Raw genomic sequence first — 55,475 nt, 5'->3', positions numbered from 1 at the left:
TAACACCTCCTGGGCGCCCGGCTTCGGGGTGGCCCTGCTCGACCGGCTGGTTCGGGATCACTACGAGCAGTAGGCCACGCCATGCCCGACATCCTCTTCTACCATCTCGAACCGCGCCCGCTCGAAGTCGTGCTTCCCCAGCTGCTGGAGAAGACGCTCGAGCGCGGCTGGCGCGCCGTTGTGGAAGTGGGGTCCACCGAACGCGCGGAGGCGCTCGACGCTCATCTCTGGACCTTCCGCGACGACAGCTTCCTGCCCCATGGCATCGCTGGCGACGACGTGGAGGCGCACCAGCCCATTCTCCTCACCACCGGCAGCGACAATCCCAATGGCGCGGCGTGCCGCTTTTTTGTCGACCGGGCCGTGCCCAGGTCCGTCGAAGGCTATGAGCGGATCGTCTACATGTTCTCGGGCCATGACCCCGACGCAGTAGCCGAAGCGCGCCTTGCCTGGCGTGCACTCAAGGATAGCAATATGCTGACATATTGGCAGCAGGAGCCCGACGGGCGGTGGGTCAAAAAGGCATGACGCCCGATCTCGCCACCCCCAGCCGCCACCGCCTGGACGAAGACATCTTCGCCATCCTGATCGGAACCATGCTGGTCTCCTTCGGCATCGTCCTATACGCCGAAGTGACCTTGACCACCGGCAGCTCCGCCGGACTAGCCTTGTTGCTTCAATATGTTACACGCATTCCCTTCGGCTGGCTGTTCTTTGCCATCAACCTGCCGTTCTACGTCCTGGCAGTACTGCGCATGGGCTGGCCCTTCGCCCTCAAGACAGTCGCTTCCGTAGCGCTCGTGTCCTACTTCTCCGGCCACATTCCGGACTGGATCGACATCACCAGCATCCACCCCCTTTTCGCAGCATTGCTTGGCGGCGGGCTGATGGGGCTAGGTATTCTGTCTCTCTTCCGCCACAAGGCAAGCGTTGGCGGCATCAATATACTGGCCCTTTATCTGCAGGAAAACTTCGGCATTCGCGCCGGTTACTTCCAGCTCGCTGTCGATGCCGTCATCCTGGTCTGCGCCTTCTTCGTTCTTCCGCTCGATCGCGTGCTCTATTCGATCCTGGGCGCCCTGGTCCTCAACATGATCATCGCCACCAATCACAAACCCGGCCGCTATGTCGGCTTCAGCTAGCGCTTCCGCTTCTGCTTGCCCGTAGGCACGTCGCGGAACTCCTCCTCGAGCCCACTGGCATAAAGGTTCATGTAGTCCTGCATCAGCTCATAGCAGAAGATTACTTCAAGCTTTTCAGGATCATAGAAGGCGTTGGGCTCGCCGCAGCGCCGTGCATTGAACTCCACCCGCTCGCGCAGCTTGTAGCGCGTGCGCAATTCGTCGGCGACCTCATCGAACACCCCACTGTCGCGGAACGCATCGGCGGCAACCTTCAGCCGCCCGCCCACCTGATGGTAGGTGACAACCACATCCGTTCCGCCCTTCTTGACCCTGCCTTGGTCGAGCAGCCGGTCCAGCGATCGGTCGACGGTTTCATAGTCCCAGTAGCAGCTTTCCCGGCGATCGCGGTCGAGCCGGTACTCGTTGGCGATTGGGCGATAGGCCTGCTCATCCATGCCGATCATTAGGCAGACGATCTGATAGGCCCTCTGCTTGTCGAGGCTATACGCCGCGGCATAGTCGCTCTCGTCCCCGCCGCTGTCATAGGCGATCCCGGAAAGGAGCCATCCTTCCGCGGCGTCCTCGAGCACCTGCTCGGCACGCTCGGTGCCCTGTCGCAGCAGCGTCCAGGTGGCGAGATTGTCGGCGGCATCCTCCTCGCGACCAAGGATGGGCAGTTCCAATTGGTGAAACAGCAGGTGCCCCATCTCGTGGTAGAGAACGAAAAGGCTGTTATTGGCGGCGAAGCGCCGCTGCTCGGCACGCTGCTGCTTGGTCAGGTCTTGCGCCGCCGCCGCGCTGGCCAGCATCGACAGGCTCGCCACGAGCAGAAGCAGCTTCTTGAACAAGGACATGGCGCGCTTCCAGCCGATCTTGACCGGGCAAATGGAGCCTGAAGGTGGGCCTATGTCAACCTCCGCGCCTATCCCCGCTCCGCCTCTTCCAGCTCGGCGCTCAGCGTCAGCCAGGCTTCCTCCGTCGCCTCGAGATCGGCGGAAAACCGCGCCTTGTCTTTGCCCAGGGCGATCAGCTTGTCGGCCGGACCGTTATAGACCTTCGGGTCTTCGAGTTGCGCATCAACCTTCTCGATCTCGCGCTTGAGCCGCGCGATCTTGGTCTCGGCATCCTTGATGGATGCCTTGAGCGGCGCGACTTCCGCGCGCTTGGTCGCCGCTTCCTGCTTGCTGAGCTTGGCCGCGCCCTTACTCCCACCGCCGCCGTTCTTGGGCTCCCTGGTGGAGGTGATGCTGCGCTGGTAGCTGTCGAGATCCTCGTCCAGCTCCCGGATCGTGCCGCCCTCGGCGATCCACAGCGTATCGCAGGTCGCTTCGATCAGGTGGCGATCGTGCGAGATGATCAGCACTGCGCCTTCATAATCGTTGAGCGCATGCACCAGGGCGTCGCGGGAGTCGATGTCGAGGTGGTTGGTCGGCTCGTCGAGGATCATCATGCCGGGCCCGCCAAAGGTGATGATGCCCATCAGAAGCCGCGCGCGCTCGCCACCGGACAGGTTCTTGGCCTTGGTGTCCATGCGCGAAGTGGTCAGCCCCATCTGCGCCAGACGCGACCGCCGCCGCGCCTCGTTGTCGAGCGGCATGAGGTCGACCATATGCTCGAGCGGGGTCCATTCCGGCTTGAGCTTGTCCATCTGGTGCTGCGCGAAATGCGCAATCTCAAGCTTCTTGCCCTTGCGCAGCGTGCCGTCCATCACCGGAATGTCGCCGGCCAGGAGCTTGGCGAAAGTCGACTTGCCATTGCCGTTGACGCCGATCAGCGCGATGCGGTCGTCGGGGTCAATGCGCATCGTCACGTTGCGCAGAATGGTCTTGTCGCCATAGCCGGCTGCCACCTTGTCCATGGTGATCATGGGGGTAGGGGGCTCGTCCTTGGGCTGCTGAAAGCGGAACGGCGCCGCATATTCATCGAACATCGCCGTCGGTGGCTTGAGCTTTTCGATCATCTTCATGCGCGATTGCGCCTGCTTGGCCTTGGTGGCCTTGGCCTTGAAGCGATCGACGAACTTCTGCAGATGCGCGATCTGGTCCAGCGACTTCTCGCGGCTCTTGTTGTTGAGCTCCATCTGCAGCCGGCGGGTATTCTCGAACGTGTCGTAATTGCCCTTGTAGAAGGTCAACTTGCGATGCTCGAGATGGATGATCGAGCTGACCGACTTGTTGAGGAGGTCGCGATCGTGGCTGATCATGAAGACCGTATAGGGATAGGTGGCCAGATACTTTTCGAGCCACAGCGTACCTTCAAGGTCGAGGTAGTTGGTCGGTTCGTCGAGCAGCAGCAGGTCTGGCTGAGAGAACAGGACGCCCGCCAGGGCCACGCGCATGCGCCAGCCGCCTGATAGCTCCCGTGTCGGTGCATTCTGCCGGTCCTGCTCGAAGCCCAGGCCCTTGAGGATGGACGAGGCGCGCCCTTCGGCCGAATAGGCGTCGATATCGGCAAGGCGGGTATAGATGTCGCTGATCCGGTGCGGGTCGGTCGCGGTTTCCGCCTCCGCCAGAAGGGCGGTGCGCTCCTTGTCGGCCGCCAGCACCACGTCCAGCACGCTTTCGTCGCCGGCCGGGGCTTCCTGCGCCACCGCGCCGATCCGCGCCTTCTTGTCCAGCTCCAGCGATCCCGCATCCTGGCTGATATGGCCCTGGATCAGGTGGAACAAAGTGGTCTTGCCAGTGCCGTTCTTGCCGACGAACCCTGTCTTGGAGCCGGTGGGCAGCACCACAGAGGCGTCCTCGAACAGCTCTCGGCCCTGGATGCGATAGGTCAGGTTATTGATGGTCAGCATGGCGGGGCAATCTGGGAAGGGCAGGGGCGCGGCACGAAATCTCGCGCGCATGCGGCACCGGCAACAAAAGGGTTGCCGTTCGATAAGGCGTGACGCGGCGCAAGGCAACCGCCACGTGCCGCATAGGTGCCGCTTTGTCGCGCCAACCTCTTGCCGATCTGGGCATTGTTCCCAGCGATTAACTCGAAGGATGACGACATGAAGCTAACCCCCTTCGCCCTTGCCGCCACCATTGCCCTTGCTTCCGGCAGCATTGCCTTCGCTCAGTCAGCCAAGCAATTGGACGATCTCGACGCCACCCGCATCAATCCCAACCAGATCACGATCGAGTTCGAGTACACCGGCGGCGCCTGCGAGGAAGTCGGCCCGGCCGAAGTCGGCGAACTGGTCGACGGTACACTCTCCGTAACCTTCCCCACCATCTCCACCGCCGAAGTCTGCACCCAGCAGGCCGTCGAGATCGAGGTCGAACAAACCATCCCTGCCGAGAACATCATCTCGCGCATCGACGTGACCCTCGCCGCCCCCGACGGCACCGTCATCGCCACCGGCTCCACCGACGTCGACCACGACTAAGCGGCAAACACCCGGCCCCTGTCTCCCTCCCCCTCGAGGGGGAGGGTAGCGGGGCTAGGTCCGAAGGACGTAGCAGAGCTAGGGTGGGGCCGTTCCGCTTCATGGAGAGCGGCAACAGAACTAGCCTCAGACTCGACCGTCTTGCCTCCGTCAAACTCTGCCGCTACAAGGCGCGACCTCTCAACAGTTCCATTTTAGGGATCGAACCAATGGCGCTCGAACGCACCTTCTCCATCATCAAGCCCGATGCCGTCCGCCGCAACCTCATCGGCAAGATCCTGACCAAGTTCGAGGAAGCCGGTCTGCGTCCGATCGCCCTTAAGAAAATTCACATGACCCGCCAGCAGGCCGAAGGCTTCTACGCGGTCCACAAGGAACGCCCCTTCTTCGGCGAACTGGTCGAGCAGATGATCGCCTCGCCCGTGGTCGTGCAGGTTCTGGAAGGCGAAAACGCCATCCTCAAGAACCGCGAAATCATGGGCGCCACCAACCCGGCCAACGCTGCCGAAGGCACCATTCGCAAGGAATTCGCCCTCTCCGTCGGTGAAAACTCGGTCCACGGTTCGGATGCGCCCGAGACCGCTGCCGAAGAAATCAAGTTCTTCTTCTCCGACGACGAGCTGGTCGGCTAATGCCTGAAGTTTACGTCTATGCCGTCGAAGGCCGCACTGCCGAGCAGAAGCGTGGCCTGATGAAGGACATCACCGACGCCGTGACGAAGAACTTCGGCACCGATCCCGAAAAGGTCACGGTGCAGATCATCGAAGCGCCCGCGGATAGCAAAGCCAAGGGCGGCATCCCGTTCAGCGAGCGCTGAACCGGCAAACCACGATGCGAGGGCCGCCCGCCGGGCGGCCTTTTGCTTTGCTTGTGCTATGATGCAGTCAACCATCATGGCCCTTCCGTCGTTTCGACGGAGAAGCACTTACCTCCGCTTTGCGGAACCCTGACGCCAATGATTGGCGGCGTCTCATGAAAGTCCCAAATGTCCCTGCCTGATACCATTCTCCCGCCGCTCGCCCGTGCCCTCTCCGCCAAGGGCTACGAGACCCTGACCCCGGTCCAGTCCGCCATCATCGAGGACGAAACGGCAGGCCGCGACCTCCTCGTTTCCGCCCAGACCGGCTCAGGCAAGACCGTTGCCTTCGGCATGGCCATTGCGCCGACCTTGCTGGGTGATGCAGAACGCTTTGAGACGCTGGGCGCGCCCATGGCTCTGGTGATCGCACCCACGCGCGAACTGGCCCTCCAGGTGCAGCGCGAACTCGACTGGCTCTATGCCGAGGCCGGCGCCAGGACCGCGTCCTGCGTCGGCGGCATGGATGCACGCACCGAGCGCCGCGCCCTTGAACGTGGCGCCCACATTGTGGTCGGCACGCCCGGGCGCCTGCGCGATCACATCACCCGTGGTGCTCTTGACATGTCGTCCCTTCGCGCCGTCGTGCTCGACGAAGCCGACGAAATGCTCGACCTCGGTTTCCGCGAGGATCTCGAGTTCATTCTCGATGCCGCGCCAGAAGATCGCCGCACCCTGCTGTTCTCGGCCACGGTGCCCAAGCCGATCGCCCAGCTCGCCAAGACCTTCCAGCGCGATGCGCTGCGCGTCGCTGCCACCAGCGCCAACGAACAGCATGCCGACATCGACTACAAGCTCATGCTGGTGCCCGCCGCCGAACGCGAAAACGCCATCATCAACACGCTGCTCTATTTCGAAGCGGTCAACACCATCGTCTTCGCCTCGACCCGCGAAGGGGTGAAGCACCTCTCCGCGCGCCTCCACAATCGCGGCTTTGACGTCGTCACCCTCTCGGGCGAGCTCTCCCAGGCCGAGCGCACCAACGCGCTGCAGTCCATGCGCGACGGCCGCGCCCGCATCTGTGTGGCGACGGACGTCGCTGCCCGCGGCATCGACTTGCCCAATCTTGACTTGGTGATCCACGCCGACCTGCCGACCAATCCTGACACCTTGCTCCACCGTTCGGGCCGTACGGGCCGGGCAGGGCGCAAGGGCACCTGCGTCATCATCTCCCCGATGCATCGCCGCAACGTCGCGCAGCGCGTACTCAAGACCGCCAAGCTCGACGTGTCCATGATGGCGCCGCCATCGGCCGAGGAGATCGAGGCACGCTATCGCGAAAGCATCCTGTCGAGCGACATGCTGACCCAGGCGATTTCCGAGGAAGAAGCCGCATTCGTTGCACAGCTGATGGAGCGCCACTCGGCCGAAGCCATCGCCGCCGCCTACCTCCGCCAGCAACTCGCCGCCCGCCCGGCGCCGGAAGATGTCAGCGCAACCATGATGCCCGACAAGCCCGGCGACAAGGACCCGCGCACGCGCGAGCGTTTCGAGGGCGGCACCTGGTTCAAGGTCTCCGTGGGCCGCAAGCACAAGGCCGAGCCGCGCTGGCTCCTGCCCATGCTGTGCAAGGCCGGCAATGTCACCAAGACCGCGATCGGCTCGATCCGTATCTTCGATACCGAGTCCATCTTTGAAGTTGCCGCGCAAAAGGCGGATAGCTTCGCCAAGTCGGTCGAAAAGAACGGCTCGGGCGAACGCGGCGTCACCATCTCCCCGGTCGACGGTCCCGGCGAACGTCGCTCCGGCCCGCCCCCCTCGCAGCGGCGCCCCCCGGGTCCCATCGAGCGCTACGACCCCAACGCGCCGCGTCCCGAACGTGCCGACCGCAAGGCACGCTACGGCTCTGCGGGCCTGCGGCCCGATGATCTGGAAGAAGGCCCTGCTACGGGTGCCTGGAACCCGGTCGCCGGCGAGGCTCCGCGTGCCCCCCGGCCTGACTTCGACAAGGCACGTCCGCCCAAGGTGAGCAAGGCGCCGCCAAGCAAGGACAAGGGCAAGCCGAAATGGGCCGGCAAAGCGGAGGGTGACGCTCCCGCCAAGAAGCCCAAGCCCGCCAAGAAGGACCACAAGCCCAAGCGCAAGCCGCAGGTCTAGGTCTGGAATGAGGTTTAGCAGTAGACCTCATCCTGAGCCTGTCGAAGGAAGAGGTCGTGGCAGGGTCGGTGTGCCCGACCTCGTGGTTCGACAAGCTCACCATGAGGTCTCCGAGATAGTAGAGCAAGAATGACACTCCCTACCATCTTCTCCTTCTGGCATGGGCCGATGAGCTGGCTCGAGGCGCTCTCGGTCGCCTCGTTTCAGCGCCAGGGACATCGGGTTGAAGTCTATAGCTTCGACCCCATTCCCGGCCTGCCCGCAGACGCCGTGGCCCGCGATGCCGCTGAAGTGCTCGGGCGCGAACGGCTGATGTTCTACAAGGGCCGCGGAACGCCTGGCGTCTTCTCGGACCTGTTTCGCCTCACCGGCCTTCGGCAAGGTCGCGGTGTCTATGCCGATCTCGACGTCTATTGCGTCCACCCCATCGAAGGCCCACCCGACTACCTCATGGCCTATGAGCGCCCCGGCTCGGTCAACGGCGCCGTCCTCCACATTCCCGCCGATGCGCCGCTGCTCGATGACCTCCTGTCGATCTTCGACACAGGGCCGCGCCCGCTGCTGGAGCCGCATCTGCCCCTGTTCCGACGCCTCGAAGTCGCCGCCAAGCGCCTCGTCGGCCGCAAAGTCGCGCCCGAGTTCATGCAATATGGCGCCACCGGCCCCATGGCCCTGACGCATTACGTCAGCAAACGCGGCCTGTCAGCCAAGGTCCTCCCCAGCACTGCTCTCTACCCGATCCCCTATGAGGGCATACCCGCGCTGATGCAGCCCGGCTCCAGCGTCGATCCCTCCATCAAGCCCGACACTTTGGCGATCCACCTCTGGCGCAGCCAACTGACCAATCGCGGCCGCGCCGACATGCCGCCACCGCCCCCCGGCAGCGCCATGGCCGAACTCTGCGAGCGAGAAGGCATCCTGGTGCGTTAGGCTGCTCGCCGCACAAGACCAACCCGGCCGAGATTGCCCGCCAGCATCAGCATGGCGCCGGCGATCGCAATCAGCCCGCCGGCTAGCAGCACCAGACGATAGTCTCCGCCAATGCTCAGCACGCCAAACACCGCCCCGCTCAGCAGTGTTGCGGCGATCGCCACAACATCCATCAGCGAGGTGGAAAGCCCGACCCGCCCCTTGATGGCATCCTGCAGATAGCTGATGCTGACCGACATCAGCGCCGCCGTCGCAATGCCGTTGAGACATTGCAGCCAAAGCACTTCGGCAACGCTGCCGGCGCGGCTCACCAGCACGAGGTAGAGCCCAAAAAGCAGCGCATTAAAGACCAGGATCGCTTCCTTGCTGATCTTGGCCAGCAGCAAGCCCCAGCCCAGCATGAAGGGCAGTTCCAGCGCCGCCGCCAGTCCGGCGAGAAACCCCACATCGGTAAGCTCCCCACCCAGGGCATTGACCATCAACAGCGGCGTCCCCATGCCGCCCAGCCGCGTCGCCACGCTGACCACGATCAGCCCCGCCACGCCGGTGACGATCGGCACGGGCAGGGGACCTCTCGCTCCTGCTTCTCGCACCGGCTTGGGAGGCGCCGGAAGATTGGCGACTCTGGTGCCGCCATCCGCCATCAACGCCGCGAAGATCAACGCGCAAGCCAGATAGGCCAGCGAAGACATTAGATAGACGTCGAAAATGCTGAACGCCGCCGCCAGATACCCCGCCAGCGGCGGCACCACGGCCCATGCGACGGTGAACACCGTCCGTAGCATCGAGACCATGAAGTCGGCGCGGCCGGGGTGGTGGCGGTTATAAAACACCCGCACATAGGCAAAGCTCTGCGAAAACATGGCAAAGCCCAGAGGCATGATCAGGACCGTTGATACCGAAAACGCCAGGGGCGTGCGCAGCCAGTAGATGAGTCCATGCCCCAGCACACCGGCTAGCGCCGAGATCAGCACGAGAATGCGCCGGTCCGGCAGCCTGTCTGACAGGTAGCCCAGAAAAACCGAGATGAAGGTCCCGGCTATCGCGCCGGCCGACACGAGGCCCGCATAGCTGGGGCCGGTCAGCCCCAGCGTCTCCACGCCCACAATGGCGGCATAGGGCGCCGTGCTGGCAAAGGTCACGCCCGAAAAGAACATGTTGGCCCCGAGCAGGGCCGTCACCGGCAATCGCATGCTGTCGGCCATGGTTCCCCCCTCGGCGCCCCATTGGCTTAGAGCCCGCGGGTGAGTCGGTCTACTTGCGCGCAGCGGCAATCTGCTCGGCCAAGGCCGCGATATCCGCGGCGAACTTCTCCGCCCCCGGTCCGGTATGTTCCGGCCAGTGTCCGAACCGGCGCAGCATCGGTACGAAAGCCGCCAATTCCTCCTCACTCCAGCTGCTGAGGAAGTCGCCCATGATCAGGAACTTGTAGGCACGCACGGCCTTGACCACGGCGTCGCCGGTAGGGGTCAGCTCGATGATCGTCCGCCGCGCATCGGCCTGGCTGACAGCCCGGCGTGCGTAACCTGCATCGACCATTTCGCTGACCACCCGGCTTGCGCGCGACGGGTCGATGGCGAGGCGCTCGGCCACCGATGCCACCATGGTCTCGCCTCCGGCCATGTCACCGAATTCATCGATCGGCGCCTCGATGGCGAACAAGACGTCGAGCTGTGCAAGGTCGATGCCGATCTTGAGGTCCACCAGCGCCCGCTGTCCCAGTTCGCGCTTCAGCGATCGGCGCCGCCAGTTCTGCAGCAGGGCGTCGAGCCTCACCACGGCGTCCACCGTATCCTGCTTGATGCCGGCCTTGCGCAGGAGGCTGTTGATGTCGGTCTGGCTCATGGCAGTTCCCACCACATTGCATGACAAATGCAAATGCATGACATTGACATGTATCTGCTGCGCGCAGATATAGAGTGCAACAGGCCGCGCTGCAAGCGCCCGCATCCGTCTCAACAAAGGTTCAGGTAATGTCACAACCCGCAGCATCCGCCGATGCACCACAGGCGCCCTCAGTTGGGCTCATCATCGGCGCCGTCGCGGTGACCCTGCTGCTGGCTTCCCTCGGCCAAACCATCGTCTCCACCGCCTTGCCGCGCATCGTCGGGGAACTCGGCGGGCTGGACCACCTGACTTGGGTCGTCATCGCCTACCTCCTGAGCTCCACCGTCGTGGCGCCCATCTATGGCAAGCTCGGCGACCTTTATGGCCGCAAGATCGTGCTCCAAGTTGCCATAGTCATCTTCCTCATTGGCGCCGCACTCTCCGCCATGGCCTCGTCCATGACCTTCCTGATCATCGCACGAACCGTCCAGGGCCTGGGCGGTGGCGGCCTCATGGTCGTGGCCATGACCGTGGTCGCAGACGTCATCCCGCCGCGCCAGCGCGGCAAGATCCAAGGCGTGTTCGGCGCCGTGTTCGGTGTCTCCACCGTTGCCGGGCCGCTGCTGGGAGGCTTCATCGTCGAGCACCTCAACTGGCAGTGGATATTCCTCATCAACCTGCCGCTCGGCCTCGTCACGCTGCTCGTCATCGGTTTTGCCCTCAAGAGCAAGCCCGATCGCGTGTCGCACAAGATCGACTATATGGGTTTCGTCCTGCTGACGGCGGCGCTCTCCGCCTTCGTGCTGGCCACCAGCCTCGGCGGCAACACTTTTCCCTGGCTGTCGGTCCAGATCATCGGCCTCGTCGCCTTCTCGATTGCGTCCCTCCTTGCCTTCGTCTGGGTCGAAGCGCACGCGCCCGAACCGGTCCTGCCGCTCCAGCTTTTCCGCAACAATACCTTCGTGATCACAAATGCCGTCGGTTTCCTTGTCGGGATGGCGATGTTTGGCTCCATCACCTTCCTGCCGCTCTACCTGCAGACGGCAAAGGGCGTCTCGCCCACAGGTTCGGCACTGCAGCTGCTTCCAATGATGGTCGGTCTCATCGGCTGTTCCACCCTCTCGGGCTTCCTCATGAGCCGGACGGGGCGCTACAAATTCCTGCCGATCGCCTCCACATCCGTGCTGTTCCTCGGTCTCGCCCTGCTCGGCACGATGAACCTGTCCACCCCCGACTGGATGATCGCCATCTTCATGTTCCTGGTGGGCGCCGGCATTGGTCCGGTGAACAGTGTTGGTGTCACGGCAACCCAGAACGCCGTTTCCCCCAACCTCGTCGGCGTTGCCACGGCCGGCAATACCCTGTTCCGCCAGATCGGCGGCTCGATCGGGGTTTCTGTTTTCGGCGCCATCTTCTCCAGCAGCCTGGCCAGCCAGCTTGGCGATGCTGCCCTCGCAGGTGGCGGTGGAGCCTTCAATGCGCAGGCCATCCAGGCGCTGCCTGAGGCAACCCGCATGCAGGTCCTCGAAGGGTTTGCCGCCGCCTTGCACCCGGTCTTTTTGACCGCCGCCGCCGCTGCCGCGCTTGCCTTCTTCTTGGCCTTCGCACTGCGCGAACTTCCTCTGGCCAATTCCCTGCGCAAGGAGCCCGACGCAGAGGTCAGGGCGGAGGAGCAGGGAGCTGCCGCCGCCGTGGGCGCTCCCGTCAACTGACAGCCGACCCGCTACTGCAGGTCCACGAGCTCGCCCCAACTGGGGTCCCACTCCACATCGTCGTCGATCTCGACGGCAATGCGGCAGGTACCGAGGTGTTCGCAAAGATACTTGGCATAGGGCAGGGCCTCCTCGACGCTGCGGGAGGGTAGGGCCTTCGGCGAGAAGACGCGCAGCCCGGGCTCGGGCAGGCGCCAGCTCACCACACAGGAGAGCCCCTCGGGCAGCGAAAAGATCCGCAGCGCTACGGCGTGGTCCTGCTGGAGGCGGGGAAGGTGTCGGAAGAAGGTGGGCAAGGCAGGAACTCGAAGTCAGTCCTGCAGCTACGAGCGCCGGAGCCATTTTGTTTCAGCCGGTCCGGCACTTCACCTTTTGGCGCCGCTACTGTATTGGATGCTCCGCGGCGACGACCCCGCGATCTATCCCACATCCCGGCCGGGACGACCCGCCATACCAAGGAGAGATCCCATGGCTTGGGTCTATCTCGTTATCGCCGGCTTCTTTGAAATGGGCTGGGCCATTGGCCTGAAATATACCGAAGGCTTCACCCGCCTTGTGCCCACTGCACTCACCGTCGCCGCCATGGTCATCAGCGTCGCGCTGCTCGGCCTGGCCCTGCGCGACCTGCCGGTGGGCACCGGCTACGCCGTCTGGACCGGCATCGGCACTGTTGGCACCGCACTGCTCGGCATGTACCTCTTCGGCGATCCGGCCACCGCAGCCCGCCTTGCCTGCATCGGACTGATCGTCGCCGGCATCATCGGCCTCAAGGTCCTCAGCTAGATCAGCCGTTTAGTCTCGGAAGCCGATTCGATCTCTGAGCTTCAGCAGCACTTCAGATACTACCCCGGCCCCGACGCGGGGCCGGGCGCACTGTGACAAAAAAGCAGTGGTTCCCACCCAACCATCACGCTTCCCGATTTTGTTAATGGTGAAATAAGCGAACATCGCTAGATTCGCGCACGAGGAATGCCGAATAGCGTCGCCGGCTCATTTTATACTGGAGAGCAACTGTGCCCTTGCGCTGGCAAGAAGTGGCCGTGCCACTATTCGTGATCGTTGCGCTGATCACGCTGAAATACGTTCCGTTCACCGCTGGTTTGCCGCTTGCGCGGGCAGCGGGTGTTGTTGCCTTTGGCTACGCCGCCTTTCTGGCGCTTCGCCTGGTGCAGGACGAGGAAGCAGCCAGCGTCGATGGCTGGTCTGAACTCCGCCCCTCCATTGTTGAGTACTTTGCCTGCTACGGCGCTGCCGCTCTTTCTGTGATCCTGATGTCGGCCATCATCGTCATCGGCGGCAGCAAGCATGTCGAAGCCACCCAGATGATCGCAACTTTCATCGCCTCGCTGCTGCTCGGTGCTGGTTCGGCCGGCGTCGGCATCGGCGGCCTCTTCACCAAGGTGCGCTGGAACAATTCGCTGCTCGAACATCGCAGTGCCTTCGGCCGTGAAACCAGTATCGCCTGGTCCGATGTCCGTTCGGTCCGTCCCAACTGGCGCGGCATCACCATCGCGACCCATGATGCGCAGCGGGTTACCTTCTCGCAGTTCCATTCCGGCGCCGCCCAGCTGGCCAAGCATGCCGCCAACCGCGCGCGTCGCAATGCCGAAACCAGCACCAAGGCATTCGCCAGCCTGTGAAAAGATAGCGCCCCATGACGGGGCGCTTCCGCTTAGGCAGCCATGCTGCCCGAGTGGCGGCCGAGTTCGGCCATCGCGATGGCTTCCACCATCTCGTCGAGCTTGTTGAGCGCCTGGCGCAGGTCGTCGACCGACGTGGTCACGCCAGCTGGCGAGCGGCGGATCGCCGGAGCATTGGGCAAGGCATTGGCATCCGACATCCAGCGCGACAGCAGGGCCCGCTTGCGTGCTACCGTAAGCTGCGGATCGGCGACGATCTCGCGCGGGTGGTAGTAACCCACGAAGTCGGCGCGGGTGATTTCGTCCTGATCGAACGGATGGGTGATGAGATCGAGGTTTGTCCTCATAGCTACATCCTCAACTGAGCAATATAGGTACAAAGAGAAGCATCAGCTCTCACCCCCATAAGTTCCGACAAGGCTTGTGGTTCCACCATTCGATTGAGCCGCATCGAGCGCTCCGGTAATCTCCCCTCATGAACCAGATCGCCCCCCTCCGCATCGGCCGCTCGGTCTGCCCGCACGATTGCCCCTCGGCCTGCGCCCTCGATGTCGAGCTCATCGACGAGCGCACCATTGGCCGCGTGCGCGGCGCCAAGGATGATCCCTATACGGCCGGCGTGATCTGCGAGAAGGTCGCCCGCTACAGCGAAAGGGTGCACCACCCCGAGCGCCTGTTGCATCCATTGCGCCGCACCGGCCCCAAGGGCAGCGGCCAGTTCGAGCGCATCAGCTGGGACGCGGCACTCGACGAAATCGCCCGGCGTTTCACCGAGGTCGAGGCCGAGCACGGCGCCGAATCCATCTGGCCCTACTACTATGCCGGCACCATGGGCCATGTGCATCGCGACGGCATCGATCGCCTTCGCGCGGCCAAGGGCTATTCACGCCAATACGACACCATCTGCACCGGCACCTCCTGGCCCGGCTATATCGCCGGCACCGGCATGCTGGGCGGGGTCAACCCCGAGCAGATGGCCGAAAGCGACTGCGTTGTCATCTGGGGCACCAACGCGGTGCACACCCAGGTCAATGTGATGACGCACGCCATGCGCGCTCGCAAGGAGCGCCGCGCCCGCATCGTCGTCATCGATATCTACCAGACAGCCACCATGGCCCAGGCCGACCTCGGCCTTATCCTGCGTCCCGGCACCGACGGTGCCCTGGCCCTGGCCGTCATGCATGTCCTCCTGCGCGACGGGCTCGCTGATCGCGCCTATATGGAAAAATATACCGACTTCGACATCGCGTTCGAGGGCCACCTCCAGGGCAAGACACCGCAATGGGCTTCGGCGATCACCGGCCTCAGCGTCGGCGAGATCGAGGCCTTCGCCCACCTGGTCGGCACCACGCCACGCAGTTACTTCCGACTTGGCTATGGCTTCACGCGCCAGCGCAATGGCGCCACCGCCATGCACGCGGCCCTCTGCATTCCCGCCATGACGGGCGCCTGGCAGCACCGCGGCGGCGGTGCTCTCCATTCCAATTCCGGTACCTGGCAGCTCGACAAGTCCGCCATCACCGGCGCCGCCATGCAAAAGGGCGATCCGCGCTGGCTCGACATGTCCGAGATCGGGCCGATCCTGACCGGCGACAGCAAGGCGCTCAAGGGCGGTGGCCCGGTCAAGGCAATGATCGTCCAGAACACCAACCCGGCCTCCGTCGCGCCCGACCAGACGCTGACCCATGCCGGCCTCGCGCGCGAGGACCTCTTCCTCGTTGTCCATGAGCAGTTCATGACCGAAACGGCCGAGTTCGCCGACATCGTCCTGCCCGCCACCATGTTCCTTGAACACAACGACTACTATACCCGCGGCGGTCACACGCGCGTGCTCTACGGCCCGGCACTGATCGAGCGCCCTGGCGAAACCTGGTCTAACCACGAAGTCATCAACGCCCTGGCGCAGCGTCTCGGCCTCGACGATCCCAGCTTCACCACTGTAGACCGCGACGTGGTCGCCGAAACCTTCCGCCGCTCCGGCTACCCTTCGCTCGAGCAGGTGGAACAGACCGGCTTCGTCGACCGCGAACGTCCCGACGCCGCGGCCCGCTTCGCCGACGGCTTTGCCTGGCCCGACAAGCGCTTCCGCTTCACGCCCAACTGGCAGGACGTCGCCGATCGTAAGGGTTACCTCTGGACCTGCGATCCCGCCGACATGCCGCGCTTCGCCGACCACTGGGATATCACCGAAAAAACCGACGAGGAGCACCCGTTCCGCCTGGCCACCAGCCCGGCGCGTGGCTTCCTCAACTCCAGCTTCAACGAAACCCCGGGCAGCCAGAAGCGCGAAGGCGCACCCTCGGTCTTCATCCATCCCGATGACGCCTTGGCGCTGGGCATCGTCGATGGCGAATTCGTCACCGTCGGCAATCGCCGCGGCTCGGTCGATCTCACCGCCCGCGTGCGCACGGGTCTCCCCACCGGTGTCCTCATCGCCGAGGGCCTGCACAAGAACAAGTCGCATCGCGGCGGCAAGGGCATCAATACCCTGACCAATGCCAGCCCGGCACCGCCCTTTGGCGGCGCCACCTTTCACGATGCCGCCGTCTGGATCCGGCGCGCTGACTAGGCGAGGTACGCGCCCCAGAAGAAATAGCCGGTCATGAACACGCCATAGGCGATCACCGCCATGCGGATCCACTGCGCGGGAATATGGTGGGCATTGCGGGCGGCGACATAGCCGCCGATCACCACGCCCGCCAGGGCGATCGAGCCATGATACCAGTCGATCGAGCCGCTGACGGCAAACCGCGCCACCGCGACCATCGCCACCACGGCCGACACATAGAGCTTGAGCCCGTTCATGGCGTGGATGTCGCTCATCCCCGCCGTGGCAAGAAAGGCCAGCAGCAGGATGCCCAGGCCCGCATTGAAGAATCCGCCATAGATGCAGACGACCGCCAGGAACACCAGCAGCACCGCGCGCCCCAGGAGCTTCATGCCCCGCCCGCCGCCATGCCGCGAGGCGACAAAGGCGTTGATCCTGTTGCCGAAGGCAAACAGCAAGACGGCAAAGGCCATCAGCCACGGCACCACCAGCGAGAACAACTCGTCGCTCACCACCAGCAGCAGTTCGGCGCCCACATAACCAAAGACCGCAGACATCACCCCATAGAGCACGAGCCGGTCCTTGTAGGCGGCCATGGCATGCCAGTAGCCCCAGGCGCCGCTGGCATAGCCGGGCAGGGCGGCATAGGTGTTGGACGCATTGGCGACCACCGGCGGCACCCCCACGAACAGCAGCGCCGGAAAGACGATGAACGAACCCCCGCCGGCCAGCGAATTGACCGCGCCGCCGAGAAAACCGGCGATCAGCAAGAACAGTGTTTCAATCATGGGTACGGAGCCTCGGCTCCCCCCCCTTGCGGGGAGGGGCGGGGGTGGGGGTTGTCCCCAGATAATCCGAATTGCCCCTCTGCCCAACACAATTCCGCAACACGCCCATGCGTTGACAAAGCGCCGGCCGCACCGCATATCCGGTGGAGGCCGCTGGCACCCGCCGCTCGCCGGAAGCAATTCCGATGGTGAAGTCCAGTTCTCCGAGCAGAACGAACCCCGGTTCATCCTTGCAAGGCGCCTCATGGCAACGCGAGCCCCCGTGAACCAAGTCGCCTCATCTGCAACGAGAGGACTGCTATGTCGTTTTCACTCGATACCCCATCCGCCCAAACCCTGAAATCCGAAGCCAAGGCCCTGCGCGCCCAGAGCGAGCTCCGCGGCGAAAACCTGTCGCATGGTGCCGCGCTCGAGCAGGTCGCCCGAACCCACGGCTATCGCGACTGGAACACCGCCCGCGCGGCTTTGCCCGATCGCGTCGTCGCGCCCTGGCAGGTCGGTCACCGCGTCAAAGGCCTTTATCTCGATCAGCCCTTCACCGGCATGCTGATCGGCGTCCAGCTGCTGGGTGACATGCAGCACTATACCGTCACCATCCAGTTCGATGCGCCGGTCAACGTGACACCCACCTTCATGTTCGCCGCTTTGCGCCACCGCGTGGTCTCGACCATCGACATCCATGGCATCTCCAGTGCCATGCGCGGCAATGGCAATCCGCAGCTGGTGCTGAAGCGGGCATGACTGTTCCAGGGCGAGGGCAGGGCGGCAACAAGCTGCCTTGCCCTCCATCGTAATGTGCCGATAGACTGAACCGCATCAGCAACCCGGATGCGGATCAATGACCACCCAGACCAAGCCGATCGACGTCTACTCCCTGCCCACGCCAAACGGGCAGAAGGTCCATATCATGCTCGAAGAACTGGGCGTGCCGTGGACCTATCACCACATCGATATCGGCAAGGGTGATCAGTTCAAGCCGGACTTCCTCGCCATTTCGCCCAACAACAAGATCCCGGCCATCGTCGATCCGGAAGGTCCCGGTGGCGAGCCGATCTCGATCTTCGAATCGGGCGCGATCCTCAAATATCTCGGCCTCAAGTTCGGCCAGCTTTACCCGACCGATCCGCGCCAGCAGGTCAAGGTCGATGAATGGCTGTTCTGGCAGGTCGGCGGCTTCGGCCCCATGCTGGGTCAGAACAACCACTTCAACGTCTATGCGCCCGAGAAAATCCCCTACGCGCAGAAGCGCTACACCGACGAGACCCACCGCCTGTTTCGCGTGCTCAACACGCAGCTCGCCGGTAGGGACTTCATCGCCGGCGACTATTCCATTGCCGACATCGCCTCCATCGGTTGGGCCCAATCGTGGGAGCGCTACGGCATCACCCGCGCCGAATATCCCCACGTCCTCGCCTGGATCGACCGCCTCAACGCCCGTCCCGCCGTTGAACGCGGCCTCAACTGGGGCAAGGACGTCCCCCGCCAGAACCTGGCCGACGACAAGGAAGCCCAGAAGATCCTCTTCAACCAGCGCTGATCCTGCATCATCCTCCTTCCGCCCCTGCGGAGGGAGATCCCCCGGCGGGGCGGTGGATAAACGCCTCGACGCTTCTCGGGCACAGTTGCCAACCAAAAACCGCTTGCCATCCCCCCCGGTGCCCGCTATCCACGCCCCTGCCGGAGAGGTGGCCGAGTGGTCGAAGGCACACCCCTGCTAAGGGTGCAGATGGGCAACTGTCTCGAGGGTTCGAATCCCTTCCTCTCCGCCACTTCCCAGTCATCGCTGAGACGCACCACAGGCGACAGCCGGTGCGCGACGGCCGCTGGAGTGCATGAATGACGCCGGAATTCGATCTCACCACCCGCAATACCTTCGGTCTGTCGTCCCGCGCCCGTTTCGCCGCTGAAGTCACCAGCGCCGAAGACCTCGAGCCGCTGCTCGGCGAGGCTCGGGCCCGCAACCTGCCGATGCGCATCCTGGGCGGCGGCAGCAACGTCGTGTTGCGCCCCTATTTCGATGGCGTGGTCGCCCTGATGTCGATCATGGGCCGTGAGGTGCTGGGCGAGCATGGCGATACCACGCTGGTGCGCTTCGGCGCCGGCGAAAACTGGCACGAGATTGTCGAATGGACGGTGCGCCAGGGCCTGCCGGGCCTCGAAAACCTCGCCTCCATCCCCGGCACTGTGGGCGCCGCCCCCATCCAGAACATCGGCGCCTATGGCGTGGAACTGGTCGATCGCTTCCATGCCCTTTCCGCTATCGACACCACGGACGGTTCGGTCCACCAGTTCGACCGCGAACAGGCGCAGTTCGCCTATCGCCAGAGCGTCTTCAAGCGCAGCCCCGGGCGCTTCGCCGTGACATCGGTCACCTTGGCACTGCCCAAAACATGGCGGGCCAATGTCAGCTATCCCGGCCTTAACGACCTGCCCGCCGATGTGGACGCCGTCACCGTCATGCAGCGCGTCATGGTCGTCCGGGCGGCCAAGCTCCCTGACTGGCGCGAGACGGGCAATGCCGGGTCTTTCTTCCACAACCCGATCGTTGATAGCGAAACGGCCGAAGCCTTGGCCGCGACCCATCCCGGCCTGCCGGTCTACCCTGCCGGCGAAGGGCGCTCGAAGCTCTCGGCCGGCTGGCTCATCGAAAAGGCCGGCTTCAAGGGCCACCGCCACGGCTCTGCCGGCGTGTCTCCCAATCATGCGCTGGTGATCGTCAACAATGGCGGCGCCACCGAGGGGGAAATCTCCGCCCTGGCCGCTGAGATCCGACACGAAGTCTTGAAAAAATTCGGCGTTCGACTGGTTCAGGAGCCCGAGTTGCTCTGACATGACATAGGGCGGAACCCAAACCCATTCCTGCCATTCCACCCATGCCGGTTCGTAACCGTCTGGGGGAATATATGACGTCGCACACCATTGTCCGCAGCCATAAGATGCGCTTCGGCGCAGAGCTGCGTCACAACAGTACACGCTTCAAGATCTGGGCACCCAAATGCAAGACCATGCGCCTCAAGATCAAGGGGCGCCGCGCTCTGCTCGACATGGAAGCGCGAGATGATGGCTGGCACAAGATCGAGGTAGAGGGGCTGCAAGCCGGGGCCCAATACAAATATGTGCTGCCCGACGATACCGAAATTCCCGATCCAACCTCGCGTTACCAGCCGGACGACATTCATGGCTTCAGCGAGGTGATCGATCCGCGCCAGTTCGAATGGACCGATATCGATTGGAACGGGCGGCCCTGGGAAGAGGCCATCATCTATGAGTTGCACTTCGGCACCTTCACGCCCGAAGGAACTTATCGCGCCGCCATCGATAAACTCGATCATCTGGTCAGGCTAGGCATCACCACCATTCAGGTCATGCCCATCTGCCAGTTCTATGGCCGCTTCAACTGGGGCTATGACGGCGCCATGCTCTTTGCGCCGGACTCAAGCTACGGCCGCCCTGAGGACCTCAAGGCCTTCATTGATGCCGCGCACGATCGGTCGCTGATGGTCTTCCTCGATGTGGTCTACAACCACTTCGGACCGCATGGGAACTACCTGCCCGCAGTCGCGCCGATCTTCACCGATCGCCACAAGAGCCCCTGGGGGGCAGGCATCAACTACGATGACGAGGGTGCCGACGTCATTCGGGAACTGGTGGTCGAATCGGCGATCTACTGGATCACCGAATTCCATTTCGACGGCCTGCGCTTCGATGCCGTTCACGCCATCGAGGACAACAGCACCACTCATATCCTCGAACTATTGGGCGCCCGCCTGCGCGCCGCCGGCCCGCATCGCTACGTCCATCTGGTGCTCGAAAATTCCAAGAACCAGGAGCGTTGGTTGCGCCGCAACAGCGGCAAGCAGCCGGTGCACTACACGGCGCAGTGGAATGATGATGTCCACCATCTGCTCCACGCCGCGGCGACTGGCGAGAACACCGGCTATTACGCCGATTTCGACAATCTCGAAGATCGCTGCGAGCGGCTGGGCCGGGCCCTGGCCGAAGGCTTCGCCTATCAGGGCGAACTGCGCCCCCATCACGGCGATCGGGTCGGCGAACCCAGCGTCGGACTGCCCGCCACCGCCTTCGTCGCCTATATTCAAAACCACGACCAGATCGGCAATCGCATCTTCGGCGATCGCATGACCAAGCTGGCGCATGCCAACGCCCTCAAGGCCTTGAGCGCCGTCTACTTGCTCCTCCCGCAGATCCCCATGCTGTTCATGGGCGAGGAATGGGCCAGCCGCTCGCCCTTCCCCTTCTTTGCCGACGTACCACCTGACCTGCGCGAGCTCGTGCTCGAAGGCCGCCAGGAGGAACTCAAGGGCACGCCGGAACACGAGGATCCCAGCAAGCCCAATGTCGAGGAAACCGTCGATCCGACCCTGGTCAGTACCTTCAAGTCGGCCAAGCTCAACTGGGAGGACCTCCAAGTTGACGAACACGCCGCCTGGCTGCTGCATTACCGCCAGCTGATCGACATCCGCAAAAAAGAAATCGTCCCGCGCCTGTTTGGTCTTGAGGGCTTCGCCGCGCACTACCAGGTGCTCGGCCCCAAGGCCGTGCTGATCAGCTGGCGCATGGGCGACGGCACGACCCTGCGCCTCTACGCGAATTTGGATAACGCCACTCAGCAGGGCGTGCCCTCGGTCATTGGCCGCCGCATTCATCTCGAGGGTTTTTCGGAGGAAGGCATGCTCGGGCCCTGGTCGGTTCTGTGGACGGTGGAGGTCTAGCCTCTCCCAGTGCTTCTGCGCCGGGCCGGTACCTGCTAGACAGTGCCGACCCGGAGCTTGCCATGAACTACGAAGCCGTTCTTGCCGACATGATCGCCGTTGCCCGCGAGGCCGGCGCGCTGACCCTCCAGCACTTTGCTAACTTTCGCGACATCGAGATCGGCATCAAGGGACCGGCCGATTTCGTCTCCGATGCCGACCGCGAAAGCGAGCTGCTGATCCGCCGTTTCCTCTTCGAGCGCTATCCCGACTGGAGCTTCACCGGCGAGGAATTCGACGCCGTCGACCGCGATAACGATCACCGCTGGCTGGTGGACCCCATCGACGGCACCACCAATTTCATCAACGGCATGGATTATACCATTTCCATCGCCCTGCGCCGCGGCAGCGAGACGGTGTGCGGGCTGGTCTATAATCCGCCCGCCGACGAGATGTTCACCGCGCTCAAGGGGCAGGGCGCCTTCCTCAACGGCCGCCGCCTCAGCGTCAGCAGCCAGACCGATCCCGGCCTCTTCAACATTGGCACAGGCCTGCCCACGCCCGGCCTCCAGCTCTATCCCGGCGCCTACCAGCGTCTCGACGCCGTCCGCTCACGGGTTGGAGCCGTGCGCGTGGCCGGCAGCGCCGCCAACAGCTGCGCCTATGTGGCCATGGGCCGCTTCACCGGCTACTTCGAGGAAACCGGCTTCGTCGACACCGCGGCAGGCATTCTCCTAGTCGAGGAAGCCGGCGGGGTCGTCACCGACTGGTGGGGCCGCGGCGCGGAATTTTTCGAGCGCACCGGCGCCATGATCGTCGCCAACAAGGCCACCCACGCCTTCCTGCTCGACCAGTTCAAGGATGTCCCGCGCAAGGACTGAGAACCCCCACCTAATCTCCCCCCGGAGGAGCCGTGCGGCGAACTCGGCTGGATCGCGCCCCCACCCCGATCTGTCCCTCCCCCTTCAGGGGGAGGTTAGGTGGGGGTGCTGGGCTATCAGCAAACGCTAAAGTGAGGCCGGCGCTGAACTAACCCACCAACGCCATCATCCCCTCGGGATCATCCGTCGTGATCTGATCCACCTTGAGCGCCAGCAGCCGCTCTATGCTGGGCAAGCTCTCCGGATTTGCCCGCCGGATCGTATAGGCGTCGATCCGCCGCCCCTCGGCGTGAAAGGCCCCGACAATGTCGAAGCCCAGCCGATCCGCCTCCAGCACCAGCGGATAGGCCAAGTAGATCATCTCGGCCTTGGGCGAAGCCGCCACCGCATCCCGGACGAAGCCGGCAAAATCCCGCGACTGCATCAGCCGCTCTAGCGCGCCGTCGTGGCATGGATCATAGCCAATGCGCAGGCCCTCGACGCCCTTGGTGAGCAACTCCACCGAGCGCGCGTCGCCCGAAGTGAGGATCATGTGCCGGGCCACGGGACCGACGCTGCGCCGGAAGGCGGCAAGTGCGCCTTCGTCCAGCACGCGCCAGTCCTCCTTGTAGTCCAGCTGCAGCAGGGCATCGGGATGAACGCTGCCCTCGGCCAGCAACTGGCAAAGATCTTCGAGCAGCATGACCTTGTCTTGGAGCACACTGCCGTCCTCGGCCCTGAGATGGAACTTCCGCAAGGTCTCGGCATCAAGATCGGCAACCTTGCCGTTACCGGTCGTTTCCCGTTCCACCGTCAGGTCATGCAGTACCGCAAAGCCACCGCCGGCATGGACCACTAGGTCCACCTCGATACTGGCGCCCAGCGTCATGCCTTCGAAAATGCGCGCACCGGTGAAAACGGGATCGCTCCCCCGCCGCCGCGCACGATGCCACTTGAGCCAGGTGCGGTGGCCGCCCCGCTCGATCAGGATCGGTTCGTTCATGCTATGCGTCGACCAGGGCCTGCTGCACGGTCGTCGCGGCACCTGCAGCAGCCGTGCGATGAATCAGCGTGCCGTCGCGATAGGCGGCAATGGCGCGTGGCGACAGCGTCACCGCCTGGCCGGCGCGGAACATGTCGGGATGGTCGACCATCGCCTTGACCCGCGAACCGTCACCCAGCGCCAGGTCCACCAGCCCATGAGTGCCGAAGTCGGTCACGCGATGCACCTTGCCATGACCCTCGCCTGCAGCGCTCGACAGGTCCAGCGCTTCGGGGCGAATGGCCAGGATGGCCGGGCCGTCGCTTACCGGCAGCGGTGTCGCATAAGCGCCGCGGCTGAACATGCCATTGCGCACGTCGCCTTCCAGGAGGTTCATCGTGCCGATGAAGCCGGCCACGAAGGGGGTGCGCGGTTCGCGGTAGACCACATCCGGCCGGTCGATCTGCTCGGTCTTGCCATCGCGCATCACGACGATCCGGTCGGCCATCGACAGTGCTTCGTCCTGGCCATGCGTCACGAACAGCGTGGTGATCCCCACCCGCTGCTGGATGTCGCGCACCTCTTCGCGAAGTCTTTCGCGCAAGTGCTGGTCCAGACTCGCGAAAGGTTCGTCGAGCAGGAGGATTTTGGGCTCCAGCACCAGCGACCGCGCCAGCGCCACGCGCTGCTGCTGGCCACCGGAAAGCTGCGTCACGTGCCGGTTGCCATAGCCGCCCAGCCCCACCAGTTCGAGCACGGCCTCAACCCGCCGCTTGATCTCGGCCGGAGCCACCTTGCGCAGCTTGAGTCCGAAGGCGAGATTCTTGAACACGTTCATATGCGTCCACAGCGCGTGGCTCTGGAACACCATGCCGGTCGGTCGCCGTTCGGGCGGCACGCGGGTAATGTCTTCCCCGTCAATGGTCATGAGGCCCGCAGAGGGCGTCTCGAACCCGCCCACCATGCGCAGCAGCGTCGACTTCCCCGAGCCCGAAGGGCCCAGAAGGCACACCAGTTCGCCGTCGGCCACCTCGAGCGAGAAGCTGTCCACCGCCCGCGTGGCATTGGGAAAAATCTTGGAAACGTCTTTGATCTTGAGAACGGACATTGAACTTTCCTAGCCCCCGAAACCGCGGGCAAATGAGCCGGAATTGACCACCCGGCGCGCAAACAGGAGGGCGATGAAGCTGGGCACCCAGAGCAGCACCGAAAGCACGGCGCCATACTGGATTACCGGCTGGTTATTGATGAACGAGATCATCAGCACCGGCAGCGTGCGCACCTGCGGCGCACCGATCAGCCAGGCGCCCTCCGTCTCGTAGAAGGTGCCGACAAAGCTGAGCAGGATCGCCGCCGCAATGGTCGGACCGGCCTGGGGCAGGGTGATCGACCAGAATACCCGCAGGGGCGAGGCTCCGACATCGCGCGCCGCCTCCTCCATGCGCCGGTCCACCGCCTGGAAGGCCGCCACCGGGATCCAGATCATGAACAGCAATGTGCCCACCAGCTGGATCAGCACCACGCCCCAGAAGGTGCCGATCAGGTTGAGCTGGAGGAAGATGCCGGCAATGGCCACCAGGAGCCCGAACTTGGGGAAGGCATGGCCCGCCAGGAACGAGAAGAACAGGAGGTTGCGTCCCGGAAAATCCAGTCGGGCAAAGGCATAGGCGGCCGGCAGGCAGATCAGCGCCGAAAGCGCCGTCACCGTGAACGAGAGCGTCAGGCTCGTGCTGATCGAGCTCCAGACATCGGCCCGGGCCAGTGTCTGGTTCCAGAAGCGCAGCCCGAATTCCTGCGGGATTAGAGACGGATAGCGCCACACATTGGTGAAGGCCCAGGTGCCGACCACGATGAGCGGCACCACGATGACCAGCGTCAGCACGATGGCGAAACCGATGCCGATCCAGTCCGGCTTGCGATAGGCGAGGGTGGCAGCCATCTACGGCGTCCTGTTCTTGGCGACCGAGCGCACGTAAAAGAGCCCGAAGACGATGCAGAAGCCGAAGGTGATCACCGCCTGAGTGATGGCGTTGCGCGGCTCCAGGAGTTCGCGGAAGGTGCGCTGCATGAAAGGGCCCATCATCTCGGGCGCGGCCGGGCCTAGGATGTAGGGCAGGGTGAAGGATGAGAAAATTCCTAGCACCGCGAAGGAAATCGCCACCAGGATGGAGTTGGACAGCCGCGGCAGGATGATGTGCCAGAGCACGGCCAACTTGCCCGCGCCCACGTCGCGCGCCGCCTCCACCGCCTGGTTGGACACATTGCCCAGCCCCGACAGGAGGATCAGCACGGTCAACGGAATGTTGTCCCAGACCAAGCCAATCACCGGCCCCCAGGGCGTCAGGTAGGGCGAGCGGATGCGCGGCAGCCCGACCGAGTTGAGCACGAGGTCGACGGTCCCGTTCGGTCCCAGCACGCGAATAAAGGCAAAGCTCAGGATGATCGAGGGCACGAACATCGGAAAGATCGCCAGGCCCTGCACATAGGCGGCGACGCGGCTGGTGGAAAAACGCAGATAGAGCGCGATCGGCAGGCAGACCACAAGGAGCAGGACTGCGCAGACACCGGTGGTCCAGAGCGTTATGGATAGGTTCGAAAGGCTATAGCCGTCCGAAAAGAAGAATCGGTAGGTTTCGAGCGACACGGTATTGCCGCCCTCGGCCGTTGGTACCCAGACCGTCTGGATCACCGCGGCAAAGATCGGCCAGATCACCAGCCAAGCCACCAGGAAGACGGGCGTGGCGACGAGCAGAAGGCCATATGGCCTCCTGCTGCTGTTTTGGACGGACCCGAGCTGGTCCGGCGTGGTCGTGGTCACGAATTGGGATCCACGTTCGGCGCGACCGCGCGGTACCAGCCGTCATTGACGGCCTTTTCCCACTCGCCGCTCGGGAAGTTCGGGATCGACTCGGGAATGATGTCGGCAAAACGCTCGCGCAGTTCAGGCGACACATGGTCCCACGACACGCCCGGATAGCCGCCCAGTTCGGTCAGCACGGCCGACTGGATTTCTTCTGTCAGGAGGAAATCGGCCAGCTTGAGGGCGGCGTCCTTGTTGGCGCCGTTGCTGAGCACGGCCAGCTTGGTGAAGCCGCCGGGCAGGCCGAGATCCTGCAGCTGTACGAGACCGGTGGTCTCGGGCAGCGCGCCTTGCGAGATTGCCGACAGCGCCTGATCCGACCAGGCCGGGATCATGGTCACGGCCGACTGCGACAGGAGCTGGATCGACTGCGTATTGCCCGAAGTATAGGCGCCGCCATCGAACAGCGACGGAGCGAGGTCCTTGAGGATGTCCCAGGCCGGGTTCAGCATGTTTTCGGCGGTGGCCGCGTCGTAATTGTCGACGGTGAACTTGCTGGGGTCCTTGCCATTGGCCTCATAGATGGCGCGGCGCACGAAGTTGCCGCCCGAGCCGCCCTTGTTGGGACGGTTGTAGATGAACTGGCCGGGATTGGCCTTGATCCAGGCGACCAGGTCCGCCCAGGTCTTGGGAACATTGGCCGGGTCGAGCTTGGTCGTGTCATAGGCGAGAACGACCTGCGAGCCGCGATAGGGCAGGTTGGTCGGGATGTCGAACGCTAGAGGGTTGATCTTGCCGTAGTTCGACAGGCTCGCCTGCTCGAAATCAACATAGAGGCCCTGCTCGATGCCGCCATTGGTGACGCGGGTGTCGAAGCCTTCGAATAGGTCCGCCTGCGGATCGGTGCCGCTTGCCAGCGCCGCCAGCGCACGATCGGCAATGGCCGAGACCCCGGCGCCGTCGCCGCCGTCCACCAGGTTGAGGGTGATGCCCGAATTGGCCGCCTCAAACGCCGGCTTCACCGTATTGGTCCAGAAGTCGATGACGTTCTGGTCCGAGGTGAAATAGATGTCGATGACGCCTTCGGCGGCGAAGGACATGCGAGGCAGCATCAGGGCGCCGGCAGCCGTGCCGGCGGCGAGCAGGAAATCACGCCGTTTCATTGTATTCTCCCAAAGCCCGTTCCGTGGAACGGATGTTCCGCCCGACGGGCATTCCCGCCGGCAGGTTCCATCGATCTTGCGTCGACCTCTCCCTTAGGGGAGCTAACTACCACTTCGGAAATTAGGCAAGAGGGGCGGCGACGCACCGACGGCGGGCTTAAGAACACAGCTTTGCGACAGTCATATTACGCCTGACCTGCCATGGCGCGACGCTGTGGATATTCCATGCAGAGCACGCTTGGAACAGGCCAGCCGCGGGCTGTTTGCGGCGCCGCCTCTGCGATCAGATTTGGGCGGCGAGCGCCTCCAGCTGGGCGGCGCACATGCCCCAGCCTTCATGAAAGCCCATCTGCTTGTGGTTCTCTGCATCCTCGGCCGACCAGTGCCGGGCGACCGCCGTATACTTCGTCTTGCCGTCGCCGGCGTCTTCAAAGGTCAGGATGGCGGTAAAGAATGGCTTCTCCGAGGGCGTCCAGTCGCCGGTATAAGCGTCGGTGAAAACCAGTTTCTCGTTGGGCACGATCTCCAGATACTGCCCGGCATTGGGGAATTCGGCGCCGCTCTCGTCCGCCATGGTGATGAGGTTGCCGCCACCGGGGCGAAGGTCCACCACGGCCTTAGGCGTGCTCCAGGGCTTGGGCGCGAACCACTGCTTGATCAGCTCGGGTTCCGTCCAGCAGCGATAGACGTTCTGGCGCGGCGCATGGAGAATGCGTGTCAGCACCAGGTCGCGATCAGTGTCTTGCGTGGGGAGGGGGTTGGTCATGGCAAACTCCTGTTGTGTCTGCCCTGACTACGAACGACCACAGCCCAAACAGACAAGCCCCTCGCGTCATTGCCGTTAGCAAGAACTTGGGGCGCGAAGGGAGTACCAGACCGCTCAAACTATTGTGAGCGGGCCCCGTACCGCAGCGAGGCTCGGCCGCAGATGCCCCTCATGCTCCACCAGCAGCTGCCGTGCCTGTTCCACATGGGCGCCAGCCGCAACCAGCACGGCCAGCTTCACATCCCCGGCAGCGGCATCGAGTGCCGCACCAGCCTCCGCCTCTGCCACCCCGCTAACCGCCATCACCATGCCCCTTGCGCGTTGCTGCAGCTTGAGATTGTCGGCAATGACATTGACCATGAAACCGTCATGCACATGTCCCAGCAGCATGGCCATGGTGGTGGACAGCATGTTGAGCGCGATCTTTTGCGCCGTGCCCGCGCCCATCCTGGTGGATCCGGCGATCACTTCCGGCGGCGTCGGCAGGTAGATGGCCACATCCGCAGAGGCGAAAAGCGGCACATCGCCGTTGTTGCTGATGGCCACAGTCCTGGCCCCGGCAGCACGCGCCGCCTCGAGTGCCGCGATGGCATAGGGCGTCGTGCCGCTCGCCGAAAGCGCAACAACGCAATCCGCCGCTGTCACGCCGGCCCGGAGCATGTCCGCTCGCGCCGCTTCGGTGTCGTCCTCTGGCCCGCCCTGCAATTGCGTCAGCATAGCCATGCCGCCCGCCAGCAGCACCTTGACCCGTCCGAGGTCTAAGCCGTAGGTGCCTGGCAATTCCAGCGCATCGGCCAGGGCCATAAGGCCTGAACTCCCGGCAGCCGCGTAGATAAGCCTGCCGCCCTGCCGATACTGCGCTGCGGCCAATTCTGCAGCCGCGGCGATAGCTGGCACCGCCTGTTGCACTGCTGCGGCGGCCTCCGCCTGTCCGGATGCCAGAATCGCCAGCGCGTCCTCTGCCGGCAAAAGATCGAGCCCGTGGGCGCGCGCATGAATCATTTCGGTTTGCGGCGCACTCATGACCATCTCCTCTAACCCCGTTGATGATGCCAAAAAAATACCACTTGTCCAGTCCGGCTGCCGCCTTTCACACCACGCAGGCTGCCCCTGTGCATAGCGCATTTGGTGCTTGGTGAATGGTATGTTATTGGTATTATATCCAGGAGGCGGCGCCGGTTCGTGGCGTCGACTCGACCGCGGCTTGGGCAAAGGGGGACATGGTGGCGACGGCGTCGAATGGTTTCTTTGCTGACGGACCGGTGGTTCTACCTGCAGGTGGTCCGCTCTACCTCCAGCTCAAGCGCTGGATCGAAGATGCCATCCATAGCGGTGCGGTCAATCCCGGCGATGCCCTGCCATCCGAGCGCGATCTCGCTACCAAGGTCGATGTCTCCCGCGTTACCGTGCGCAAGGCCGTGCTCCAGCTGGTCAAGGACGGCGTCCTGGTGCAGCGCCATGGCTCCGGCACCTTTGTCGCACCACTGACCCAGCGGGTGGAGCAGTCGCTTTCCCAGCTCACCTCCTTCACCGAAGATATGGCGCGCCGCGGCATGGCGGTGCGCGCCGAATGGCTCGATCGCGGCGTCTACCTGCCGTCACCGGAGGAAACCATCGTCCTCGGCCTTACGGCAGGGGAGCAGGTGGCACGGGTCTCACGCCTCCGTCTCAGCGGCGACACGCCGCTGGCCATCGAACGCGCCAGCCTCTCTTCTTTCATTCTCCCCGATCCCGATCGGATCGCAGACAGTCTCTATAAGCATCTCGATCAATCGGGCAGTCGGCCGGTGCGGGCCATCCAGCGCATCCGCGCCGCCAATCTCGACGACGAGAACGCGGCTTTGCTGCAGGTGCCGGTGGGCTCCGCGGGCCTTCACATCGAGCGCACTTCCTATCTCGCCTCGGGCCGGGTCATCGAATTCACCCGCTCGATCTATCGGGGCGACACCTATGACTTCGTTGCCGAGCTCCGCCTTGGTGACTCGCCTAGCAGTGGAAGTGTGAGGACACAGGAATGAAGCGCGCAATCATCGGCCTGCTTGCCGGCCTCGTGCTGGTCGGCCTGGCAGGGCCGTCGACAGCCCAGCCCCTGACCTATCAGGTGGATCTCCTCTACGAGAAGATCGTCGATGGGGTGCGACCGAAAACATTTGTCCGTGTGACCATACCCGCTACTAGCCCTCAGGCCGTGGATGCAATGTGTGGCAGCACGGTCAAACTGATCAAGCTGGGCAGGAGGGCTCTGGAGAATGGCCCCGAGGCGTTAGGATTGCAGGGCAATTGGATGGCCGGCGGAGGTAAGTGTGTGATGGATGCGGAAGGAGAAGTCGAGATGACGATCCAGGGAACCGGAGGAAGCAGATAGATGGGCACTGGCTTGCAGACTGACCGCGTCGACGCTTCGTCAGGCAACCAAACCTTCATGCGCCAGGAGATCTACTCCATTCCCGCAGTCGTTGCCGGCTTTCTGGACCAGAGTGGAGCGGTTCTCGATGCAGCCGCCGCACGGCTGCGCAAAGAGGATCCGGCGCTCGTGGCAACAGTCGCGCGCGGCTCCTCTGACCACGCCTCTGCCTATCTCAAATATGCCATCGAGCTGACTCTCGGCCTTCCGGTCGCCTCTATAGGTCCGTCGATCGCTTCCATCTATGGCAAGGATCTCAAGCTCGACCGCGCCGTCACCATCGCCATCTCACAGTCCGGCAAGAGCCCCGACATTGTCGGCATGACCCAGTCGGCCCGGCGCTCCGGCGCCACCACGATCGCCATCACCAATACGGCCGCGTCGCCTCTGGCCGATGCCTCCGACTTCACCATCGATCTCCATGCCGGCGTGGAAAAATCCGTCGCGGCCACCAAGACCTTCGTGACCTCGGTCGTCGCTGGCCTCGCCCTCATCGCCCGCTGGAGCGGAGACAGCGCGCTCGCATCTGCCGTCAACGACCTTCCCGAAACCTTGGCCGAGGCCGTCGCCTGCGACTGGTCCCAACTCGTCACTGCACTTGATGGCCATGACGCGCTTTATGTGCTCGGCCGTGGACCAGGGTTTGCCATTGCCAACGAGGCTGCGCTCAAGTTCAAGGAGACCTGCAACATTCAGGCGGAATCTTATAGCGCCGCCGAAGTCATGCACGGTCCCGTCGCCATTGTGCGTCCCGGCTATCCCGTCCTTGGCCTCGCTGCCCGTGATGCCGCCGAGTCGTCCGTGGCTGACATGGCGCACAAGCTGGCCGGGCAGGGTGCCTTGGCCTTCCTCACCAGCAGCCTTCCCGGCGCTGCCAAGGCGCTGTCCTTTGCCTCGACCGGACATCCGATCACTGACCCACTGGCGCTGATCGTCTCCTTTTATGGCTTTGTCGAACAGTTGTCGCGCCACCGCGGCCTCAACCCCGATGTTCCCCCGGCGCTCAAGAAGGTCACCGAAACCGTATGAGCGACCTTCTCGCGGTTACCGGCGCCCGTATCTTCGATGGCCATGACTGGCACGACCACGCCGCCCTGCTGGTCGAGTTCGGTCACGTCAGCGGCATCGTGGCCTCCAGTGCCATTCCCGATGGTGCCGAAACCGTTCACCTCGACGGTGGCATGCTGGTGCCCGGCTTCATCGACCTCCAGGTCAATGGCGGCGGCGGCGTCCTGTTCAACAACGATCCGAGCCTAGATGCCATCCGCACCATCTGCGCCGCCCATTGGCAGTTCGGCACCACGGCACTGCTGCCAACCCTGATCACCGATACGGTCGAGGTCAACGTCGCCGCCATCGCAGCCGGAAAGGCTGCGGCACTGGGAGGCGTACCGGGCTTCCTCGGCCTTCATCTCGAAGGCCCCCATCTTTCCGTCGCCCGCAAGGGCACGCACGATCCGGCCCTGATTCGTCCCATGGACGATTCCGACCTCCAGCGTCTCCTCGGCGCCCGGGCCGCCCTGCCGAACCTCCTCGTGACAGTTGCTGCCGAAACGGTATCGCCCCAGCAGATCGAGCGACTAGCAAAGGCCGGCATCATCGTCAGCATCGGCCACTCCGATGCCCCGCTGTCAACCGCTGCCAAAGCCTTCGACGCCGGCGCCACCATGGCCACCCATCTGTTCAACGCCATGAGCCAGCTCGGCAACCGCGAACCCGGCGTCGTCGGCGCCGTGCTTGCCACCGACCGTATCCATGCCGGCCTTATCGCCGACGGCATCCACGTTCATCCCGCCGCCATCCAGATCGCCCTGCGCGCCAAGGCGGGTCCTGGCCGCATCTTCCTTGTTACCGACGCCATGTCACAGACCGGCACTGAACTCGAGACGCTGACCCTCAACGGCCGCACGATCACCCGAGCCAAGGGCGCCCTGCGCCTCGCCGACGGCACCCTTGCCGGCGCCGACCTCGACATGATCGACGCCGTCGAGTTCATGCACACCCAGATCGGTCTGCCGCTCGAAGAAGCCCTCCGCATGGCCGCGCTCTATCCCGCCGAAGCCCTCGGGATCAACGAAACCCACGGTCACCTGAAGCCCGCCGCCGTCGCCAGCTTCCTCCACCTGTCGGAGACCCGCCAGGTGCAATCGACCTGGATCGCCGGCCACCAAGTCTGGCGCGCCTAGCCGCGTCCGATAAAGGGCATGTTGGTCGCCATCACCGTCATGAACTGCACATTCGCCGAAAGCGGTAGGCCGGCCATATAGAGAACCGCATCCACCACATGCCGTACATCCATGGTCGGCTCGGGCATGGTGGTGCCATTGGCCTGCAGCGATCCACTATTCATGTGACTGGTCATGTCCGTTGCCGCATTGCCGATATCGATCTGCCCGCAAGCGATGTTGAACGGCCGGCCATCCAGCGAGATGGCCTTGGTCAGGCCGGTGATCGCATGCTTTGTCGCCGTATAGGACGCCGCACCCGGACGGGGCGCATGCGCCGAGATCGAACCGTTGTTGATGATGCGCCCACCCTGCGGCTGCTGCGCCCGCATCATCCGGAACGCCTCCCGCACCACATAGAAGGCGCCGTTGAGATTGGTATCCACCATCTCCCGCCAGGTCGCCACGTCCAGATCGCCGAACGAAACGGCCGGCGCAAAGCGGCCGGCATTGTTGAAGACCACATCCACCCGCCCATACCGCGCGCGGACATCCTCAAAGAAGCTCGCCACCGCTTGGGGGTCGGCAACGTCACACACGCTCCAGTGCCCACCTGTCTCCCCGGCGACCTCTGCCAAAGCCTCGGCCCGCCGTCCGCAGATCGCAACATCGTAGCCCGCACGAGCCAAACCGATCGCAACGGCCTTGCCAATGCCCGAGCTTCCACCCGTCACCACCCCGACCTTCTCGCTCATCAAAGTAGCTCCTCCTTACGTGCCAACACTTTGCTATCAGTCCTGCCGCAGATTGTGCACATTCGCGCCACACCAAGTCAGCAGCTTCAGACGGCAAAGAACTCTTTAGTCTCTCCGCTAAAAAGCAGCCTTTCGGCCGCTAAACCCCGCCAATTGAACGATATTTAACCGCCCGTTTAGAAAGGTTAACGAAACCTTTCCAGCTGTGTGCTGAATCTGCAACATCCACTCTGCAACCATATTGTGGCAGGTCCAAAACGGCTTTTGCGAGATTGCGTCCTTTTTCGCCATGCGTAGAGTGGGTCCTGCGAATCCATGCATGGGATCGTTTGTCGGTCGCAGCGCGACGGCAACACACTGCACCACGATAGTGTGGTCGCGTTTCGACAAACCGCTGGGTAACCGGCACAAAAAATGACTGACTTTGGAGGTCAACCAATGAAACTCAAGAGCCTTATCCTCGGTTCTGTTGCTGCTGCCGGTCTCTCGACCGCTGGCTTCGCTGCCGATCTCGGCGTCCTCACCTCGCTCGACGTTTGCGACGAGCTCGGCCTCTCGGGCCTGACCATCTCGTCCGACACCAACTGCCTGCAGATCTCGGGCGAAGTGAAGTATGAATTCAATTGGGGCAACTTCAGCGACGGCGCGACTCCTGTCGCAACCCCGCTCGGTGGCCTGATCGGTTCGGTTAACATCGACCGCGCCTCGTCGATCCCTGGTACGTCCAACAACGACTGGGAATCGCGCGTTCAGTCCTGGCTGAAGTTCGTCGGTACCTCGGGTAGCGATTTCGGCCCTGCCTCTGCCGTCATCAAGATCAAGCACGACGATCGTCGTCGCGTCCGCAACGGTGGTACCGCTGTTGGTGGTTTCCCGGGCGTTGAGCAGCGTGAAACCGGCAATGTCGTCGTGATCGACGAAGCCTACGTCCAGGTTGGTGACACCACCGTCCTGACCGCTGGTAAGCGCGGTTCGATCTTCAACAAGGGTGACGACGAGCCGTTCAACTTCACCGGTCTCTTCATCTCGCAGCGCGCCGACGTCGGTACCGTTGTCGACGAGAACGACTTCGATCGCTTCGCTCCCAAGTTCGGCAACCACGTCATCCAGCTCTGGACCAACGTTGGTGAAGGCTTCATCGCCAAGATCGGCCTGGAAAACCTCGGTTCGGAAGGCGGTTTCGCTGCCTCTGTTCCGCTTGGTCTGCCCGCCGTTACCGGCGCTGAAAAGGCCGGCACCCTGGTTGGCGTTCTCGACTACGCTGGTTCGGGCGTCACCGCCCACATCAGCGGCGCAGTCGGCGGCCTGCTCGATGGTCAGCGCAACGCTGGCGATACCTACCTCATCCACACTGGCGTGACCGCAACCTTTGACCAGTTCAAGGTTCGTGCTGCTGGCTCGCTCGGTGGCTTCTCTGACGCTGCTGGCACCACCTATGCCACCTACTGGAACGCTCTGGTTTCGGGTGAAGCCAACTTTGACATGTTCAAGATCGCTCTGTCGGCTGAAGCAGCCGCTGTGAACGGCCTTGCTGCTGTCGACAGCAACACCGATTTCGGCTTCGGCGGCTCCGTGGGCGCCAAGGTTGCTGAAGGCATCGAACTGAACCTTGGCGGTCGTTACTTCAACGACGGTACCGCTGGCGTTGGTGACTCCTACCAGGTCGCTCTGCAGTTGATCGCTGCTGTCACCGAGACCCTGAAGATCACCGGTGAAATCGGTGTCTACGGCAACGACGTTGACACGGCTGCTGCTGCTCCTGGTGCCGCTCTCCGCGCCGCCGGTTCCGACTTCTACGCCAAGGCCGAACTCGGCTGGGCTCCTGGCGGCGGCTTCTCGTCCTCGCTCGGCGCAACCGTTCAGCAGAACGGCGCCTACAAGGTCACCTTCAAGGCTGCAAAGTCCTTCCAGTAATCTTCGGATTACCGACCTCTACGGAAAGGCCCGGCTCACCCCGGGCCTTTCTGCTTTTGCGGCCTAGCACCTACCAAGCCCGTCTCCGAAACCGTTCCTTAATCCTAACAATGCTCTAACGTCGTACAGATACGACGACTGACTGGATTGGCATGTTCAGAGACCTTATCAAGTGGGTCCTTCCCGGCACCGTGATCGTGCTCTGCGGCACCCCGTTCTGCGTTGCCATGACCGCAGCTTCCATCGACCGCGATATCTCCTCTGCCGGACGGGCCGCGCTGCAAAGGGCAGGGCACGCCTGGGCCGACGTTGCCGTGCAAAACCGCAACCTCTTTCTGTCGGGCCTGAGCACAGATGAGCAGGATACCGCGACCGCCCTCCGCCAACTTCTCGCTCTCCAGGCCGTCCGCAGCGTCTTCGACCAAGTCGCACTAGCCCCCGCCGCCAATCCCTTCGCTTTCAAGGCCGAAGCAACACCTGAAGGCGTGAAGCTTTCCGGCGGCGTCCCCGACCAAACTACCGGCGCCCAGTTACTCTCTCGCGCCGAACTCCAGGCGGCTTCGCTCGAGATCCGCTCCGGCATGCCCCAGCGCGAGACCTGGTTGGCAGGTGCACAGTTCGCCGTCGAGAACGCCAAACACCTTGATCAGGGCGAGATCAGCCTTTCGGACACCACTCTCTCGCTGCGCGGACGTGCCAAATCGTCTCGCGACTATCGCGACCTCCACATCATCATGCGCGCCGGTCCGCCCGCCGGTCTGACGCTCGGTACAGTCGAAATCGTCCCGCCCCTAGTTGCCCCCTATACCTGGTCGGCCCAGTTCGACGGCAAGCGCATCACCATCAGCGGCACCGTTCCGGATCAGGGGACGGCGGAACGCCTGCGGACCGCTGAACTGAGTGCGATTGCGCTCACCTCCAAGCTGGTATTCGGATCAGGCGAACCTGAAGGCTTTTCAGAGCTTTCAGACAAGTTACTGCAGCAGTTGGCGAAGCTTGAATATGGCACCGCCACCATCATCGACGGCGAGAGCCGGTTGACCGGTGCACCGCCATCCGAAGCGGTGGCGCAGGCCGTCGTCGACACCCTCCGCTCCTCCAACTCCATTGTCGTGCTCGAAGCGCCGCGCATTGACGACTATTGGACAAGCGCCACTCTGCAACCGGGCGGCGTGATCGTCTTCGACGGCTATGCCCCAGATGACGAAACCCGCGACGCCTTCGCCGCAGTCGAGGGTGCCGATGTCAACTACCTCAAGCTCGGCCGCGGCGCGCCGGACGTCTACCAGGCGGGAACAGCTCTCGGCCTCCGCGCTCTCAAACTCATGAGCGAAGGACGCGTGTCTCTGCGCGAGGATGGACTCTCCGTCAGCGGCATCGCCCGCTCCAGCGCCGACTACGAAGCACTTATGGCCATGCTCTCCGAGGGCCTTACTGCCGTCGAACTGGCCGCGATCGACATCAAGCCTCCTGTCGCTGCGAACTATGAATGGACGGCCACGAAGGCGTCAGGAGGCGTGATCGCCTTGTCGGGCTTCGTTCCCGACGCGGCAGCGCGTGAGCAGATCCTTGAAGCCGCAGGGCCGGCAGCCTCAGAGGACCTGACCTACGCCGCAGGTGCCCAAACTGACTTCGTCGCGTCAACGCAAGTCGGCCTTGAACTGCTTCAGCAACTGGAGGATGGCCGCATCGGCTATGACGGCTCAGGCTGGATCCTCACCGGCACGCCCCGTTCCGAAGCTGCCCGTGCTGCCATCGAGCAGTCCTTCACCACGCAGCAGCTTGCAGGCAAAGGCTGGTCCATGTCCTTGGCGCAACTGCCAGCAAGCCCGCAGGTGGAACCCCCTTCATTGGCCGTTGAAGAGCCCGCGCCGCCGGCCTCTGACCCGATGAAGCCCACGGCAGCCTCAGTTGCCGAAGCGACGCCGCCACCAAGTCACCCAGTGGCCCCCCAGCGAGAAGAGATTGCTCCTCCGGCTGCGGAGCGTTCGGCAGCCGTCACGGAAGCACCTGCGCCAGCAGAAACCGAAAAGGCGTCCGCACCGCTGCCCGACGAACCGGCTCCAGCCACGGCTCCGCCGGTAGCAAACGCCCCGACGCCACCGTCGCCTCAGTCAGACATCACAGCCTGCACCGCGCCTGTTGCTCAGTTCTCCGCCCGCAACGCGATCTTCTTCCGGCCCGGTGCTGCCGCCATAGCCGCCGAATCCAGCGCGGCGCTCGACGAACTAGCGATCGACCTGGCCGCCTGCCCGGATGCCACCGTCCATATCGAGGGCCATACCGATTCCGACGGCGAGGCCGGCCGCAACATGGCTCTGTCGGTGGCACGCGCCGAAGCGGTCATCGCCGCTCTCGTGGAGCGGGGCGTCTCCGCCAGCCGCCTTTATGCCGTCGGCTATGGCGAAACCAAGCCAATCGCCGACAATGCGACACCGGAAGGCAAGCGCATCAACCGGCGCATCGTCGTTACCGTGCAGCCGGGCAGATAGGGCAGGCAACGTGACGCTGGCGACCCTGCTTTACCTCCTGGGCTTCTACTGGCCCTATCTCGCCGCTGCGGCCGCCATGGGTCTTGTGGTCGGCTGGCGCAGCTTCGCGCCTAAGGATCGGTGACGGCCATGTTCGACATCGTGATCCTGGGAGAAGCCGCTCTTCTGCTGCTGTCGGCCTATCTGCTCGGCTGCATCCTCGGCTACGGCACCAGGCGCGTTCTGCATGCCGCCCGCGGTACCCGCCAAGTCACGCCGCCCATCTCGAAAATCAGCAAACAGGTCGGCTAGGCAGCGCGGCCAAGCAGGTCGTTGCCGGTCTTAAGCACGAATTCGGCCACCGCCTCGATCTCCTCGCTCTGGTCGAACAAAGCGGGCGAGCCTTGCCCGGCAATGGTCAGAGCCGCCGCGTCGGGGCGGCGGCGGGTCATCTCGTCAAATGTCTGCCGGCGCAACTGGTCGGTCAATTGCGTACGGAGAAGCATGAGCGGTGCGCAGGTAAGGGCATCGAACAGCGGCCATTGCGCAGTCAGAACGTCATCGAAATTGATGTCCGCAAGCGCCGCGATCAGTCGCCCGTCATAGAGCGGGCGAGCCCGTCCGCGGTTGTCGATAAGGTGCGTGCGGCCGATCAGCGCTTCCAGCTGGCCTTCGGGAAGCCCGGGGTAGTCCCCGCCCAGGATGCGCCGGAAGCCTGCCGTTACGGCTTTGGCGCCGCGCAGGTTCTCCACATGCGCCAAGTTGTTGCGCAGCCGCACGATGCCACGCGAATCCGTCACGGGCCCGGCATCGAGCAGCACGGTTCCCGCCACCAGCAGCGGGTGTTGCGCCGCCAGAGCCATTGCCACCTGTCCGCCATGACCTTGCCCAAGGATCACCGCCTGCCCAATCCCGAGCGCTGCGAGGATGGATGCAACATCGCGCGCGTCGCTGAGCGAACTATACGTCTCCTTCTGCGGTCGGTCGTCAGAGCGGCCGCGGCCGGGCAGGTCGAGCAGAACCACCGGCCAGGCGCCACCGCTGGCCCGCAGGAAATAGGCGGCGAAGTCGCCGAAGTCGCTCATGTTGCGCTGATAGCCGGGGATGCAGACCACCGGCAGCCGCCGCGTTCCCAGATTGCCCGCCACATGCACCGCCGCGCTGACGCCGCTTGCCAGCGGGATCAGGTTAACAGGGAGGTTGGCAAAAGCCGGATGATCGGCGGGAACGATACGCTTGCGGGCCATGGCCGCACTCTATCGTCGAGTTCGCGCTTCTCAAGCCATAACAAGCGCAGTCTACCGAATTGTCCGCAGCGCCTGTTGCAGGGGCAGGGGGCTATTGCCCAGCAGTTCGCGATAAACGAGGTAATTGCCCAGCACGCGCTTTACATAGGTCCGTGTTTCCTGGAACGGGATCAGTTCCACCCAGATCACCGGATCGACATTGTCGGCACGCGGGTCGCCATAGGCGCGAATCCATTTGTTGGCATTGCCCGGCCCGGCATTATAGGCCGCTGCCGCCAGAACCAGCGAGCCATCATAGCGCTCGAGCTGCGTCGCCAGATAGGTCGAGCCCAGGAGAGCATTGTAGGCGGCATCGCTGACCAGCCGGCTGGGCGAGTAGTCGACATCCACCTCCTCGGCCACCTCGCGCGCCGTACCGGGCATCAGCTGCATCAGCCCGCGCGCGCCCACCGCCGACACGGCATCCACTTGGAACATCGATTCCTGCCGCATCACCGCATAGACGGCAGCGCGATCCGCTGCCAGTTCCGCCTTCGCCAGTCGCGCATCGGCCGGGAAACTCAGCGGATCAAGCGCAATCCCGCGCTGATCCGCCCCGCTGGCGATCGCAATGGCCACATGGTGCGCGCCGATCTGCTCGGCCAGCCGCGCCGCCAGCAGCAATTGCCCGCCATCCTCCAGCGTAGTGCCAAGGTGGCGCAACAGCGTCGTCGCGTAACGCTGCTGTCCGTTCGCCGCCAACAGCCGCACGGCTTTGACGGCGGGATTGGCATCGAACAGCGTCTGGCTGCCGCCGATTTCGGGCAGGGGCCGGATTTCGGCGCCCGCCTCGCCCAGTTCGGTTCGTGCCAGCTGACCGTAATAGACCGTGCCATGGGCGGCAGCAGCTTCGAGCGCCGTCCGTGCCGCGTCGAACTCGCCCAAGGCGGCATTGGCCCGCGCCAGCCAGTAATTGGCCTGGCTGATGCTGTCGGGTAGCGTCGTGTGTTCCGTCATTTCGCTGAAGTGGCGCTGCGCCGCCTGCGCGTCGTCGAGGAAGGCAAGGGCAATCCAGCCGGCATGGAACAGCGCATCCACCATGCGCGCTTCAGGCCCGTTCCGGTAACCCGCCGCTGCCCGATAGGCGAGGTCCGGTTGCCCAAGGTCGAGCAGCTTGCGGACGAGAATACGGCGCTCATACCACCACTCGGCGGCATCCGGCACAGCGTCCGGCGCCTTGTCGAGCCAATCGACTGCATCTTGCCAGAGCTCGAACTGTCGCGCCCGCTGCGCCCTGGAAAACAGATAGACGGGATTGTCCCTGAGGCTTGGATCGACCTTGTCGAGCAGTGCCTTGGCATTGGGCGCGTCGCGCGACACCGCGGAGCGGGCGACGACAAGCGTCTTTTGCGCCGCCGACAGGAAGGGCAGTAGGCGCTCGCTGCCGCGCGCCCGGTCGTGCATCATCAGGTGCATGGCACGCACCCAATGGTCATCCCGGTCCAGGAGCTCGCCGAACCCCGCAAGAACAGTGCTTTCCTGCGCCTGCGTCAGGAAGTTCTCGGTCCAGATGCTGGTGGCGAGCGCCGCTGCCTCGTCACGCTTGCCCTCTGCCAACAAGGCTCGCGCCAGGAGGATCTTGCCCTCCACCGTGTTGGGCGCCTCGGACCCCAAAACCGTTGCGACCACGTCCTCACCGGCACCGCTTTGCGCCAGCGCCTGCTCGATGCGCGTTTGGTAGAGCGCTGCGGGCGCGAACTCGGCTGCTTCCGCCGAAAAGCGTGCAACGGCCTCGTAGTCGATCTTTCCCGGGCTGAACTGAATGGCGGCCCATTGTACGGCGCGCCGCTCCACTATGTCGGGCAGTTTTTCGGCCGCTTCAAACGCGGCAGCAGCGTCACCATCGACCAGCGTCTTGAGCGCCGCCTGGAACGCTGCGCTGCCCTTGCTGACGACGGCCGTTTCCGCGCTGGCCGGCGCGATGGAGCCAGTCGTCACCTGATCAACCGTTTCATTGGCGGTGACCGGGGAGAGGGCGGCGATGCCTGCAAGCGTCAGCAGCGCCGCCACCAATGCCTCGCGAAAGCTCCGCTTCATCCGCTATCCCTTATGCCGCAGGCCAGCCGCCTGAAATGAGGCTACCCGCTTATGGTAAACATCCCATTGCGCCACGCGGCGCCGCCCAAAAGCGCAACAAGCCGTTGTTAAGGGGCGCGATAAAAACTATGGTGCGCCGCGCGAAAACGGCGCTGAAGCCGTTCTATGACACCTTGCCGCGACCGAACTGTGGCAAACCAAACCGAGGAATTTTCGACAAATGCTGCGAGGATCGATTACGGCACTTATCACTCCCATGCTCGATGGGGCGGTGGATGAGAAAGCCTTCGCCAGCTTTGTCGATTGGCAGATCGCCGAGGGTTCGCATGGCCTGGTACCCGTGGGCACGACCGGCGAGAGCCCGACCGTTAGCCATGAAGAACACCGCCGCGTGGTCGAGATCTGCATCGAGGTCGCCAACAAGCGCGTGCCGGTGATTGCCGGGGCAGGCTCGAACGCAACCGCAGAAGCCGTATCACTTGCGCGCTTTGCGGAAGACACCGGCGCCGATGCTGTCCTATCGGTCGTGCCCTATTACAACAAGCCCAACCAGGAAGGGCTGTTCCAGCACTTCTCGGCCGTGGCCAAGGCGGTGGGCATTCCCGTTATTCTCTATAGCGTCCCGGGCCGCACCATTGTCGACCTCACGGTCGACACCATCGCCCGTCTGCGCGACTCCCACAGCAACATCGTCGGCGTCAAGGATGCCACGGGCAACCTGGAACGCGCGACCATGCAGCGCAACAAGCTGGGCCGCGAATTCATTCTCCTCTCCGGCGACGACAGCTCGGCCCTGGGCTTCAACGCCCATGGCGGCCAGGGCTGCATTTCCGTCACGGCCAATGTCGCACCGCGCCTCTGTGCCCAGATGCAGGAACTGTCGCTGGCCGGCGACTTTGCCGCGGCACGCGACATCAACGACAAGCTGGCCTATCTGCACAAGGACCTGTTCATCGAGCCGAGCCCGGCTCCGGCCAAATATGCCGCCAACCGGCTCAACCTTTGCGCCAACGAAGCCCGGCTGCCCATCGTGCCGGTCAGCAAGCCGGCGCAGGACGCGCTGGACTTTGCAATGGCCCATGCGGGTCTTATCTAAGTCCCTATGGCAGCCAAGAACGACAAGAGCAAAAATGGTGTGATCAGCCACGGTCTCGTGGCTGAGAACCGCCGCTCGCGCTACGACTACGAAATCGGTGAAACGCTTGAAGCGGGCATTGTGCTGACCGGCACGGAGGTCAAGTCGCTGCGGCTCGGCAAGGCGCAGATCACCGAAAGCTATGCCTCGCCCGAAAAGGGTGAGCTGTGGCTGATCAATGCCCACATTCCCGAATACCTGCAGGCCAATCGGTTCAACCACGAAGAAAAGCGCCCGCGCAAACTCCTCGTATCAAAGAAGCAATTGGCCCATCTCGATCAGGAAGTCGCTCGCGCCGGCAATACCATCGTGCCGCTCAAGCTCTTCTTCAACGACCAGGGCCGCGCCAAGCTCCTGATCGGAGTCGGCAAGGGCAAGAAGAACTACGACAAGCGCGAAACCGAGCGCAACCGCGACTGGAACCGCGACAAGTCCCGCATCATGAAGGAAGGCGGGCGAGGGTAGGGCGCGCCCCAGCCGCCAGCCCTTGTGCCTCCCGGACCCTTCGTGTATGGGAGGCGTTCATTCCATAAATTTTGGAGACGTCTGTGGCCCGCGTCACCGTTGAAGACTGCATCGAAAAGATCGACAACCGCTTCGATCTCGTTCTCATGGCGGCCCATCGTGCACGCATGATTTCCTCCGGCGCGCAGATCACTGTTGCGCGCGACAACGATAAGAACCCTGTGGTCGCCCTGCGTGAGATCGGCGATGGCGCCATCTCCCCCGAGGACCTGCGCGAAGACCTGATCCACTCGCTGCAGAAGTATGTGGAAGTCGACGAGCCCGAAAGCCATGCCGCCCCGCTGATCGAAAGCGCCGGCGACGACGACTCGATCAACTTCGACACCATCAGCGAAGAAGAACTCCTGCGCGGCATCGAAAGCCTCGCTCCGCCCGAGCGGCGCGACGACTGAGAGCCGGCACATCGCCCTCCAACACCCTCGGCGCGAGCCGGGGGTGTTTTGTTTCTGGTAGTTCAGTAGACCTCATCCTGAGTCTGTCGAAGGACGAGGTCGTGGCACTCAAGGCTCCACTCCCTCGACCTCCTGGTTCGACAAGCTCACCATGAGGTCTTCTCCACCCTTTCCATTTCCCTCCAAAGCGCTAAGCTCATTGCTTAAGCTTGCGGCGACCTATTCCCATGATGCGTCAGTATGAGCTTGTCGAACGCGTTCAGGCCTATAACCCGAACGTCGACGAGCAGTTGTTGAACAAGGCCTACGTCTACGCCATGCAAAAGCATGGGTCGCAGAAGCGTGCCTCGGGCGATCCCTATTTCAATCACCCGCTCGAAGTGGCCGCCATCCTGACCGAGCTCAAGCTCGATGACGCCTCGGTTGCCGTGGGCCTGCTGCACGATACCATCGAGGATACCGACGCCACCCGCGCCGAGATCGACCAGCTTTTCGGCTCCGAGATCGGCGCCATCGTCGATGGCCTGACCAAGATTGAGCGGCTCAATCTCGTCTCCCGCGAGGAGGCGCAGGCGGAAAATCTGCGCAAATTGCTCCTTGCCATCAGCCAGGACGTTCGCGTGCTCCTGGTCAAGCTCGCCGACCGGCTCCACAACATGCGCACCCTGCAATACATGCCGCCCGAAAAGCGGACACGCATTGCCCAGGAGACCATGGATATCTATGCCCCGCTCGCCGGGCGCATGGGCATGCAGGACATGCGCAACGAGCTGGAAGATATCTCGTTCAAAATACTCCAGCCCGACCACTACGAGGCTATCACCGCCCGCTTGGGCGAAATGCAGGCCGAGTACCGGGAGACAATTTCGTCCATTTCGTCGGAGCTGACCGAGCGGCTGGCCGCCGAAGGGATCACGGCGCGGGTCAAGGCGCGCGTGAAGTCGCCCTATTCGATCTTCTCCAAAATCGAACGCAAGTCGATCGCGCTTGAGCAACTCTCCGACATGATCGGCTTCCGCGTCATCGTCGGCTCGGTCGATGAGTGCTACCATACGGTTGGCGTCGTCCACACCAAGTGGAAGGTCGTGCCCGGCCGCTTCAAGGACTATATCTCCGTCCCCAAGCACAACGACTACCAGTCGATCCATACCACCATCGTGGGGCCCGGCCGGCAGCGCGCCGAACTGCAGATCCGCACTGAGGAGATGGACCGCGTCGCCGAGTTCGGCATTGCCGCCCACGCGCTCTACAAGGACGGGGCTTCGGCAGATCTCAGCCGCATCGAAAACGAGTCGCAGGCCTATGGCTCGCTGCGCTCCACCATTGCGCACCTGACGACCGGCAATTCCACCACCGAGGACTTCCTCGAATATACCAAGCTCGAGCTCTTCCAGGATCAGGTCTTCTGCTTCACCCCGCGTGGCCGGCTCATCGCCCTGCCGCGCGGTGCGACGCCGATCGACTTCGCCTATGCGCTCCATACCGACATCGGCGACACCTGCGTCGGCGCCAAGATCAATGGCGCCATCCTGCCCCTGGTGACCCAGCTGCGCTCGGGGGATGAAGTCGAGATCATCCGGGATCAGAACCACATCCCGCCCATGAACTGGCTGGGCATCGCAGCGACCGGCAAGGCCCGCGCCGCCATTCGCCGTTCCGTGCGCCATGCGGCGACGCAGCGCGCCTTCTCGCTGGGCGAGCACGTGCTCAACACGCTTCTCGAGCGGGAAGGGGTGATGCTCGACGATGCTGAAGCCAAGGCTCTGGCCGAAGCGCTGCATTTCCCCGGCCGGCGTGAACTGCTGATTGCCGTCGGCGAAGGCAAGATCGGTTCCGAGCCGCTTGCCACCGAACTGGCCCGTATCAAGGGCCTGCGCAAGCGGCGCCGCAAGCTCGACCTGCCGGTTGCCGACACCGCCGATGGCTGGTTTGCCCTGCGCGATACCGATCTCTTCCGCTTCCGCGTGCCCGGCGGACAGCGCTCGGGCCCCCGCGCCAAGGCTGCACTGGCCCAGCTCGACTTCCACATGCCGGTGTCGGTTTCTGGCGAAGGCGTGGTGCCGGGCGACCGGCTGGTCGGCATCCTCCAGCCTGACCGCCCCATGATGGTCTATCCCATTCACTCCGACGCGCTGACCGACCTCCACGACAGCGACGTAGCCTGGGTAGACGTCCGCTGGAATATCAACAGCGCTGAAGACAAGCTCTACCCCACCGTCATCACCATGGAATCGGTCAACAAACCCGGCTCCCTGGCGCAGATCTCCTCGGCCATCGCCGCCTGCGACGCCAACATCAACAATCTGGTCATGCGCATGATATCGCCTGACTTTCACCAGATGATCTTTGAAATCGAGGTGCGCGACCTTGCGCAGCTGACCGATGTTCTGGCAACGCTCAAGCGCAGCCCCGGCCTTTCTGCCGTCCAGCGCGCGGGCATGCGCGAGGCGAGCATGATCTCGACGCTGGAATGGGATGGCAAGGTCGACAAGAGGTTTGCTGATGACGAAAGATGAAGTCCTGGCCATTTTCCGCGAATGCGGTGCCATGCTCGAAGGGCACTTCATCCTGTCCTCCGGCCTGCGTTCCCCGGTCTTTCTGCAGAAGGCCAAGGTCTTTCAATACGCAGCGCAGACCGAAAAGCTCTGCAATGCGCTGGCCGAACGCATCCGCGCCGAATTTCCAGCCGTGAGCAAGGTTGTGTCGCCCGCCATCGGCGGCATCATCCCCGGCTACGAAACCGCTCGTCACCTTGGCCTCCCGGCGCTCTACACCGAACGCGTTGAAGGCAAGTTCGAGCTGCGCCGCGGCTTCGAGATCGGGCCCGATGACCAGGTCATCGTCGTGGAAGACATCGTCTCGACTGGCCTTTCCATTCGCGAATGCGTCGAAGCACTGCGCGGCATCGGCGCCAACGTTGTGGCCGCGGCCTGCCTGATCGACCGCTCCGGCGGCGAAGCCGATGTCGGCGTCCCGCTGGTGTCGCTGATCGAGTTCAAGGTCCCCGCCTATCCCGCCGACCAGCTCCCCCCCGAACTCGCCGCCATTCCGCCCATCAAGCCGGGCAGCCGCGGCATCCAGGGTGTGAAATAGTGTACCAGGTCTCGTCCCACCCACCGGCCGTCACCTTCGGGCTTGGTCCGAGGGCCCTGCACTCGCGGTGGCACGCATGATTATCGGCCTCGGCTCCGACCTCATCCAGATCCACCGCATTCAGCAGACCCTGGACAAATACGGTTCGCGCTTCACCGATCGCTGCTTCACCCAGATCGAGCAGCGCAAGTCAGACCGCCGCGCCCAGCGTGCGGCGTCCTACGCCAAGCGCTTCGCCGCAAAGGAGGCCTGCTCCAAGGCTTTAGGGACCGGCATATCCTGGGGTGTCTACTGGCGCGACATGGGCGTAGTGAACTTGCCCTCCGGCAAGCCGACCATGCACCTGACCAACGGCGCGGCAAAAGCGCTCGCCCGCCTTGTGCCGCCCGGCCACGAGCCCCACATCCACCTCACCATCACCGACGACGCCGGCCTGGCACAGGCCTTCGTCATCATCGAGGCGCTGCCGATTGACCCAGTGGGCACAAAGGCATAGTCCTGCCGCGCTAGCTTTCCCCGGGGAAATACATGACTCAGCCCGCCGACAAGTCGATCAAGAAGTCTGCCGCCAGCGAATGGTGGGAGACCATCGTGGTCGTGGTCGAGGCGCTGCTGATCGCCATCGTGCTGCGCTCCTTCCTCTACCAGCCCTTTTCCATCCCCACGGCCTCCATGCAGCAGACGTTGATGATCGGCGACTACTTCGTCGCCAACAAGTTCGTTTGGGGCTACGGCAAGCACTCCTTCTCGCTGGGCCGCTACGGCAACTTCACGCTGCTTGATTTCGAACTGCCCATCAGCAACCGCATCCTCGGTCGTGAGCCCAACCGCGGCGACATCGCCGTGTTCCGCCCGGTGCCGCAGAACATCGAATACATCAAGCGCGTCGTCGGCCTCCCCGGCGACCGTATTCAGGTCACCGCTGGCCGCCTTTACATCAATGGCGTGATGGTCGAGCGCGAGGAGATCGGCAAGGCGCAGGATACCGATAGCGAAGGCCGCACCGTCGAAGTCACTGTCTATCGCGAGACCTTCCCTGAGGGCACGACCCACATCATCCAGGAAATCTCCGACAACGCAGCCCTCGACAACACCTCCGAATATGTGGTCCCCGCCGGCCACTACTTCATGATGGGCGACAATCGCGACCGCTCCGCCGATAGCCGTGTCCTCTCCCAGGTCGGCTATGTTCCCGCCGTCAACCTCATCGCCAAGGCCGAAGCCCGCTTCTTCTCGATCAAGGACAACATTCCGCCCTGGCAGCTCTGGCAGTGGCCGGCCAATGTCCGCTGGGACCGCATGTTCCAGGGCGTCGACACGCAGCATCAATGAGCCGCGCCCCGCGCAATCACGACAAGCTGCAGTTCCGGCTCGGCTACAAGTTCGCCGATCCGGATCTGCTCCAGCGCGCGCTGACCCATTCCAGCGCCATCTCGCCCGCCAAACGCATCGAACGCTCCTATCAGCGCCTCGAATTCCTCGGCGACCGGGTGCTCGGCCTTGTCGTCGCGGACATGCTCTATCGCCGCTATCCCAAGGCCAATGAGGGCGAGCTCAGCCGCACGCTCAATACCCTCGTGCGCAAGGAAACCTGCGCCATCATCGCCCGCACGCTCGATCTCGGCAGCGAACTGCATCTGGGAGAGAGCGAAGCGCGCACCGGCGGTGCCGAAAAGGAAGCCATCCTCGGCGACGTCACCGAAGCGGTGATCGGCGCCATCTACTGCGACGGCGGCATGGGCAAAGCCTATGAATTCGTCGAGCGCATGTTCGAGGAATTCCTCGCCGACGGGCAGGCCAACAAGGCTGACGCCAAGACCACGCTTCAGGAATGGGCGCAGGCAAGGGGGCTCGAGCCACCCACCTATACCCAGACCGAGCGCCAGGGCCCCGATCATGCGCCTCAGTTCACGATCGAAGTCACCCTGGGCGACTTCCCACCGCTAAGCGCCACCGGCCCGTCCAAGAAGATCGCCGAGCACAAGGCCGCCGAGCTGTTTCTGCTGGCCCAAAAGGTCTGGAAGGAAAACCGATGACCGAGTTCCCATCCGTCGATACGTCCTGCGGCTTCATCGCCCTCGTTGGCGCCCCCAATGCCGGCAAGTCGACCCTGCTCAATGCCCTGGTCGGCACCAAGGTCTCCATTGTCACCCACAAGGCGCAGACCACCCGCTCGCAGGTGCGCGGCGTTGTCACGCTCGACAAGGCGCAACTAGTCTTCATCGACACGCCTGGCATCTTCGCGCCCAAGCGCCGGCTCGATCGCGCCATGGTCGACTCGGCTTGGGGCGGGGCAGGGGATGCCGACCTCGTTGCCTTCATCGTCGATGCCGAGCGCGGCATCACGCCCGATCTCGAAGCGCTGATCGAGGGCTTGGCCAACATCACCCATCCCAAGATCCTCATCCTCAACAAGATCGACGCCATCAAGAACGAGGCCCTGCTGGCCCTGTCGCAGACGCTCAACGAAAAGCTGCGCTTCGAGGCGACCTTCATGATCTCGGCGCTCAAGGGCTATGGCGTGCAGGATTTCATCGACTGGTGCGTCAAGCACATCCCGCCCGGCCCCTGGCACTTCCCTGAGGATCACCTCACCGATCTCACCATGGCCATCACCGCTGCCGAGATCACACGCGAGAAGCTGTTCCTGCGCGTCCATGACGAAATCCCCTACAACTCCACGGTCGAAACCGAGAGCTTCAAGATCCAGAAGGACGGCTCCTACAAGATCGACCAGGTGATCTACCTGTCCCGCGAGAGCCACAAGAAGATCGTCCTCGGCGCCGGCGGGCAGACCATCAAGGCCATCGGCGCCGAAGCGCGCAAGGAGCTGATGGAAATGTACGAAGTCCCCATCCACCTTTTCCTCTTCGTCAAGGTGCGCGAGAAGTGGGGCGACGACCCCGAACGCTACCGCGAAATGGGCCTGGAATACCCCCATGGCAAGGGGTGAGCCTCTTTCCCTCTCGCCATCGGGGAGAGGGTGGATCGGCCGCAGGCCGAAACGGGTGAGGGCGCTTTTCTCCGCAAGTTGCAAACATCATTGGCTTGGCACCGCGCCACCTTCTCCCCAGCGGGGAGAAGGGTAGGTGGAATGGACCGCTGAAGCCCTCCTGATCGGGGTTCGCCGCCATGGCGAGACCTCGGTCGTTGCCGAAGCCATGGTGGCGGGCCGCGGGCGCCATTTCGGCCTTGTCCGCGGTGGCCGGTCCCCGCGCCTTGCCGCGGCGCTCCAGCCCGGCAACACGCTCCAGCTCACCTGGCGGGCCCGGCTCGAGGATCAGCTGGGCGTCTTCTCCGTCGAACTGCTCGAAGCCCGCGCCGCCGCGCTGATCGCCGACCGCACAAGGCTCTATCTCAGCCAGACTGTATGCGAATTGCTTCACCTGCTGCCCGAGCGCGATCCGCATGATCGTCTCCTTGGCATGGGCCTCCGTCTTATCGATGCCCCGCCCGATGGTGCCGCGCTGGCTCGGTTCGAGCTGGCCCTGCTCGAAGAGCTGGGCTTCGGCCTCGATCTCAGCGCCTGCGCTGCCACCGGCGCCACGAGCGACCTGACCCATGTCTCGCCTAAAACCGGCCGCGCCGTCTCCCGCGCCGCCGCGGCGCCCTATCTCGATCGCCTCCTGCCGCTCCCCAGTTTCCTCACCAGCCGCGGCAATGCCGGCCCTCACGACATCGCCACCGCCCTCCGCCTCACCGGTCACTTTCTCGATGCCCAGGTCTGGACCCCCCGCCAGCTCGACCGCCCCGCCATGCGCGACCTCTTGATCGAAACGCTGAGCCGGGAAGACTGAGGAGCGCGCAAGCGGCCCCACCCCCACCCAACCTCCCCCTGAAGGGGGAGGGGCGGCTCCACTCCCGGGCACGATCCCACCCCACCCCCGATCGGCTCCTCCCCCTCCCGGGGGGAGGCTGGGTGGGGGTGAGGCACACCCACCAGCTCAGGCTTCCTCGCCACGTCATTCCCGCGGAAGCGGGAATCCATTCTTCCTCCTACACCGCAAGCGGCGCCACCCCACCCAACCTCCCCCTCAACGGGGAGGGGCGGCTCCACTCAAGGGCACGATCCCGCCCACCCCCGATCGGCTCCTCCCCCTCCCAGGGGAGGCTGGGTGGGGGTCGGGCAAGGCACCCAAACTCAAAAACTTATCCCCGCCCCCAAAACCTCAGGCACAATGCCCCCTATCTCCCGCCAGAGCGCGATCATGACGAGTGATGAGCGGAGAGACAGCCGGGGAGCCTGGGTCGCCAGGCTCACGCATGGATGCTGACCACCAATCCGGGTCGCTCCGAGGACAGATCGCTCCGCTGGGGAGATCTGAGGCCAAAAGGCCAGGAGAGCTGGGCTCGAATGGTAGGCCGTTCCTCGGGCGCAAAGCGGATTGCTCGATGCGTGTGCGCCAAATCCCGGCATGGTGGCGAGGCCCTGTCTCACTACCTAACTAAAACCACGAGGCAGACGCCTCGCCACCATCGCTCACCCTAGATCGACCGCAGACCCCCCGTGACCGCACCCGAGGCGGCGTTTCCGCACGTCCATATTTCGGGGGAAACCAAAGGTTTTCGGCGGAAAACCTGAGCATACGAGCCGTAAAGGCTATACTGCTTTCCTGATTCGTTCCCTTGGGAATTCCCCGCCGATGTCCGATAGCGATACCCTCCCGCCCGCCGACGACCAGCGCGTCGTCGATCTCAAGCAGGCGATCGAGGAGCGGTACCTCTCCTATGCCCTGTCCACCATCACCCAGCGCGCGCTGCCCGATGCCCGCGATGGGCTCAAGCCCGTGCACCGTCGCATCATCCACGCCATGCGCCTGCTGCGGCTCGATCCGGGCCAGGGCTACAAGAAATCGGCGCGCATCGTCGGCGACGTGATCGGTAAGTTCCACCCCCACGGCGACCAGTCGATCTACGATGCCCTCGTCCGCATGGCGCAGGATTTTGCCCTGCGCTACCCCCTCGTCGACGGGCAGGGCAACTTCGGCAATATCGACGGCGACGGTGCCGCGGCCATGCGTTACACCGAATCCCGCATGACCGATGTGGCGACGCGCCTCCTCGAGGGCATCACCGAAAACGCCATCGATTTCAAGCCGACCTACGACGGCGAAGACGAAGAGCCGGTGGTCCTGCCGTCCAATTTTCCCAACCTCCTGGCCAACGGCTCCACCGGCATCGCCGTGGGCATGGCGACCTCCATTCCGCCCCACAATGTGTCGGAGCTGTGCGACGCCGCGCTTCACCTTATCAATGTCAATCCAGAGGCTTCCGCCGAGGACCTGACTCAGTTCGTGAAGGGTCCGGACTTTCCCACCGGCGGCCTGCTGGTGGAGTCGGCAAGTTCCATCGCCCACTCCTACCAGACCGGACGAGGCTCCTTCCGCCTGCGCGCCAAGTGGGAGGTCGAGGAAAGCGCCCGCGGCGTCTACCTCATCATCGTCACCGAGATTCCCTATGGCGTGCAGAAGTCGCGCCTCGTGGAAAAGATCGCCGAATTGCTGCTGGCCAAGAAGCTGCCCCTGCTCAAGGACGTTCGCGACGAGTCTTCCGACGATATCCGCCTCGTGCTGGAGCCGCGCGCCCGCACCGTCGATGCGGTGATCCTGATGGAGCAGCTGTTCAAGACGACTGATCTTGAAACCCGCTTCCCGCTCAATCTCAACGTGCTCGACAAGGGCGCGGTGCCCAAGGTGATGGGTCTTCCCCAGGCCATCAAGGCCTGGCTCGACCATCGCAAGGAAGTGCTGGTCCGCCGCTCGACCCACCGGCTGGAGCAGATCGCGCATCGCCTGGAAGTGCTTGCCGGCTACATCATCGCTTATCTCAACCTTGACGAGGTGATCCGCATCATCCGCGAGGAAGACGATGCCAAGGCTTCGCTCATGGCGACCTTCGAGCTGACCGAACTTCAGGCCGAGTCCATCCTCAACATGCGCCTGCGCTCGCTGCGCAAGCTAGAGGAAATGGAGCTGCGCAAGGAACACGCCGACCTGACCAAGGAAAAGGGGCAGCTCGAAACCCTCTTGGCATCCGACAAGCGGCAGTGGGGCGCCATCAGCAAGGAAATCGAGGCGCTGAAGAAAGCCTATCCGCTGACCAATGCGGATGGGACGCCGCACCCGTTGGGCGCTCGTCGCACCCTGCTCGGTGCGGCCCCCAATGCTGACCTCTCCGAAATCACCGAAGCCTTCATCGAGCGCGAGCCGATCACGGTCATCCTCTCGGAAAAGGGCTGGATTCGTGCTCCACGCGGCCATGCGGTGGAGGTCAACGACGAGAAAGGCTTCAAGGCCGGCGACCGTCTCAAGCAATCGATCAAGTGCGAGACCACCGACAAACTGTTGATGCTAACGACCGGTGGCAAGGTCTACACGCTTGCCGGTGACAAGCTGCCGGGTGGCCGCGGGCAGGGCGAGCCGGTCCGCATCATGGTGGACATCGATGAAGGCCAGGACATCGTCGATCTTTTTGTCTACCGGCCCAAGCAGAAGCGCATCATCGCCGCCTCAAACGGCTATGGCTTTATCGTCGGCGAAGACGAGATGATCGCCAATACCCGCAAGGGCAAACAGGTGCTCAACGTTTCCTCTCCCGACGAAGCGCGGCTGCTCGTACCCATGAATGGCGATCGGGTCGCCGTCATCGGACAGAACCGCAAGCTCCTGGTGTTTCCGCTTACCCAGCTGGCGGAAATGAGCCGCGGCAAGGGCGTCCGCCTCCAGCGCTACAAGGATGGCGGGATTTCCGACCTCAAGACCTTCTATGCCGCCGATGGCCTGACCTGGACGGACAGTTCAGGCCGGACCTTCACAAAGCCGATGGAGGAACTCACCGACTGGATCGGTGACCGTGCCACCGCCGGCCGCCAGCCGCCCAATGGCTTCCCCCGCAACAACAAGTTCGTGGGGTAAGCGCCGGCCACTCCACAACCCCGATCGACACCTCCCCTTGAAGGGAGGCTGGAGAGGGTGAACCGCAACCCGGTCAAAGGAACATCCAAATGATCCGCCACTGCGTCTTCGTCAAATTCCGCTCCGACGTCAGCGCCGAAGAAAAGGCCGGCATCTACGCCGATCTTGGAGCCTTGGTCGGCAAGATCGACGGCCTGTTCTCGGCTCACTTTGGCCCCAACGTTTCGCCCGAAGGCCATGGCAAGGGCTTCAACGATGGCTTTATCATGGATCTGGCCGATGCGGCTGCACGCGACCGCTACCTAGCCGATCCTGCCCACAAGGCGGCAGGCGCCCGGCTCGTCGCCGCTCTGGAAGGTGGACGCGAAGGCCTGATGGTTTTCGACATGGAGTTTGAGCGCTAAGTCGCGCTACGGCTCACGACCCTATTCTTTCGCCGGAGCGATGGCGTCTTATCCCCGGGCCAAGAAAATGGGCTAAGCTCTCCTCTACGAGCGAAGGAGGAAAAACGGAGTGATCGGGACAGCGACTAGTCTAGTTTGCACCAGCCGAGGGTACCGCGCTGCACCTCCAGCGGCTGGTACAGGGCCTTGTAGGCCATCTTTGGCGACTCTTTTACCCAGTAGCCCAGATAAACATAGCTGAGGTTGGCCGAGCGCACCTGCGAGATATGATCCAGAATAAGGAAGGTACCGAGGCTTCGGTGCGCCAGGTCGGGATCATAGAACGAATAGACCATGGAAAGGCCGTCCGGCATTACGTCGGTCAGCGCCACTGCCACAAGCGTCTGGTCCGGATGGTCGCGCAAGCGGTACTCGACCAGCACCGATTGCACGGGCGTGTCCTCGACCATGTACTCGTAGTCGACAAAGCTCATCTGGTTCATGCCGCCGCCAGCATGGCGCGACTCGAGGTACCGCTTGAACAGGTCATACTGTTCGCTGGTCGCGGTGGTCGGGCGGACTTCAACAGAGAGGTCGCTATTGTTGCGCAGCACACGGCGGAAGCGGCCCGATGGCTCGAACTCGCCCGCCACGATCCTCACCGACTGGCAGGCATTGCAACCTTCGCAGGCCGGCCGATAGATAAGGTTCTGGCTGCGGCGGAACCCGTTCTCGCTCAGCAGGTGGTGCAGGCTCGTCGCGCGCCGTCCGGACAGGTGCGTAAACAGCTTCCGCTCCTGCTTGCCCGGCAGGTAGGGGCACGGCATGGCTGCAGTTAGAAAGAGCTGCGTTGTCTCTGGCGTCTGGTCCGTCATCAAAGACCCTTGGCTGCTGTCAACGGAGTGTACGCTCCCCCGTCAGGCCGGGCAACAGGTCAAAACGCCTGCTGCGCCCGGCTGCGCCAATGCCGCTCCATCGGTGACCGGCGCACCATCAGCGTTCCGACCACGAGATCATGGATCATCTGCCGGCGCGGCGTGAACAGCACGAAAAGGAGCGACAACGGCCACGATATCCAGGTCGTCAGCCAGAACAAGGCTGCATGAATGATCGCCATCCAACCGTCCAGCGGCTGTCCACGCGTCGGCGTCAGCACGATGTCCATCATCTGCATGCCGATCGTGGCCCGCTTGGACGAACCAAGCGTGGCGCCATAATAGAGCACGATGCTGGCGGGCACCACGAAGGCCAAAGCCAGCCAGGCCAGGCCAAAGGTCAGGAAGCCGGCGATCAGCCCAATCAAGCTGAAGGCCAGGATCATGGCCCCGATGATCACGGTGTCGATCAGGAAGGCGAATACCCGGCGCGTCAACACGCCCTCGAACAGCTCGGGGGCAGTCTGGGGATCGGGCAGGGCAGGGCGAACGGTATCGGTCTGGTACATGATCGAAACATCGTCACGCCCTGCCCCCCGCGCAAGAGGCAGGCTGCAAAATCCCAGGCTAGCCGAGCTTGCGCGCGACCTCGAGAGCGAAATAGGTGAGCACGCCATTGGCGCCAGCCCGCTTGAACGCATGAAGGCTTTCCATGATCGCCCCCTCGCGGTTGATCGCACCGGCCGCCGCCGCCATCTCGATCATCGCATACTCACCGCTCACCTGATACGCGTAGAGCGGGATGTTGAACGTGTCCTTGGCACGCCTGACGATGTCGAGATAGGGCAGGCCGGGCTTGACCATCACGCTATCAGCGCCCTCGGCAATGTCCTGCTCGATTTCGCGCATCGCTTCATCAGAATTGGCAAAGTCCATCTGATAGGTACGCTT

Annotated in this window: 56 protein-coding genes and 1 tRNA gene (2 of these 57 cut by a window edge); 37 read left to right on the top strand and 20 right to left on the bottom strand. The window is 63.5% G+C overall.

All coding sequences use genetic code 11. The features are described from left to right. The 3 genes in view from VIL88_RS14155 to VIL88_RS14145 are tightly spaced (at most 8 nt apart) and all read left to right on the top strand, a layout consistent with a single transcriptional unit that may run on beyond the window. Positions 1–73: the final stretch of a leucyl aminopeptidase gene (locus tag VIL88_RS14155; protein ID WP_331989934.1), read on the top strand. Its footprint begins 1,406 nt before the window's first position; only the last 73 of its 1,479 coding nucleotides appear in the window; its start codon lies off the left edge, out of view; it ends in the stop codon at positions 71–73. Positions 74–81: 8 nt separating this feature from the next. Further along, positions 82–528 (top strand): DNA polymerase III subunit chi, encoded by a 447-nt coding sequence (locus tag VIL88_RS14150; RefSeq protein ID WP_331989932.1) that lies wholly within the window; start codon positions 82–84, stop codon positions 526–528. Then, on the top strand, positions 525–1,142 hold the full coding sequence (locus tag VIL88_RS14145) for a YitT family protein (protein WP_331989930.1): 618 nt from the start codon (positions 525–527) through the stop codon (positions 1,140–1,142). Before VIL88_RS14150 ends, VIL88_RS14145 begins: the two co-directional genes overlap by 4 nt. Here the strand turns inward: VIL88_RS14145 and VIL88_RS14140 are convergent. Both VIL88_RS14140 and VIL88_RS14135 read right to left on the bottom strand, forming a co-directional pair. Beyond that, positions 1,139–1,978, bottom strand: coding sequence for a DUF4344 domain-containing metallopeptidase (locus VIL88_RS14140; RefSeq protein WP_331989928.1), 840 nt, complete (start codon positions 1,976–1,978; stop codon positions 1,139–1,141). The genes VIL88_RS14145 and VIL88_RS14140 overlap by 4 nt on opposite strands. 68 nt (positions 1,979–2,046) lie before the next feature. Continuing rightward, positions 2,047–3,918, bottom strand: a complete 1,872-nt coding sequence (locus VIL88_RS14135; protein ID WP_331989926.1) for an ABC-F family ATP-binding cassette domain-containing protein — start codon at positions 3,916–3,918, stop codon at positions 2,047–2,049. A gap of 198 nt (positions 3,919–4,116) precedes the next feature. Here VIL88_RS14135 and VIL88_RS14130 point away from each other — a divergent pair, with 198 nt between their 5' ends. The 5 genes from VIL88_RS14130 (at position 4,117) to VIL88_RS14110 (ending at position 8,377) form a co-directional block, all read left to right on the top strand. Then, on the top strand, positions 4,117–4,494 hold the full coding sequence (locus VIL88_RS14130) for a hypothetical protein (protein WP_331989924.1): 378 nt from the start codon (positions 4,117–4,119) through the stop codon (positions 4,492–4,494). Between the two features lie 209 nt (positions 4,495–4,703). Further along, complete coding sequence (gene ndk / locus VIL88_RS14125; protein ID WP_331989922.1) at positions 4,704–5,126, top strand: nucleoside-diphosphate kinase; 423 nt, start codon at positions 4,704–4,706, stop codon at positions 5,124–5,126. After that, a complete protein-coding gene (locus tag VIL88_RS14120) occupies positions 5,126–5,311 on the top strand; it encodes a tautomerase family protein (protein ID WP_331989920.1) in 186 nt (61 codons plus the stop codon). The genes ndk and VIL88_RS14120 overlap by 1 nt, the downstream gene beginning before the upstream one ends. A gap of 168 nt (positions 5,312–5,479) precedes the next feature. Next, the gene (locus VIL88_RS14115; protein WP_331989918.1) at positions 5,480–7,447 is read left to right on the top strand and encodes a DEAD/DEAH box helicase; all 1,968 of its coding nucleotides are present in this window, start codon (positions 5,480–5,482) and stop codon (positions 7,445–7,447) included. Positions 7,448–7,576: 129 nt separating this feature from the next. Next, positions 7,577–8,377 (top strand): hypothetical protein, encoded by an 801-nt coding sequence (locus tag VIL88_RS14110; protein WP_331989916.1) that lies wholly within the window; start codon positions 7,577–7,579, stop codon positions 8,375–8,377. On the opposite strand, the gene VIL88_RS14105 is transcribed toward VIL88_RS14110, so the two are convergent. Together VIL88_RS14105 and VIL88_RS14100 are read right to left on the bottom strand one after the other, a co-directional pair. After that, positions 8,374–9,582, bottom strand: a complete 1,209-nt coding sequence (locus VIL88_RS14105) for an MFS transporter (protein WP_331989915.1) — start codon at positions 9,580–9,582, stop codon at positions 8,374–8,376. The genes VIL88_RS14110 and VIL88_RS14105 overlap by 4 nt on opposite strands. 49 nt (positions 9,583–9,631) lie before the next feature. Then, positions 9,632–10,222, bottom strand: coding sequence for a MarR family winged helix-turn-helix transcriptional regulator (locus VIL88_RS14100; RefSeq protein WP_331989913.1), 591 nt, complete (start codon positions 10,220–10,222; stop codon positions 9,632–9,634). A 128-nt stretch (positions 10,223–10,350) separates the two neighbouring features. On the opposite strand from VIL88_RS14100, the gene VIL88_RS14095 reads away from it, so the two are divergent. Then, positions 10,351–11,916 carry an MDR family MFS transporter gene (locus VIL88_RS14095; protein ID WP_331989911.1) on the top strand — a complete coding sequence of 522 codons (1,566 nt, stop codon included), beginning with the start codon at positions 10,351–10,353 and terminating at the stop codon, positions 11,914–11,916. Between the two features lie 11 nt (positions 11,917–11,927). Here VIL88_RS14095 and VIL88_RS14090 read toward each other — a convergent pair whose 3' ends face one another. Then, the gene (locus tag VIL88_RS14090; RefSeq protein WP_331989909.1) at positions 11,928–12,212 is read right to left on the bottom strand and encodes a hypothetical protein; all 285 of its coding nucleotides are present in this window, start codon (positions 12,210–12,212) and stop codon (positions 11,928–11,930) included. Between the two features lie 172 nt (positions 12,213–12,384). Here VIL88_RS14090 and sugE point away from each other — a divergent pair, with 172 nt between their 5' ends. Then, positions 12,385–12,699, top strand: coding sequence for a quaternary ammonium compound efflux SMR transporter SugE (sugE, locus tag VIL88_RS14085; RefSeq protein WP_331989907.1), 315 nt, complete (start codon positions 12,385–12,387; stop codon positions 12,697–12,699). Between the two features lie 230 nt (positions 12,700–12,929). Further along, positions 12,930–13,556, top strand: coding sequence for a hypothetical protein (locus VIL88_RS14080; RefSeq protein WP_331989905.1), 627 nt, complete (start codon positions 12,930–12,932; stop codon positions 13,554–13,556). 32 nt (positions 13,557–13,588) lie between these two features. Here VIL88_RS14080 and VIL88_RS14075 read toward each other — a convergent pair whose 3' ends face one another. Beyond that, positions 13,589–13,903 carry a hypothetical protein gene (locus tag VIL88_RS14075; RefSeq protein ID WP_331989903.1) on the bottom strand — a complete coding sequence of 105 codons (315 nt, stop codon included), beginning with the start codon at positions 13,901–13,903 and terminating at the stop codon, positions 13,589–13,591. A gap of 128 nt (positions 13,904–14,031) precedes the next feature. Between VIL88_RS14075 and VIL88_RS14070 the strand changes: the two genes are divergently transcribed. Beyond that, entirely contained in the window at positions 14,032–16,125 is a 2,094-nt protein-coding gene (locus VIL88_RS14070) for a molybdopterin-dependent oxidoreductase (RefSeq protein ID WP_331989901.1), read from the top strand. On the opposite strand, the gene VIL88_RS14065 is transcribed toward VIL88_RS14070, so the two are convergent. After that, positions 16,122–16,892 carry a sulfite exporter TauE/SafE family protein gene (locus VIL88_RS14065; protein WP_331989899.1) on the bottom strand — a complete coding sequence of 257 codons (771 nt, stop codon included), beginning with the start codon at positions 16,890–16,892 and terminating at the stop codon, positions 16,122–16,124. The two genes, VIL88_RS14070 and VIL88_RS14065, sit on opposite strands and share 4 nt — an antisense overlap. 300 nt (positions 16,893–17,192) lie before the next feature. On the opposite strand from VIL88_RS14065, the gene VIL88_RS14060 reads away from it, so the two are divergent. The 6 genes from VIL88_RS14060 (at position 17,193) to VIL88_RS14035 (ending at position 22,485) form a co-directional block, all read left to right on the top strand. Beyond that, positions 17,193–17,633: a glyoxalase superfamily protein gene (locus tag VIL88_RS14060; protein ID WP_331989897.1), complete on the top strand. Its 441-nt coding sequence runs from the start codon at positions 17,193–17,195 to the stop codon at positions 17,631–17,633. 97 nt (positions 17,634–17,730) lie between these two features. Next, positions 17,731–18,429, top strand: a complete 699-nt coding sequence (locus VIL88_RS14055; protein WP_331989895.1) for a glutathione S-transferase N-terminal domain-containing protein — start codon at positions 17,731–17,733, stop codon at positions 18,427–18,429. A 142-nt stretch (positions 18,430–18,571) separates the two neighbouring features. Further along, a tRNA-Ser gene (locus VIL88_RS14050) sits at positions 18,572–18,661 on the top strand. Positions 18,662–18,728: 67 nt separating this feature from the next. Next, positions 18,729–19,721 (top strand): UDP-N-acetylmuramate dehydrogenase, encoded by a 993-nt coding sequence (murB, locus tag VIL88_RS14045; protein ID WP_331989893.1) that lies wholly within the window; start codon positions 18,729–18,731, stop codon positions 19,719–19,721. Between the two features lie 74 nt (positions 19,722–19,795). Then, positions 19,796–21,625 (top strand): malto-oligosyltrehalose trehalohydrolase, encoded by a 1,830-nt coding sequence (gene treZ, locus VIL88_RS14040; RefSeq protein ID WP_331989891.1) that lies wholly within the window; start codon positions 19,796–19,798, stop codon positions 21,623–21,625. A gap of 62 nt (positions 21,626–21,687) precedes the next feature. Further along, positions 21,688–22,485, top strand: a complete 798-nt coding sequence (locus VIL88_RS14035) for an inositol monophosphatase family protein (protein WP_331989889.1) — start codon at positions 21,688–21,690, stop codon at positions 22,483–22,485. A gap of 148 nt (positions 22,486–22,633) precedes the next feature. On the opposite strand, the gene VIL88_RS14030 is transcribed toward VIL88_RS14035, so the two are convergent. The 7 genes from VIL88_RS14030 to VIL88_RS14000 all read right to left on the bottom strand — a co-directional run bounded on the left by VIL88_RS14030 (position 22,634) and on the right by VIL88_RS14000 (position 29,198). Next, positions 22,634–23,467 carry a glycerophosphodiester phosphodiesterase gene (locus tag VIL88_RS14030; RefSeq protein ID WP_331989887.1) on the bottom strand — a complete coding sequence of 278 codons (834 nt, stop codon included), beginning with the start codon at positions 23,465–23,467 and terminating at the stop codon, positions 22,634–22,636. Position 23,468: 1 nt separating this feature from the next. Then, on the bottom strand, positions 23,469–24,554 hold the full coding sequence (locus tag VIL88_RS14025; RefSeq protein WP_331989885.1) for an ABC transporter ATP-binding protein: 1,086 nt from the start codon (positions 24,552–24,554) through the stop codon (positions 23,469–23,471). Between the two features lie 9 nt (positions 24,555–24,563). Continuing rightward, a complete protein-coding gene (locus tag VIL88_RS14020) occupies positions 24,564–25,385 on the bottom strand; it encodes a carbohydrate ABC transporter permease (protein ID WP_331989883.1) in 822 nt (273 codons plus the stop codon). Next, a complete protein-coding gene (locus VIL88_RS14015; protein ID WP_331989881.1) occupies positions 25,386–26,264 on the bottom strand; it encodes an ABC transporter permease in 879 nt (292 codons plus the stop codon). Next, complete coding sequence (locus VIL88_RS14010; RefSeq protein WP_331989879.1) at positions 26,261–27,409, bottom strand: extracellular solute-binding protein; 1,149 nt, start codon at positions 27,407–27,409, stop codon at positions 26,261–26,263. Before VIL88_RS14010 ends, VIL88_RS14015 begins: the two co-directional genes overlap by 4 nt. A 283-nt stretch (positions 27,410–27,692) precedes the next feature. Next, complete coding sequence (locus VIL88_RS14005) at positions 27,693–28,175, bottom strand: SRPBCC family protein (RefSeq protein ID WP_331989877.1); 483 nt, start codon at positions 28,173–28,175, stop codon at positions 27,693–27,695. 114 nt (positions 28,176–28,289) lie between these two features. After that, entirely contained in the window at positions 28,290–29,198 is a 909-nt protein-coding gene (locus tag VIL88_RS14000; protein ID WP_331989875.1) for an N-acetylmuramic acid 6-phosphate etherase, read from the bottom strand. 197 nt (positions 29,199–29,395) lie between these two features. Between VIL88_RS14000 and VIL88_RS13995 the strand changes: the two genes are divergently transcribed. The 4 genes from VIL88_RS13995 to nagA are packed head-to-tail and all read left to right on the top strand — an operon-like array spanning position 29,396 to position 32,765. Further along, the gene (locus VIL88_RS13995) at positions 29,396–30,193 is read left to right on the top strand and encodes a GntR family transcriptional regulator (protein ID WP_331990703.1); all 798 of its coding nucleotides are present in this window, start codon (positions 29,396–29,398) and stop codon (positions 30,191–30,193) included. After that, on the top strand, positions 30,190–30,540 hold the full coding sequence (locus tag VIL88_RS13990) for a hypothetical protein (protein ID WP_331989873.1): 351 nt from the start codon (positions 30,190–30,192) through the stop codon (positions 30,538–30,540). Before VIL88_RS13995 ends, VIL88_RS13990 begins: the two co-directional genes overlap by 4 nt. Next, positions 30,541–31,608, top strand: coding sequence for an SIS domain-containing protein (locus tag VIL88_RS13985; protein WP_331989871.1), 1,068 nt, complete (start codon positions 30,541–30,543; stop codon positions 31,606–31,608). Next, positions 31,605–32,765, top strand: a complete 1,161-nt coding sequence (nagA, locus tag VIL88_RS13980) for an N-acetylglucosamine-6-phosphate deacetylase (RefSeq protein ID WP_331989869.1) — start codon at positions 31,605–31,607, stop codon at positions 32,763–32,765. Before VIL88_RS13985 ends, nagA begins: the two co-directional genes overlap by 4 nt. Here nagA and VIL88_RS13975 read toward each other — a convergent pair. Next, entirely contained in the window at positions 32,762–33,499 is a 738-nt protein-coding gene (locus tag VIL88_RS13975; protein ID WP_331989867.1) for an SDR family oxidoreductase, read from the bottom strand. The two genes, nagA and VIL88_RS13975, sit on opposite strands and share 4 nt — an antisense overlap. A 438-nt stretch (positions 33,500–33,937) precedes the next feature. Here VIL88_RS13975 and VIL88_RS13970 point away from each other — a divergent pair, with 438 nt between their 5' ends. The 3 genes from VIL88_RS13970 to VIL88_RS13960 all read left to right on the top strand — a co-directional run bounded on the left by VIL88_RS13970 (position 33,938) and on the right by VIL88_RS13960 (position 38,196). Further along, positions 33,938–35,413, top strand: coding sequence for a hypothetical protein (locus VIL88_RS13970; protein WP_331989865.1), 1,476 nt, complete (start codon positions 33,938–33,940; stop codon positions 35,411–35,413). A 152-nt stretch (positions 35,414–35,565) separates the two neighbouring features. Next, the gene (locus tag VIL88_RS13965; RefSeq protein WP_331989864.1) at positions 35,566–37,905 is read left to right on the top strand and encodes an OmpA family protein; all 2,340 of its coding nucleotides are present in this window, start codon (positions 35,566–35,568) and stop codon (positions 37,903–37,905) included. Positions 37,906–38,034: 129 nt separating this feature from the next. After that, positions 38,035–38,196, top strand: coding sequence for a hypothetical protein (locus VIL88_RS13960; protein WP_331989862.1), 162 nt, complete (start codon positions 38,035–38,037; stop codon positions 38,194–38,196). Here VIL88_RS13960 and VIL88_RS13955 read toward each other — a convergent pair. Then, positions 38,193–39,131: an alpha/beta hydrolase gene (locus VIL88_RS13955; protein ID WP_331989860.1), complete on the bottom strand. Its 939-nt coding sequence runs from the start codon at positions 39,129–39,131 to the stop codon at positions 38,193–38,195. The genes VIL88_RS13960 and VIL88_RS13955 overlap by 4 nt on opposite strands. A gap of 51 nt (positions 39,132–39,182) precedes the next feature. Then, a complete protein-coding gene (locus VIL88_RS13950; protein WP_331989858.1) occupies positions 39,183–41,207 on the bottom strand; it encodes a lytic transglycosylase domain-containing protein in 2,025 nt (674 codons plus the stop codon). A gap of 220 nt (positions 41,208–41,427) precedes the next feature. On the opposite strand from VIL88_RS13950, the gene dapA reads away from it, so the two are divergent. From dapA to VIL88_RS13890, 12 genes are all read left to right on the top strand, one after another. Continuing rightward, positions 41,428–42,303: a 4-hydroxy-tetrahydrodipicolinate synthase gene (dapA, locus tag VIL88_RS13945; RefSeq protein WP_331989855.1), complete on the top strand. Its 876-nt coding sequence runs from the start codon at positions 41,428–41,430 to the stop codon at positions 42,301–42,303. A gap of 6 nt (positions 42,304–42,309) precedes the next feature. Then, positions 42,310–42,807 carry an SsrA-binding protein SmpB gene (gene smpB, locus VIL88_RS13940; RefSeq protein ID WP_331989853.1) on the top strand — a complete coding sequence of 166 codons (498 nt, stop codon included), beginning with the start codon at positions 42,310–42,312 and terminating at the stop codon, positions 42,805–42,807. Positions 42,808–42,890: 83 nt separating this feature from the next. Next, the gene (gene rpoZ, locus VIL88_RS13935; protein ID WP_056229435.1) at positions 42,891–43,259 is read left to right on the top strand and encodes a DNA-directed RNA polymerase subunit omega; all 369 of its coding nucleotides are present in this window, start codon (positions 42,891–42,893) and stop codon (positions 43,257–43,259) included. 227 nt (positions 43,260–43,486) lie between these two features. After that, on the top strand, positions 43,487–45,775 hold the full coding sequence (locus VIL88_RS13930) for a bifunctional (p)ppGpp synthetase/guanosine-3',5'-bis(diphosphate) 3'-pyrophosphohydrolase (protein ID WP_331989848.1): 2,289 nt from the start codon (positions 43,487–43,489) through the stop codon (positions 45,773–45,775). Further along, positions 45,762–46,352: an orotate phosphoribosyltransferase gene (gene pyrE / locus VIL88_RS13925; protein WP_331989846.1), complete on the top strand. Its 591-nt coding sequence runs from the start codon at positions 45,762–45,764 to the stop codon at positions 46,350–46,352. The genes VIL88_RS13930 and pyrE overlap by 14 nt, the downstream gene beginning before the upstream one ends. 76 nt (positions 46,353–46,428) lie before the next feature. Beyond that, positions 46,429–46,848, top strand: a complete 420-nt coding sequence (acpS, locus tag VIL88_RS13920; RefSeq protein WP_331989844.1) for a holo-ACP synthase — start codon at positions 46,429–46,431, stop codon at positions 46,846–46,848. A 32-nt stretch (positions 46,849–46,880) separates the two neighbouring features. Beyond that, complete coding sequence (lepB, locus tag VIL88_RS13915) at positions 46,881–47,684, top strand: signal peptidase I (RefSeq protein ID WP_331989842.1); 804 nt, start codon at positions 46,881–46,883, stop codon at positions 47,682–47,684. Continuing rightward, the gene (gene rnc / locus VIL88_RS13910) at positions 47,681–48,388 is read left to right on the top strand and encodes a ribonuclease III (RefSeq protein ID WP_331989840.1); all 708 of its coding nucleotides are present in this window, start codon (positions 47,681–47,683) and stop codon (positions 48,386–48,388) included. The genes lepB and rnc overlap by 4 nt, the downstream gene beginning before the upstream one ends. Next, complete coding sequence (gene era / locus VIL88_RS13905; protein ID WP_331989838.1) at positions 48,385–49,305, top strand: GTPase Era; 921 nt, start codon at positions 48,385–48,387, stop codon at positions 49,303–49,305. Before rnc ends, era begins: the two co-directional genes overlap by 4 nt. A 136-nt stretch (positions 49,306–49,441) precedes the next feature. Next, a complete protein-coding gene (gene recO, locus VIL88_RS13900; RefSeq protein ID WP_331989836.1) occupies positions 49,442–50,149 on the top strand; it encodes a DNA repair protein RecO in 708 nt (235 codons plus the stop codon). An 846-nt stretch (positions 50,150–50,995) separates the two neighbouring features. Then, positions 50,996–53,266, top strand: a complete 2,271-nt coding sequence (gene parC, locus VIL88_RS13895) for a DNA topoisomerase IV subunit A (RefSeq protein WP_331989834.1) — start codon at positions 50,996–50,998, stop codon at positions 53,264–53,266. Between the two features lie 89 nt (positions 53,267–53,355). Then, complete coding sequence (locus tag VIL88_RS13890; protein WP_331989832.1) at positions 53,356–53,670, top strand: Dabb family protein; 315 nt, start codon at positions 53,356–53,358, stop codon at positions 53,668–53,670. 125 nt (positions 53,671–53,795) lie between these two features. Here VIL88_RS13890 and VIL88_RS13885 read toward each other — a convergent pair whose 3' ends face one another. The 3 genes in view from VIL88_RS13885 to hemB are tightly spaced (at most 59 nt apart) and all read right to left on the bottom strand, a layout consistent with a single transcriptional unit that may run on beyond the window. Next, the gene (locus VIL88_RS13885; RefSeq protein ID WP_331989830.1) at positions 53,796–54,524 is read right to left on the bottom strand and encodes an arginyltransferase; all 729 of its coding nucleotides are present in this window, start codon (positions 54,522–54,524) and stop codon (positions 53,796–53,798) included. A 59-nt stretch (positions 54,525–54,583) separates the two neighbouring features. Then, positions 54,584–55,093 carry an RDD family protein gene (locus VIL88_RS13880; RefSeq protein ID WP_331989828.1) on the bottom strand — a complete coding sequence of 170 codons (510 nt, stop codon included), beginning with the start codon at positions 55,091–55,093 and terminating at the stop codon, positions 54,584–54,586. 58 nt (positions 55,094–55,151) lie between these two features. Continuing rightward, positions 55,152–55,475 carry the 3' end of a porphobilinogen synthase gene (hemB, locus tag VIL88_RS13875; protein WP_331989826.1) on the bottom strand. It continues 687 nt past the right edge of the window, so only the last 324 of its 1,011 coding nucleotides appear in the window; its start codon lies beyond the right edge, outside the window; its stop codon occupies positions 55,152–55,154.

It is taken from the genome of Devosia sp., assembly GCF_036563435.1.
Classification (GTDB): Bacteria; Pseudomonadota; Alphaproteobacteria; order Rhizobiales; family Devosiaceae; genus Devosia.
This window is presented reverse-complemented; position numbering and strand designations above follow the sequence as displayed.

What these genes read in the sequence shown, in the direction of transcription:
- VIL88_RS14130 (WP_331989924.1), top strand. Translation starts at nt 4,117, where the DNA reads ATGAAGCTAACCCCCTTCGCCCTTGCCGCCACCATTGCCCTTGCTTCC.
- murB (WP_331989893.1), top strand. Translation starts at nt 18,729, where the DNA reads ATGACGCCGGAATTCGATCTCACCACCCGCAATACCTTCGGTCTGTCG.
- VIL88_RS14145 (WP_331989930.1), top strand. Translation starts at nt 525, where the DNA reads ATGACGCCCGATCTCGCCACCCCCAGCCGCCACCGCCTGGACGAAGAC.
- VIL88_RS13880 (WP_331989828.1), bottom strand. Translation starts at nt 55,093, where the DNA reads ATGTACCAGACCGATACCGTTCGCCCTGCCCTGCCCGATCCCCAGACT.
- VIL88_RS14010 (WP_331989879.1), bottom strand. Translation starts at nt 27,409, where the DNA reads ATGAAACGGCGTGATTTCCTGCTCGCCGCCGGCACGGCTGCCGGCGCC.
- VIL88_RS13975 (WP_331989867.1), bottom strand. Translation starts at nt 33,499, where the DNA reads ATGAGCGAGAAGGTCGGGGTGGTGACGGGTGGAAGCTCGGGCATTGGC.
- sugE (WP_331989907.1), top strand. Translation starts at nt 12,385, where the DNA reads ATGGCTTGGGTCTATCTCGTTATCGCCGGCTTCTTTGAAATGGGCTGG.
- VIL88_RS14000 (WP_331989875.1), bottom strand. Translation starts at nt 29,198, where the DNA reads ATGAGTGCGCCGCAAACCGAAATGATTCATGCGCGCGCCCACGGGCTC.
- parC (WP_331989834.1), top strand. Translation starts at nt 50,996, where the DNA reads ATGTCCGATAGCGATACCCTCCCGCCCGCCGACGACCAGCGCGTCGTC.
- era (WP_331989838.1), top strand. Translation starts at nt 48,385, where the DNA reads ATGACCGAGTTCCCATCCGTCGATACGTCCTGCGGCTTCATCGCCCTC.
- VIL88_RS13965 (WP_331989864.1), top strand. Translation starts at nt 35,566, where the DNA reads ATGTTCAGAGACCTTATCAAGTGGGTCCTTCCCGGCACCGTGATCGTG.
- VIL88_RS13890 (WP_331989832.1), top strand. Translation starts at nt 53,356, where the DNA reads ATGATCCGCCACTGCGTCTTCGTCAAATTCCGCTCCGACGTCAGCGCC.
- VIL88_RS14020 (WP_331989883.1), bottom strand. Translation starts at nt 25,385, where the DNA reads ATGGCTGCCACCCTCGCCTATCGCAAGCCGGACTGGATCGGCATCGGT.
- VIL88_RS14095 (WP_331989911.1), top strand. Translation starts at nt 10,351, where the DNA reads ATGTCACAACCCGCAGCATCCGCCGATGCACCACAGGCGCCCTCAGTT.
- VIL88_RS13970 (WP_331989865.1), top strand. Translation starts at nt 33,938, where the DNA reads ATGAAACTCAAGAGCCTTATCCTCGGTTCTGTTGCTGCTGCCGGTCTC.
- dapA (WP_331989855.1), top strand. Translation starts at nt 41,428, where the DNA reads ATGCTGCGAGGATCGATTACGGCACTTATCACTCCCATGCTCGATGGG.
- pyrE (WP_331989846.1), top strand. Translation starts at nt 45,762, where the DNA reads ATGACGAAAGATGAAGTCCTGGCCATTTTCCGCGAATGCGGTGCCATG.
- VIL88_RS14055 (WP_331989895.1), top strand. Translation starts at nt 17,731, where the DNA reads ATGACCACCCAGACCAAGCCGATCGACGTCTACTCCCTGCCCACGCCA.
- VIL88_RS13930 (WP_331989848.1), top strand. Translation starts at nt 43,487, where the DNA reads ATGATGCGTCAGTATGAGCTTGTCGAACGCGTTCAGGCCTATAACCCG.
- VIL88_RS14105 (WP_331989915.1), bottom strand. Translation starts at nt 9,582, where the DNA reads ATGGCCGACAGCATGCGATTGCCGGTGACGGCCCTGCTCGGGGCCAAC.
- VIL88_RS13955 (WP_331989860.1), bottom strand. Translation starts at nt 39,131, where the DNA reads ATGGCCCGCAAGCGTATCGTTCCCGCCGATCATCCGGCTTTTGCCAAC.
- VIL88_RS13950 (WP_331989858.1), bottom strand. Translation starts at nt 41,207, where the DNA reads ATGAAGCGGAGCTTTCGCGAGGCATTGGTGGCGGCGCTGCTGACGCTT.
- acpS (WP_331989844.1), top strand. Translation starts at nt 46,429, where the DNA reads ATGATTATCGGCCTCGGCTCCGACCTCATCCAGATCCACCGCATTCAG.
- ndk (WP_331989922.1), top strand. Translation starts at nt 4,704, where the DNA reads ATGGCGCTCGAACGCACCTTCTCCATCATCAAGCCCGATGCCGTCCGC.
- lepB (WP_331989842.1), top strand. Translation starts at nt 46,881, where the DNA reads ATGACTCAGCCCGCCGACAAGTCGATCAAGAAGTCTGCCGCCAGCGAA.
- treZ (WP_331989891.1), top strand. Translation starts at nt 19,796, where the DNA reads ATGACGTCGCACACCATTGTCCGCAGCCATAAGATGCGCTTCGGCGCA.
- VIL88_RS13960 (WP_331989862.1), top strand. Translation starts at nt 38,035, where the DNA reads ATGTTCGACATCGTGATCCTGGGAGAAGCCGCTCTTCTGCTGCTGTCG.
- VIL88_RS14035 (WP_331989889.1), top strand. Translation starts at nt 21,688, where the DNA reads ATGAACTACGAAGCCGTTCTTGCCGACATGATCGCCGTTGCCCGCGAG.
- VIL88_RS14110 (WP_331989916.1), top strand. Translation starts at nt 7,577, where the DNA reads ATGACACTCCCTACCATCTTCTCCTTCTGGCATGGGCCGATGAGCTGG.
- VIL88_RS14135 (WP_331989926.1), bottom strand. Translation starts at nt 3,918, where the DNA reads ATGCTGACCATCAATAACCTGACCTATCGCATCCAGGGCCGAGAGCTG.
- VIL88_RS13985 (WP_331989871.1), top strand. Translation starts at nt 30,541, where the DNA reads ATGGGCACTGGCTTGCAGACTGACCGCGTCGACGCTTCGTCAGGCAAC.
- VIL88_RS14120 (WP_331989920.1), top strand. Translation starts at nt 5,126, where the DNA reads ATGCCTGAAGTTTACGTCTATGCCGTCGAAGGCCGCACTGCCGAGCAG.
- VIL88_RS14075 (WP_331989903.1), bottom strand. Translation starts at nt 13,903, where the DNA reads ATGAGGACAAACCTCGATCTCATCACCCATCCGTTCGATCAGGACGAA.
- VIL88_RS14140 (WP_331989928.1), bottom strand. Translation starts at nt 1,978, where the DNA reads ATGTCCTTGTTCAAGAAGCTGCTTCTGCTCGTGGCGAGCCTGTCGATG.
- VIL88_RS13995 (WP_331990703.1), top strand. Translation starts at nt 29,396, where the DNA reads ATGGTGGCGACGGCGTCGAATGGTTTCTTTGCTGACGGACCGGTGGTT.
- VIL88_RS14005 (WP_331989877.1), bottom strand. Translation starts at nt 28,175, where the DNA reads ATGACCAACCCCCTCCCCACGCAAGACACTGATCGCGACCTGGTGCTG.
- nagA (WP_331989869.1), top strand. Translation starts at nt 31,605, where the DNA reads ATGAGCGACCTTCTCGCGGTTACCGGCGCCCGTATCTTCGATGGCCAT.
- VIL88_RS14030 (WP_331989887.1), bottom strand. Translation starts at nt 23,467, where the DNA reads ATGAACGAACCGATCCTGATCGAGCGGGGCGGCCACCGCACCTGGCTC.
- smpB (WP_331989853.1), top strand. Translation starts at nt 42,310, where the DNA reads ATGGCAGCCAAGAACGACAAGAGCAAAAATGGTGTGATCAGCCACGGT.
- VIL88_RS14065 (WP_331989899.1), bottom strand. Translation starts at nt 16,892, where the DNA reads ATGATTGAAACACTGTTCTTGCTGATCGCCGGTTTTCTCGGCGGCGCG.
- VIL88_RS13990 (WP_331989873.1), top strand. Translation starts at nt 30,190, where the DNA reads ATGAAGCGCGCAATCATCGGCCTGCTTGCCGGCCTCGTGCTGGTCGGC.
- VIL88_RS14070 (WP_331989901.1), top strand. Translation starts at nt 14,032, where the DNA reads ATGAACCAGATCGCCCCCCTCCGCATCGGCCGCTCGGTCTGCCCGCAC.
- VIL88_RS14115 (WP_331989918.1), top strand. Translation starts at nt 5,480, where the DNA reads ATGTCCCTGCCTGATACCATTCTCCCGCCGCTCGCCCGTGCCCTCTCC.
- rnc (WP_331989840.1), top strand. Translation starts at nt 47,681, where the DNA reads ATGAGCCGCGCCCCGCGCAATCACGACAAGCTGCAGTTCCGGCTCGGC.
- VIL88_RS14100 (WP_331989913.1), bottom strand. Translation starts at nt 10,222, where the DNA reads ATGAGCCAGACCGACATCAACAGCCTCCTGCGCAAGGCCGGCATCAAG.
- VIL88_RS14025 (WP_331989885.1), bottom strand. Translation starts at nt 24,554, where the DNA reads ATGTCCGTTCTCAAGATCAAAGACGTTTCCAAGATTTTTCCCAATGCC.
- VIL88_RS14150 (WP_331989932.1), top strand. Translation starts at nt 82, where the DNA reads ATGCCCGACATCCTCTTCTACCATCTCGAACCGCGCCCGCTCGAAGTC.
- VIL88_RS14060 (WP_331989897.1), top strand. Translation starts at nt 17,193, where the DNA reads ATGTCGTTTTCACTCGATACCCCATCCGCCCAAACCCTGAAATCCGAA.
- VIL88_RS13885 (WP_331989830.1), bottom strand. Translation starts at nt 54,524, where the DNA reads ATGACGGACCAGACGCCAGAGACAACGCAGCTCTTTCTAACTGCAGCC.